Annotated in this window: 48 protein-coding genes and 1 riboswitch (2 of these 49 only partly in view); of the genes, 13 read left to right on the plus strand and 35 right to left on the minus strand. The window is 72.9% G+C overall.

The genetic code is table 11. The features are described 5' to 3' along the window. Both dut and BM237_RS20790 read right to left on the minus strand, forming a co-directional pair. A protein-coding gene (gene dut, locus BM237_RS20785) for a dUTP diphosphatase (RefSeq protein WP_237883939.1) crosses the window boundary here: on the minus strand, positions 1-290 show its 5' portion. The gene continues 271 nt to the left of window position 1, outside the view; the window shows 290 of its 561 coding nt (coding positions 1-290); its start codon is at positions 288-290; its stop codon lies off the left edge, out of view. After that, a complete protein-coding gene (locus BM237_RS20790) occupies positions 287-850 on the minus strand; it encodes a PaaI family thioesterase (protein WP_425443726.1) in 564 nt (187 codons plus the stop codon). The genes dut and BM237_RS20790 overlap by 4 nt, the downstream gene beginning before the upstream one ends. Positions 851-929: 79 nt before the next feature. On the opposite strand from BM237_RS20790, the gene BM237_RS20795 reads away from it, so the two are divergent. Continuing rightward, the gene (locus BM237_RS20795) at positions 930-1,385 is read left to right on the plus strand and encodes a DUF3093 domain-containing protein (protein ID WP_093851234.1); all 456 of its coding nucleotides are present in this window, start codon (positions 930-932) and stop codon (positions 1,383-1,385) included. Between the two features lie 57 nt (positions 1,386-1,442). Here BM237_RS20795 and BM237_RS20800 read toward each other — a convergent pair whose 3' ends face one another. The 4 genes from BM237_RS20800 to BM237_RS20815 form a co-directional block, all read right to left on the minus strand. Beyond that, positions 1,443-2,333, minus strand: a complete 891-nt coding sequence (locus BM237_RS20800) for an EcsC family protein (RefSeq protein WP_245793866.1) — start codon at positions 2,331-2,333, stop codon at positions 1,443-1,445. A 13-nt stretch (positions 2,334-2,346) separates the two neighbouring features. After that, positions 2,347-2,646 carry a DUF4193 domain-containing protein gene (locus tag BM237_RS20805; protein WP_093662716.1) on the minus strand — a complete coding sequence of 100 codons (300 nt, stop codon included), beginning with the start codon at positions 2,644-2,646 and terminating at the stop codon, positions 2,347-2,349. A gap of 444 nt (positions 2,647-3,090) precedes the next feature. Further along, on the minus strand, positions 3,091-4,368 hold the full coding sequence (locus BM237_RS20810; RefSeq protein ID WP_093851235.1) for a sensor histidine kinase: 1,278 nt from the start codon (positions 4,366-4,368) through the stop codon (positions 3,091-3,093). A 7-nt stretch (positions 4,369-4,375) separates the two neighbouring features. Beyond that, positions 4,376-5,029, minus strand: a complete 654-nt coding sequence (locus tag BM237_RS20815) for a response regulator transcription factor (RefSeq protein ID WP_093851236.1) — start codon at positions 5,027-5,029, stop codon at positions 4,376-4,378. A 435-nt stretch (positions 5,030-5,464) separates the two neighbouring features. On the opposite strand from BM237_RS20815, the gene BM237_RS29370 reads away from it, so the two are divergent. Continuing rightward, on the plus strand, positions 5,465-5,638 hold the full coding sequence (locus BM237_RS29370; RefSeq protein ID WP_165869606.1) for a hypothetical protein: 174 nt from the start codon (positions 5,465-5,467) through the stop codon (positions 5,636-5,638). Positions 5,639-5,739: 101 nt separating this feature from the next. Here the strand turns inward: BM237_RS29370 and BM237_RS20820 are convergent, their stop codons facing one another. Together BM237_RS20820 and BM237_RS20825 are read right to left on the minus strand one after the other, a co-directional pair. Further along, entirely contained in the window at positions 5,740-6,501 is a 762-nt protein-coding gene (locus BM237_RS20820; protein WP_245793878.1) for an inositol monophosphatase family protein, read from the minus strand. Between the two features lie 184 nt (positions 6,502-6,685). Then, positions 6,686-7,798 carry a ferrochelatase gene (locus tag BM237_RS20825; protein WP_093851237.1) on the minus strand — a complete coding sequence of 371 codons (1,113 nt, stop codon included), beginning with the start codon at positions 7,796-7,798 and terminating at the stop codon, positions 6,686-6,688. Between the two features lie 143 nt (positions 7,799-7,941). Between BM237_RS20825 and BM237_RS20830 the strand changes: the two genes are divergently transcribed. Together BM237_RS20830 and sepH are read left to right on the plus strand one after the other, a co-directional pair. Further along, entirely contained in the window at positions 7,942-9,285 is a 1,344-nt protein-coding gene (locus BM237_RS20830; protein WP_093851238.1) for a D-arabinono-1,4-lactone oxidase, read from the plus strand. A gap of 444 nt (positions 9,286-9,729) precedes the next feature. Then, positions 9,730-10,791 carry a septation protein SepH gene (gene sepH, locus BM237_RS20835; protein ID WP_093851239.1) on the plus strand — a complete coding sequence of 354 codons (1,062 nt, stop codon included), beginning with the start codon at positions 9,730-9,732 and terminating at the stop codon, positions 10,789-10,791. Positions 10,792-10,849: 58 nt separating this feature from the next. Here the strand turns inward: sepH and BM237_RS20840 are convergent, their stop codons facing one another. After that, a complete protein-coding gene (locus BM237_RS20840) occupies positions 10,850-11,725 on the minus strand; it encodes a sulfurtransferase (RefSeq protein WP_093851240.1) in 876 nt (291 codons plus the stop codon). Between the two features lie 251 nt (positions 11,726-11,976). Here BM237_RS20840 and BM237_RS20845 point away from each other — a divergent pair, with 251 nt between their 5' ends. After that, positions 11,977-12,798, plus strand: coding sequence for a VOC family protein (locus BM237_RS20845; RefSeq protein ID WP_093851241.1), 822 nt, complete (start codon positions 11,977-11,979; stop codon positions 12,796-12,798). Positions 12,799-12,831: 33 nt separating this feature from the next. Here BM237_RS20845 and BM237_RS20850 read toward each other — a convergent pair whose 3' ends face one another. From BM237_RS20850 to BM237_RS20865, 4 genes are all read right to left on the minus strand, one after another. Next, a complete protein-coding gene (locus BM237_RS20850; RefSeq protein WP_093851242.1) occupies positions 12,832-13,518 on the minus strand; it encodes a thymidine kinase in 687 nt (228 codons plus the stop codon). A gap of 120 nt (positions 13,519-13,638) precedes the next feature. Then, a complete protein-coding gene (locus BM237_RS20855; protein WP_093851243.1) occupies positions 13,639-14,838 on the minus strand; it encodes an alkaline phosphatase family protein in 1,200 nt (399 codons plus the stop codon). After that, complete coding sequence (locus tag BM237_RS20860) at positions 14,838-15,431, minus strand: DUF5998 family protein (RefSeq protein ID WP_093851244.1); 594 nt, start codon at positions 15,429-15,431, stop codon at positions 14,838-14,840. The genes BM237_RS20855 and BM237_RS20860 overlap by 1 nt, the downstream gene beginning before the upstream one ends. A 28-nt stretch (positions 15,432-15,459) precedes the next feature. Continuing rightward, a complete protein-coding gene (locus BM237_RS20865) occupies positions 15,460-18,276 on the minus strand; it encodes a bifunctional acetate--CoA ligase family protein/GNAT family N-acetyltransferase (RefSeq protein WP_093851245.1) in 2,817 nt (938 codons plus the stop codon). A gap of 339 nt (positions 18,277-18,615) precedes the next feature. On the opposite strand from BM237_RS20865, the gene BM237_RS20870 reads away from it, so the two are divergent. Further along, positions 18,616-18,897, plus strand: coding sequence for an HPr family phosphocarrier protein (locus BM237_RS20870; RefSeq protein ID WP_093851246.1), 282 nt, complete (start codon positions 18,616-18,618; stop codon positions 18,895-18,897). A 212-nt stretch (positions 18,898-19,109) separates the two neighbouring features. Here BM237_RS20870 and BM237_RS20875 read toward each other — a convergent pair whose 3' ends face one another. From BM237_RS20875 to BM237_RS20890, 4 genes are all read right to left on the minus strand, one after another. Continuing rightward, entirely contained in the window at positions 19,110-19,802 is a 693-nt protein-coding gene (locus BM237_RS20875) for a GntR family transcriptional regulator (RefSeq protein WP_093851247.1), read from the minus strand. Positions 19,803-19,994: 192 nt separating this feature from the next. Continuing rightward, positions 19,995-20,882, minus strand: a complete 888-nt coding sequence (locus BM237_RS20880; protein ID WP_093851248.1) for a M23 family metallopeptidase — start codon at positions 20,880-20,882, stop codon at positions 19,995-19,997. Positions 20,883-20,895: 13 nt separating this feature from the next. Continuing rightward, positions 20,896-21,069: riboswitch (cyclic di-AMP (ydaO/yuaA leader) on the minus strand. A 207-nt stretch (positions 21,070-21,276) separates the two neighbouring features. Further along, positions 21,277-22,647 (minus strand): M16 family metallopeptidase, encoded by a 1,371-nt coding sequence (locus BM237_RS20885; RefSeq protein ID WP_093851303.1) that lies wholly within the window; start codon positions 22,645-22,647, stop codon positions 21,277-21,279. 29 nt (positions 22,648-22,676) lie between these two features. Then, on the minus strand, positions 22,677-24,071 hold the full coding sequence (locus BM237_RS20890) for a M16 family metallopeptidase (protein ID WP_093851249.1): 1,395 nt from the start codon (positions 24,069-24,071) through the stop codon (positions 22,677-22,679). 215 nt (positions 24,072-24,286) lie between these two features. Between BM237_RS20890 and BM237_RS20895 the strand changes: the two genes are divergently transcribed. After that, a complete protein-coding gene (locus BM237_RS20895) occupies positions 24,287-26,734 on the plus strand; it encodes a DNA gyrase/topoisomerase IV subunit A (RefSeq protein ID WP_093851250.1) in 2,448 nt (815 codons plus the stop codon). A gap of 89 nt (positions 26,735-26,823) precedes the next feature. Here the strand turns inward: BM237_RS20895 and BM237_RS20900 are convergent, their stop codons facing one another. Beyond that, positions 26,824-27,888 (minus strand): CobW family GTP-binding protein, encoded by a 1,065-nt coding sequence (locus BM237_RS20900; protein ID WP_093851251.1) that lies wholly within the window; start codon positions 27,886-27,888, stop codon positions 26,824-26,826. Between the two features lie 184 nt (positions 27,889-28,072). On the opposite strand from BM237_RS20900, the gene BM237_RS20905 reads away from it, so the two are divergent. Further along, positions 28,073-29,005, plus strand: a complete 933-nt coding sequence (locus tag BM237_RS20905) for a ferredoxin family protein (RefSeq protein WP_093851252.1) — start codon at positions 28,073-28,075, stop codon at positions 29,003-29,005. 32 nt (positions 29,006-29,037) lie between these two features. On the opposite strand, the gene BM237_RS20910 is transcribed toward BM237_RS20905, so the two are convergent. Both BM237_RS20910 and BM237_RS20915 read right to left on the minus strand, forming a co-directional pair. Beyond that, on the minus strand, positions 29,038-29,502 hold the full coding sequence (locus BM237_RS20910; RefSeq protein ID WP_093851253.1) for a DUF485 domain-containing protein: 465 nt from the start codon (positions 29,500-29,502) through the stop codon (positions 29,038-29,040). Between the two features lie 230 nt (positions 29,503-29,732). After that, positions 29,733-31,835 carry a DNA gyrase/topoisomerase IV subunit B gene (locus BM237_RS20915; protein ID WP_093851304.1) on the minus strand — a complete coding sequence of 701 codons (2,103 nt, stop codon included), beginning with the start codon at positions 31,833-31,835 and terminating at the stop codon, positions 29,733-29,735. A gap of 471 nt (positions 31,836-32,306) precedes the next feature. Here BM237_RS20915 and BM237_RS20920 point away from each other — a divergent pair, with 471 nt between their 5' ends. Next, complete coding sequence (locus BM237_RS20920; RefSeq protein ID WP_093851254.1) at positions 32,307-32,537, plus strand: DUF7455 domain-containing protein; 231 nt, start codon at positions 32,307-32,309, stop codon at positions 32,535-32,537. A 359-nt stretch (positions 32,538-32,896) separates the two neighbouring features. On the opposite strand, the gene BM237_RS20925 is transcribed toward BM237_RS20920, so the two are convergent. The 4 genes from BM237_RS20925 to BM237_RS20940 all read right to left on the minus strand — a co-directional run bounded on the left by BM237_RS20925 (position 32,897) and on the right by BM237_RS20940 (position 38,120). Beyond that, positions 32,897-34,474 (minus strand): RNA polymerase sigma factor, encoded by a 1,578-nt coding sequence (locus BM237_RS20925; RefSeq protein ID WP_281253947.1) that lies wholly within the window; start codon positions 34,472-34,474, stop codon positions 32,897-32,899. Positions 34,475-34,849: 375 nt separating this feature from the next. After that, positions 34,850-35,911, minus strand: a complete 1,062-nt coding sequence (locus tag BM237_RS20930) for a FadR/GntR family transcriptional regulator (protein ID WP_093851256.1) — start codon at positions 35,909-35,911, stop codon at positions 34,850-34,852. 216 nt (positions 35,912-36,127) lie between these two features. Continuing rightward, entirely contained in the window at positions 36,128-36,895 is a 768-nt protein-coding gene (locus tag BM237_RS20935) for an NUDIX hydrolase (protein WP_093851257.1), read from the minus strand. Positions 36,896-36,950: 55 nt separating this feature from the next. Next, the gene (locus tag BM237_RS20940) at positions 36,951-38,120 is read right to left on the minus strand and encodes a DUF4192 domain-containing protein (protein ID WP_093851258.1); all 1,170 of its coding nucleotides are present in this window, start codon (positions 38,118-38,120) and stop codon (positions 36,951-36,953) included. A gap of 163 nt (positions 38,121-38,283) precedes the next feature. Here BM237_RS20940 and BM237_RS20945 point away from each other — a divergent pair, with 163 nt between their 5' ends. Then, positions 38,284-40,449: a RecQ family ATP-dependent DNA helicase gene (locus tag BM237_RS20945; RefSeq protein WP_093851259.1), complete on the plus strand. Its 2,166-nt coding sequence runs from the start codon at positions 38,284-38,286 to the stop codon at positions 40,447-40,449. A gap of 119 nt (positions 40,450-40,568) precedes the next feature. Then, positions 40,569-41,216, plus strand: coding sequence for a hypothetical protein (locus BM237_RS20950; protein WP_093851260.1), 648 nt, complete (start codon positions 40,569-40,571; stop codon positions 41,214-41,216). A 36-nt stretch (positions 41,217-41,252) separates the two neighbouring features. Here the strand turns inward: BM237_RS20950 and BM237_RS20955 are convergent, their stop codons facing one another. The 6 genes from BM237_RS20955 to BM237_RS20980 all read right to left on the minus strand — a co-directional run bounded on the left by BM237_RS20955 (position 41,253) and on the right by BM237_RS20980 (position 47,007). After that, a complete protein-coding gene (locus BM237_RS20955; protein WP_093851261.1) occupies positions 41,253-41,873 on the minus strand; it encodes a hypothetical protein in 621 nt (206 codons plus the stop codon). A gap of 67 nt (positions 41,874-41,940) precedes the next feature. Continuing rightward, on the minus strand, positions 41,941-42,618 hold the full coding sequence (locus BM237_RS20960; protein WP_093851262.1) for a ribonuclease HII: 678 nt from the start codon (positions 42,616-42,618) through the stop codon (positions 41,941-41,943). Between the two features lie 129 nt (positions 42,619-42,747). Then, positions 42,748-44,511: a DUF4153 domain-containing protein gene (locus tag BM237_RS20965; RefSeq protein WP_093851263.1), complete on the minus strand. Its 1,764-nt coding sequence runs from the start codon at positions 44,509-44,511 to the stop codon at positions 42,748-42,750. A gap of 215 nt (positions 44,512-44,726) precedes the next feature. Then, positions 44,727-45,449 carry a histidine phosphatase family protein gene (locus BM237_RS20970; RefSeq protein WP_093851264.1) on the minus strand — a complete coding sequence of 241 codons (723 nt, stop codon included), beginning with the start codon at positions 45,447-45,449 and terminating at the stop codon, positions 44,727-44,729. A gap of 100 nt (positions 45,450-45,549) precedes the next feature. Beyond that, a complete protein-coding gene (locus BM237_RS20975; RefSeq protein ID WP_093851265.1) occupies positions 45,550-46,158 on the minus strand; it encodes a YdbC family protein in 609 nt (202 codons plus the stop codon). A 72-nt stretch (positions 46,159-46,230) separates the two neighbouring features. Continuing rightward, positions 46,231-47,007: an SDR family oxidoreductase gene (locus tag BM237_RS20980; RefSeq protein ID WP_217655898.1), complete on the minus strand. Its 777-nt coding sequence runs from the start codon at positions 47,005-47,007 to the stop codon at positions 46,231-46,233. A 289-nt stretch (positions 47,008-47,296) separates the two neighbouring features. Between BM237_RS20980 and BM237_RS20985 the strand changes: the two genes are divergently transcribed. Next, entirely contained in the window at positions 47,297-47,827 is a 531-nt protein-coding gene (locus tag BM237_RS20985; protein ID WP_093851266.1) for a TerD family protein, read from the plus strand. 135 nt (positions 47,828-47,962) lie between these two features. Here the strand turns inward: BM237_RS20985 and BM237_RS20990 are convergent, their stop codons facing one another. After that, positions 47,963-50,830 (minus strand): vitamin B12-dependent ribonucleotide reductase, encoded by a 2,868-nt coding sequence (locus tag BM237_RS20990; protein WP_093851267.1) that lies wholly within the window; start codon positions 50,828-50,830, stop codon positions 47,963-47,965. Positions 50,831-50,948: 118 nt separating this feature from the next. Next, complete coding sequence (gene nrdR / locus BM237_RS20995) at positions 50,949-51,572, minus strand: transcriptional regulator NrdR (RefSeq protein ID WP_245793880.1); 624 nt, start codon at positions 51,570-51,572, stop codon at positions 50,949-50,951. A gap of 407 nt (positions 51,573-51,979) precedes the next feature. Between nrdR and lexA the strand changes: the two genes are divergently transcribed. Next, complete coding sequence (gene lexA / locus BM237_RS21000) at positions 51,980-52,786, plus strand: transcriptional repressor LexA (protein ID WP_093851268.1); 807 nt, start codon at positions 51,980-51,982, stop codon at positions 52,784-52,786. A gap of 219 nt (positions 52,787-53,005) precedes the next feature. Here lexA and BM237_RS21005 read toward each other — a convergent pair whose 3' ends face one another. The 3 genes from BM237_RS21005 to BM237_RS21015 all read right to left on the minus strand — a co-directional run. Then, positions 53,006-55,069: an ATP-dependent DNA helicase gene (locus BM237_RS21005; RefSeq protein ID WP_093851269.1), complete on the minus strand. Its 2,064-nt coding sequence runs from the start codon at positions 55,067-55,069 to the stop codon at positions 53,006-53,008. 67 nt (positions 55,070-55,136) lie between these two features. Continuing rightward, a complete protein-coding gene (locus tag BM237_RS21010) occupies positions 55,137-55,898 on the minus strand; it encodes a GNAT family N-acetyltransferase (RefSeq protein WP_093851270.1) in 762 nt (253 codons plus the stop codon). A 38-nt stretch (positions 55,899-55,936) separates the two neighbouring features. Then, positions 55,937-56,800, minus strand: the final stretch of a protein-coding gene (locus BM237_RS21015; RefSeq protein WP_425443724.1) for an IucA/IucC family protein. The gene runs 1,155 nt beyond the window's last position; 864 of the gene's 2,019 nt are visible here — the last part of the coding sequence; the start codon falls outside the window, past its right edge; the stop codon is at positions 55,937-55,939.

Genomic DNA, 56,800 nt, shown 5'->3' on the forward strand with positions numbered 1-56,800 from the left:
CCACGGTACCCGGCATCCACGGTTCCGGGGGCATTCACGAGGCAGACCCCGCAGCGGGCCGCCAGACCGGAGCGCGGATGCACGAAGGCGGCGTACCCGTCGGGCAGTGCGATGGAAACCCCCGTGGGCAGAACGGCCCTCTCGCCGGGGGCCAGTTCGGCCGCCTCGGTGGTGACCAGATCGCAGCCGGCGTCGCCGGGGTGGGCGTAGGCGGGCAGCGGCACCTCGGGGTCGAGGCGGCGGATCAGCACCTCGACGGGCTCGCGTCCGGGCAGACCGGCGCCGCTCACGGGTTCACCTCGAAGGCGCGGGCCCGGCGGACGGTGTCGGGATCGGCCATCGCGGCCTCGATCTCGTCCTTGCGGCCGTGGTCGACGAAGTGCTCGACCTTGACCTCGATGAAGAGGGCGTCGGCGCGCACGGCGAGGGGGCCGTCGGGGCCGCCGACGCGTCCGGTGGCGGTGCAGTAGATCTTGCGCCCGTGACGGGCGGTCACCCGCGCCGTCAGGTGCAGCACGGAGTCCACGGGGACGGGCTGGAGGAAGTCGGTCTCCAGGCGCCCGGTGACCGAGATGGTGTGCATCAGCCAGTTCAGGGAGCCCAGGATCTCGTCCATGGCGGTGGCCAGCAGTCCGCCGTGGGCGAGGCCGGGGGCGCCCTGGTGCTCGGGGCGGACGGTGAACTCGGCGGTGACGCTGACACCCTCGCCCGCCCGGGCGTCGATGTGCAGCCCGTGGGGCTGCTCGGTGCCGCAGCCGAAACACTGCGCGTAGTGGGCTCCCAGCGGCTCTCCGGGGGCGGGGGCGTCGGGGTGGCGCACCGGGGGAACGGCGTCGTCCGGCGGGGTCAGGGATGTCTTGGTGGCACTCACGGATGCTGACCTTACCGCCGGGTCAGTGAACCGGTCGCGGGCGTGCCAAGCTGGGGACATGCTTCCTCCCGGCGTGCTGTACGACGAGCGGCTGACCGCACCCCGCGTCTGGTGGCTGATCGCCGCCCTGTCCGGGGTCGCCCTGGGCCTGATCCTGTTCCCCCTGGGCCTGATGCCCCTGCTGGGCGGTCTGGTGGTGGGCACGGCGCTGGGCGCGGTGGCGGTGAGCGCCTACGGATCGGCCCGTATCCGCGTGGTCGCGGACTCGCTGGTCGCGGGGGACGCCCGGGTGCCGGTCTCCGCGCTGGGCGGGGCACACGTCCTGGACGAGGAGGAGGCCCGCGCCTGGCGCACCCACCGCGCCGATCCGCGCGCCTACATGCTGCTGCGCGGCTATGTGCCCACGGCACTGCGCGTGGAGGTCACCGACCCCGCGGATCCCACGCCGTACCTGTATCTGTCCACCCGGCGCCCGCGGGCGCTGGCCGACGCGCTGGAGGCCGCGCGCCGGTAGCGCGGCCGGACCGGGCGTACCGGGCCGGCGAAGAGCCCGGTGAGGGGGACGACGGGGTCAGCCGTCCTCTTCCTGGGTGCTCCGGGGCTGCGAGGGGATGATCTTCCCCGGACGGTCCTCCAGGGGGATCGCGTCCCAGGGGATCCGCCGCTTCCTCAGGTCGCCGCGGATCTTCTCCGCCAGCTTCCTGGTGTCGCGCCGGTTCATCAGGGCGCCCACCGCCGCACCGATCATGAACGGCGTGAGGTTGGGGAGGTTGCGCATGGTGCGTTTGAGGAGGGTCTGGCGCAGCTGGCGTCTCATGTGGCTGCCGAACGCCGCGCCGAACGTGGCGGGCGCGGTCAGCTCTATCCCGCGCTCCTGGGTCCACTCGGTGAGGTACGCGGCGGCCCGCTCCCGGGTGTTGCCCGGCGGGCGCAGCCCGTAGACCTCGTGGAGCTCGGCGATGAGCTTGAGCTCCACCGCGGCCACTCCGACGACCTCGGCGGCCAGTTCGGCGGGCATCGCCGGCGGTACGGGCAGCATCGCCGAGGCGCCCACTCCGGCGCCGACGGTCGCGCTGCCCTTCACGGCGCCCGATATCAGCCGGTCGGCCATCTCCTCGGGCTCCAGGCCCGGGAACTGCCGGCGGAGCGTGGCCAGGTCCCTCACCGGGATCCTGGGGGCGAGGTCGACGATGCGGTCGGCCACCACGCCCAGGAACGCCCGGACCGTGCCACGCTCGCGCGACTCCCGTGCGCTTCGGCCGTCGGATCCGTCGGGTCCGTCGGGTCCGTCGGGTCTGTCGGGTCCGTCCACTCCGTCCGCGCCCACCGGGCGGCGCGGACGGAGCCGCCGCAGCCCGCGGCCGAGGGCGGCTGCGGGCGCGGACCTGGGTGCGGGTACGGGCGCGAGCGAGGCCTCCCCGTCCTGGCCCCGCTCGGCGTCACGTGCTTCCTCGGCCGTCATCAGCCGGCCCGGCTCAGGCCGCGCAGTCGCGGCAGATGGGGTGGCCGTTCTTCTCCGCCGCCAGCTGCGAGCGGTGGTGGACCAGGAAGCAGCTCATGCAGGTGAACTCGTCGGCCTGCCGGGGCAGCACCCGCACGGACAGCTCCTCGTTGGAGAGATCCGCTCCGGGCAGTTCCAGGCCCTCGGCCTGCTCGAACTCGTCGACGTCGACGGTCGAGGCGGACTTGTCGTTCCGCCGGGCCTTCAGTTCCTCGATGCTGTCCTCGTTGACGTCGTCATCGGTCTTGCGTGGAGTGTCGTAATCGGTCGCCATGTCGCTCTCCCCCTCTGGGTGTCTGTGGTGTCTCCAGCGCACGTAACGCGCGAGAGGCCGGACTTGTGCCCGACCTGAGGCGGAGATTTTGCCTCACATCAAGCCCTGTTACTCAATCGACACCCAACCGCGCCCCTGATGGGGTGACCGAGTCGGCCGTCGACCGAGGGCCCGGGACGGCCCTCGTGTCCACTTTGCGCGTACCGCCTCCCCTCTTTTCCACGATCACGACCTGCGAAAACATGGATTTTCCGGCATTTTTCGACAGGCCCTGAGGGGCTGTGCGCACGTGATTGAAAAATCGCGTGTGTGATCGATCACAACCGGGTCGAACCGTGAAGGAATTCCCGGATTTCGCCCCATAACGCCGGGCGCGGCGAGGGTATTCCATGATCGTCTCTCCGTCCCGTCCGGCCCGTCTCCCCCTCCCGTCCGGCGGGGGCGTCAGATGGGGAGCGTGACCCGCACCACCAGCCCGCCCTCCTCGCGCGGCCGGGCCGTGACCGCCCCGCCGTGGGCGCGCACCACCGACCGCACGATCGACAGGCCCAGGCCGACCCCCTTGTCGCTGCCGGTGCGCTCGGTGCGCAGCCTGCGGAAGGGCTCGAAGAGGTTGTCCACCTCGTACGCCGGGACCACCGGGCCGGTGTTCTCCACCACCAGCACCGCCTGCCCCGGCTGGGCCCGGGTGTCCACCGAGACCCAGCCGTCGCCGGGCACGTTGTAGCGCACGGCGTTCTGCACCAGATTGAGCGCGACCCGCTCCAGCAGCACCCCGCTGCCCTGCACGTACGCGGGCTGGCGCACGCCCCGCAGTTCCACGCCCCCCTCCTGGGCCTCTCCGCGCGCCTGCTCCACGGCCTGGGAGGCGACCTCGGCCAGGTCCACGGGCTTGCGGTCCACGATCTCGTTCTCGCTGCGGGCGAGCAGCAGCAGGCCCTCCACCAACTGCTCGCTGCGCTCGTTCGTGGCGAGCAGCGTCTTGCCTAGCTGGACCAGCTCCGGGGAGGCGCCGGGATCGGAGAGCTGGACCTCCAGCAGGGTGCGGTTGATCGCCAGCGGGGTGCGCAACTCGTGCGAGGCGTTGGCGACGAACCTCTGCTGGGCGGTGAAGGCCCGGTCCAGCCGGTCCAGCATCTGGTCGAAGGTGTCGGCCAGCTCCTTGAGCTCGTCGTCCGGTCCGTCCAGCTCGATGCGGCGGTGCAGGTCGGAACCGGCGACCCGCTGGGCGGTGCGTGTGATGCGCTCCAGTGGCGAGAGCACCCGGCCGGCCATGACGTAGCCGAAGGCGAAGGCGGCCACGGCCAGGCCCAGCAGGGCCATCAGGGAGCGGTTGAGCAGGGCCTCCAGGGCCACCTGCCGCTGGTTCTCCATGCACTGCTGGACGGCTGCGGTCAGCTCCTGGGGGGTCAGTTCCCCGCCGTCCGCCCGGCTGGGCAGGCTGCAGACGGCGTCGGTGGTCTGGTCCCGTACGCCGATGATCTGGAAGGGCAGATGGCTGCCGTCCTTCAGCGCCTGGGCCGCCAGCAGGTAGATGATCGCCAGCAGCACCATCCCGGCGATCAGGAACATCCCGCCGTACAGCAGGGTCAGGCGTATGCGGATGGTGGGCCGCAGCCAGGGGTGGGAGCGGCCCGGCTGGAAGGGGTCCCAGGTGGGCTTGGGCGGGGCCGCCGGGGGCTGGGGCGGAGGGCCGGGGGTACCGGGCGTGCTGGGTGTCATGAGGGGCTCAGATGCGGTATCCGGAGCCGGGCACGGTGACGATCACCGGCGGCTCGCCTAGCTTGCGGCGCAGGGTCATCACAGTGACCCGTACGACGTTGGTGAACGGATCGGTGTTCTCGTCCCATGCCTTCTCCAGGAGCTGCTCGGCGGAGACCACCGAGCCCTCGCCCCGCATGAGCACTTCCAGCACCGCGAACTCCTTGGGGGCCAGCTGCACCTGCCGGCCGTCGCGGAAGACCTCGCGGCGGTTGGGGTCCAGCCGGATGCCGGCGCGCTCCAGCACCGGTGGCAGGGGCGCGGTGCTGCGGCGGCCGAGCGCCCGCACCCGGGCGGTCAGCTCGCTGAAGGCGAAGGGTTTGGGCAGGTAGTCGTCCGCGCCCAGCTCCAGGCCCTCCACCCGGTCGCTGACGTCGCCGGAGGCGGTGAGCATCAGCACCCGGGTCGGCAGGCCCAGCCGGATGATCTCGCGGCACACGTCGTCGCCGTGGACCAGCGGCAGGTCGCGGTCGAGCACCACCACGTCGTAGTCGTTGACCCCGACGCGCTCGAGGGCCGAGGCGCCGTCGTAGACCACGTCGACGGCCATGGCCTCCCGGCGCAGTCCGGTGGCCACGGCATCGGCGAGCAGCTGCTCGTCCTCGACGACGAGTACGCGCACGGGCGGTGTCCTTCCTTCGGTTCGCGGGACTTCACGGGGCTTCACGGGGCTTCAGGGGGCAAGGAGCCGTCCGGGCCGTCCGGACCGTTCGGGAACGGCGCGGGAGCGGCACGGGGCCGGGCAGGGGTGCGGCCCGGCGCACCGGACCGCACCCGTCCTGCTCCACCATGTCCATCGTGCCCGCGACCTCAGTAAACGGGCCGTAAGGGACTTCCGTCGCAGTCGTTCACCGAATTTTCGTCCTTCTTGAGGTTTCTCTGAGGTTTGAGATGGGGAGGACGGCAGTACACCCGCGATCACGCCCTGTAGACGGCATGCCACGACCCCTCTTCCCAGCCCCGGAAGAGCCGTCGGCCGACCGCTCGGGGAACACACCGTGATCGCCCCACCCCCGGCACACCCCCGTGCCGACGACCCACGACGAGGGGGCGCACCATGGACGCGTTCACCGCAGGCATTCTGCAGCGCATACGGACCACGGAGTCCGACCTGATCCGCGCTCGTGAGTCGGGCGACGACTTCCTGGTGGACGTCGAGCAGGCCGAGCTCGAGGATCTGCGCCGTCTGGCCGCCGAGTACGGAGTGGAGGTCGGCGTCACCAGCGCCTGACCCGCATCACACACCGGCGCCCCGGGAGGAAGAACCTCCCGGGGCGCCGCCGTGCGGAGTGCACGGAGGGCCGGTGCCCCTACTGCCCGGACCGGAACCGTTCAATCGTGCCAGGCGCCCAGTTCCTCCAGCAGCGGCTGGAGCGCGCCGAAGACCCCGGGCGAGGCGGCCACCGTCAGCTCGCCCGTCGGCGGGGAGCCGGGCCGTCCGCCGGTGAGGGCGCCCGCCTCGCGGGCGACCAGATCGCCCGCGGCGAAGTCCCAGGGGTGCAGCCCGCGCTCGTAGAAGCCGTCCAGCCGCCCGCCGCCCACGTCGCACAGGTCGATGGCGGCCGAGCCGGAGCGGCGGATGTCGCGGACCTCCGGCAGCAGCCGGCGGGCCACCTCGGCCTGGGCCCCGCGGCGCTCGGCGACGTAGTTGAAGCCGGTGCCGATCAGCGCCTGCCCCAGCGGCGGCGAGGGGCGGCAGCGCACGCGCTTCCCGTTCAGCCAGGCGCCCCCGCCCAGCACCGCGTGGTACGTCTCCCCGCGCGGCGGGACGTGGACCACGCCGACGACCGTCTCGCCCCGGTGCTCGGCGGCGATCGAGACGGCCCAGGCGGGCTGCCCGTAGAGGTAGTTCACGGTGCCGTCGATCGGGTCGATCACCCAGCGCACCCCGCTGTCTCCCTCTGCGGAGGCCCCCTCCTCCCCCAGGAAACCGTCCTCGGGGCGGTGGTCGGCCAGAAAGCCGGTGATCAGCTTCTCGGAGGCCAGGTCCATCTCGGTGACGACGTCGACGGGGCTGCTCTTGGTCGCGGCCACCCCCAGGTCGGCGGGGCGTCCCTCGCTCAGCAGCGCGCCCGCCCGGCGGGCGGCCTCCATCGCGAGGCCCAGAAGCTCCCTGTTGAGCGGATCCGCCACGGCGGCGGTCGCGCGGTCGGTCTCCGCTCCGGTCCCGGCGGGACTGCCGGCGGGGTTGCCGGCGGGGCTTGCGGCGTCGGTCACGGTTCTCCTCGGCGGTGTCGTGCGGACGTCGGTCGGGCACCGGGCGGGCGCCGGTACGGCGTCAGGCGTACGGGCTGTCGGCACCCGCGGCGGCGGGCTTCGGCGTACGGGCCGGGCAGCAGCCCACCGGGCACACGTCGTGGCTGGGGCCCAGCGCGCCCAGCGCGCAGCGCTCGGGGTGCTCGCCGCGCTCGGCGGCGGCGCGCTCGGCCACCAGGTCGCGCACGGCCGCGGCGAAGCGCGGGTCGGCGCCGACGGTGGCCGACCGCACCGCCGGCAGGCCCAGCTCCCCGGCCTTGGCCATCGCCTCGGTGTCGAGGTCGTACAAGACCTCCATGTGGTCCGAGACGAACCCGATGGGGACCATCACCGCGGCCGGCGCGCCCTGCCCGTGCAGCGCCTCCAGGTGGTCGCAGACGTCCGGCTCCAGCCAGGGGATGTGGGGGGCGCCGCTGCGGGACTGGTAGACCAGTTCCCAGGGCCTGTCCACCCCGGTCTCCTCGCGCACCGCGGCGGCGATCACCCGCGCCACGTCCAGGTGCTGGGTGACGTACGCGCCGCCGTCGGGCCCGGAGGTCTCGGACTGGGAGAGGGGGATGGAGTGGGTGGTGAAGACCAGATGCGCCCCCGCGCGGACCTCCCCGGGCAGTTCGGCGAGGGCGGCCAGCACCCCGTCGGTCATGGGGCGGACGAAGCCGGGGTGGTTGAAGTAGTGCCGCAGCTTGTCCACCCGCGGCACCCTCAGACCCTCGGCCTCGAGGGCGGCCAGGGCCTCCGCGAGGTTCTCCCGGTACTGGCGGCAGCCGGAGTAGGAGGCGTACGCGCTGGTGGCCAGCACCAGGATCCGGCGGCGGCCGTCGGACACCATCTCGCGCAGGGTGTCGGTCAGGTACGGCGCCCAGTTCCGGTTGCCCCAGTAGACGGGCAGGTCCAGTCTGTTCGCGGCGAAGTCCTCGCGCAGGGCGGCGAGCAGCTCGCGGTTCTGGGCGTTGATCGGGCTGACGCCGCCGAACAGGTAGTAGTGCTGCCCGACCTCCTCCAGCCGCTCCTTCGGAATGCCTCTCCCGCGGGTGACGTTCTCCAGGAACGGCACCACGTCGTCGGGCCCCTCCGGTCCTCCGAAGGACAGCAGCAGCAGGGCGTCGTAGGGGCGGGCGTCAGTTGCGTCGGACATGTCTCGATCCTGCCATCCGGCCGCGGGGGCCACCGCCCGGACCCGCGGTGGGTCCAAAACGGCCTCGCGTGAGTATGATCCCCCTCCGACCGGTGGGGTCCACCGCCCGCGCGGTACGCCAGCCATGGGGAGGGCCGTCAGCGATGACCACGCACACAGCACGGCGTACGGGGCGGCCCGCGCCGCCGACATGGCGCAACTGGGCGGGCAACGCGACCGCCCGTCCGCTGCGGACTTCGGCGCCCTCCACCACCGATGCGCTCGCCGAGGTGGTGCGCCGCGCCGCCGAGGACGGGCTGACGGTCAAGGCCGCCGGCACCGGGCACTCGTTCACGCCCGTGGCCGCCACCGAGGGGGTGCTGATACGCCCCGACCGCCTCACCGGCATCCGCCGGATCGACCGCGGGGCCGGGACGGTGACGGTGGCCGCCGGGACGCCGCTGAAGCGGCTCAACGAGGCGCTGGCGGCCGAGGGGCTGTCCCTGACCAACATGGGCGACATCATGGAGCAGACCGTCTCCGGCGCGGTCGGCACCGGCACCCACGGCACCGGCCGCGACTCCGGCTCGCTCGCCGCCCAGATCCGCGCCCTGGAGATGGTCCTGGCCGACGGATCGGTCCTGCGGTGCTCGGCGGGCGAGGCGGGCGAGAACCCGGACGTCTTCGCGGCGGCCCGCATCGGCCTGGGGGCGCTGGGGGTGATCACCGAGATCACCTTCGCCGTGGAGCCGCTGTTCCTGCTGACCGCGCGCGAGGAACCCATGCGCCTGGAGGCGGTGCTGGAGGACTTCGACCATCTGGCGCGCGGAAACGAGCACTTCGAGTTCTACTGGTTCCCGCACACCGACCGCTGCGTCACCAAGCGCAACAACCGCAGCGGCGGCCCGGCCGAGCCGCTGCCGCGCCTGAGCGGCTGGCTGGAGGACGAACTCCTGTCCAACGGCGTCTTCCAGGCCGCCTGTTCGGTGGGCCGGGCCTTCCCCGCCGCCGTCCCCGGCATCGCGCGGATCGCCGGCCGGGCCCTGTCGGCCCGCACCTACACCGACATCCCCTACAAGGTGTTCACCTCACCGCGCCGGGTGCGCTTCGTGGAGATGGAGTACGCCCTGCCGCGGGAGGCCGCGGTGGAGGCGCTGCGCGAACTGCGCGCGGTGGTCGACCGTTCGGGGCTGCGGGTGAACTTCCCCGTCGAGGTGCGCGTCGCGCCCGCCGACGACATCACGCTGTCCACGGCCTCGGGCCGCGACACCGCCTACATCGCGGTGCACGTGTACCGGGGCACCCCGCACGAGCGGTACTTCACCGCCGCCGAGCAGATCATGGTGGCGCACGGCGGGCGCCCCCACTGGGGGAAGCTGCACAGCCGCGACGCCGGGTACCTGGCCGAGGTCTACCCGCGCTTCGCGGAGTTCACCGCGCTGCGCGACCGCCTCGACCCGGACCGGGTGTTCGGCAACGACCATCTGCGACGGGTGCTGGGCGACTGATCCGGGCGCCGGCCCGCCCCCGTCAGCCCGCCGCCCCGGCCGTCCCCCTACCGGGCCGGGTCGCACGTATCTTCCCCTCCGCCCCCGCGAGGCGGTTTCCGGCCAAGGTGGTGGTTCCGTTTCGGCGGATTCCGTGAAGATCCACACCTTCGATGCCGTCTTTTTACGGCCGGCGCGGTGTTCAACTCCCCGGCGCTGTGAGAACTTGGGCGGCGTGCCGATCCAACGGCGTGGCCCCAATGGAGTAGTGTGGCGAGCCCTGACCCCGGCCCCGGTCAGCCGGTACCACGGACAGTCACCACTTCGGTCACTTTCCGTGTTCAACAGGCAACCGTGCCACAGTGGCGGATCAGGGCGCGGGCCCGACACGCCGGGCAGGTCGGCAAGGTTGTGGCAGGCTGCGCCCGGGCACGTCACACTCGTCCAGCGGGAGCAGCGACGCACGTGACGTCGGCAGGCACCACCCGGGAGGTTCCCATGCCCGAACTGCGTGTCGTGGCCGTCAGCAACGACGGCACACGACTGGTGCTCAAGGCTGCCGACAACACGGAGTACACACTTCCGATCGACGAGCGGCTGCGCGCCGCCGTCCGCAACGACCGCGCCAGGCTCGGCCAGATCGAGATCGAGGTCGAGAGCCATCTGCGCCCCCGCGACATCCAGGCCCGCATACGGGCCGGAGCCACCGCCGAGGAGGTCGCCCAGCTCGCCGGCATCCCCGTGGACCGGGTACGGCGGTTCGAGGGGCCGGTGCTCGCCGAACGCGCGTTCATGGCCGAGCGTGCCCGTAAGACACCGGTGCGCCGCCCCGGCGAGAGCACCGGCCCGCAGCTCGGCGAGGCCGTGGCCGAGCGGCTGATGCTGCGCGGCGCCGACAAGGACACGGTGCAGTGGGACTCCTGGCGCCGGGACGACGGCACCTGGGAGGTACTGCTCGTCTACCGGGTGGCCGGCGAGCCGCACTCGGCGAGCTGGACGTACGATCCGCCGCGGCGGCTGGTGCAGGCCGTGGACGACGAGGCGCGGGCGCTGATCGGTGAGAGCGACGACACCCCCGAGCCGAGCTTCCCGTTCGTGCCGCGCATCGCGCGGCTGCCGCGCGACCGCTTCGACCGCACGGAGCGTTCCGACGCCTCCGAGTCCGACCCGCCGGAGGCAGTGGACCAGGACGGGGGTGTCGAGCGGGACTCGCTGACCAGCCTGCTGGAGGCGGTGCCCAGCTTCCGGGGCGATCTGGTGGTGCCGGAGCAGTCCCCCTCGCCCGACGGCGCGCCGGAGGACGAGGCCGAGGAGCCGGAAGCGGTGGAGCCGCCCGCTCCCGCGGCGAGCGCGGGGGCGGCCTACGCCGATGTGCTCATGCCGCGCTCGGTGGCGGGCCACCGCGACCGGCTCACGGGCAGCACCGACCGCCAGGCCGAGGCGGACGGCGTCCGCCCGGGCCGCCGTGCGGCGGTCCCCAGCTGGGACGAGATCGTCTTCGGCACGCGCCGCAAGAAACAGGAGTAGGCCGAAGGGCGGCGGGGCCCGGCCCCGCCGCCCTTCGGCGTGTGCGCCGGCCCGCCCCTCAGCCCGGTTCGGGGCCCGTGGCCACCGGCCGGGAGGGGTCGGCGGACCACTGCGACCAGGAACCCGGATACAGCACGGCGTCGATGCCGGCGACCGCCAGCGCCAGGATCTCGTGGGCCGCGGACACCCCCGAACCGCAGTAGACGCCGACCTCGGTGTCCGCGTCGATACCCAGTGCGGCGAAACGGGCGGCCAGTGCGGCGGCGGGACGGAAGGCGCCGGGGGCGCTTTCGGTGGTGTTCTCGGTGGTGGGTGCCGACACCGCGCCCGGGATGTGCCCGGCGACGCGGTCGATCGGCTCGACCTCGCCGCGGTAGCGCTCGCCCGAGCGGGCGTCGAGCAGCACCCCGGTGCGGGCCAGGGCCGCCGCGCCGTCGGCGTCGAGCACCGGAAGCGAGCCCGGCCGGGGTGTGAAGTCGCCCTCGGGCGGCCGCGGCACCTCCCCCGTCAGCGGGCCCTCCCAGGCCGCGAGACCTCCGTCCAGCACCCGTACGTCCTCGTGGCCGGCCCAGCGCAGCAGCCACCAGGCGCGGGCGGCCGCCCATCCCAGGCCGCCGTCGTAGACCACCACCGGGTGCCCCTGACGGACCCCGGCCCGGCGCATGGCCGCCCCGAACACCTTTGGGTCCGGGAGCGGGTGACGCCCCGTCCCCTCCCCCACCGGGCCGGCCAGTTCGGTGTCCAGGTCGACGTAAACGGCTCCGGGCAGGTGCGCCGCGTCATAACCGGGGTGCCGGGGAGAACCGTGGCCCTGGGGCCGGAGCGAGCCGGTCGGCTCCCAGCGGACATCGAGCAGCGTGGGCGGGGTATGCGGTGAGGAAGGCGAACCGGTGAGTTCGCGCGCGAGTTGAGTAGGGGAGACGATGACTGCCATGGCCGTATCTTCGCGCGGCCGTTCCCATATGTCCTCGCCTCCGCCCGGCGCGGCCCGCCCGTGTCGGCGTGCGGAGCGGGGACCCGGGCCGAGATGTCCGCTGTTCTCCCCGGAGGGCCGCCTCGCCCCCCTCGCGGGCCGGACGGCCCCGTGCGCGGTACGGGCGCCGGATGAGACCATGGCCACCGACAGTGCACGGAAGATCACCGGACGACCGCATCGACGACGGTCCCGAGGAGAGAAGTGAACAGATGACCGAGGCAGTGGCACGACACGCTCCGGGCACGCCCTCCTGGCTGAGTCTGCTGGCCCACGACCCGGCGGCGAGCCAGGAGTTCTACCACGAGTTGTTCGGCTGGGACTACCGGCAGGGTCCGGGGCCGGGCTCGGCCGGCCCGCACTTCCGCGCGCTGCTCGACGGGAGCGAGGTCGCGTGCATCGGCCAGATGCCGCGGGGGCGGCAGTGCCTGCCCGCCTGGCTGCCGTATCTGTCCGCCGACGACGCCGACAAGGCCGCGGAGCTGGTCCGGCTGTGCGGCGGCACGGTCGGGGTGGGACCGCTGGACATGGAGGGGACGATGCGCGTGGCGATCGCGGCGGACCCGACCGGGGCCTCCTTCGGGATACGGCAGACGGACACGCGGCCCGGGGTCCGTATGGGCGGCGGCCCGGGTACGGTGGTGTGGAACGAGCTGATCACCCACCGGGCGTCGGCGGTCGAGAAGTTCTACCAGACGGTGTTCGGCCTGGAGGCCGAGCCCGCCGGGGAGCACCCGGGTGCGGGCGGTTCCGGCGGCGCGGACGCGGAGCCGGACCGTCTCACCCTGACGGCGCACGGCCGGATCGTCGGCGGCATCCACGGCATCGGTGACGGGCTGCCGCACGACCGCGGCTCGCACTGGCTGATGTACGTCGAGGTGGCCGACACCGACGCGGCGGCGCGCCGGGTGACCGAGCTGGGCGGGCGCGTCCTGCTGTCGCCGCACGACACGCCGTCCGGGCGGACGGCGCGGGTCGCCGACCGCGAGGGCGCGCCCTTCGCGGTGATCCACACGGGTCGCCGGGGCGCGTGAAGGCCCTTGCGGGAAGTGCCCCGTGAGGGGTGCTCAGCCGCGGTGCAGGGCGGGGGCGTCCGCACCGTCCACGGGCAGCACGTCCGGGGACAGCGCCCCCGCCCGGGCCGTGGCGGCGGTGAGCCGGCGCCGGTGGTGGCGCCGGCACAGCACCTCGTAGCCGACGTCCTCCCCCGCGGCGCTCCGCCCGCCGGCGACGTCCCCGACGACGACCTGGGCGCCCTCGACGACCATCCGGCCGCCGACCGTGCGGGCGTTGTGGGTGGCGCGCGCGCCGCACCAGCACAGTGCCTCGACCTGGAGGGACTCGATCCGGTCGGCCAGCTCGATCAGCCGCTGCGAGCCCGGGAAGAGCCTGGTGCGGAAGTCGGTGGTGATGCCGAAGGCGAAGACGTCGATGCCCAGGTCGTCGACGACACAGGCGAGTTGGTCGACCTGCCCGGGGTCGAGGAACTGCGCCTCGTCCGCGATCACGTAGTCCGTGCGCCCGCCGGAGGTCAGGTGCCGCACCAGATGGGCGTGGAAGTCGAAGCCCTCGCCCGCCTCCACGGCCTCGGTGACCAGACCGAGCCTTGAGGAGAGCCGCCCCTCCCCCGCCCGGTCGTTGCGGGTGAAGATCATCCCCGACAGTCCCCGCGCCGAGCGGTTGTGCTGGATCTGGAGTGCGAGGGTGCTCTTCCCGCAGTCCATCGTTCCGGCGAAGAAGACCAGTTCGGGCATGGGGAGGCGGAACCTTTCGGCGGTCGGCGGTCGACGGTCGGCGTTGGGGGGCGGGTGGTGCGAGCGACGGGCCGGTGCACGCGGCCGCGGACGGATCCGGCGGGATACCGCGGCGCCGGGCTATGTGCGGACTTCCAGCAGGGGGACCAGTTGCTCGGCGGGTGTCATCGAGCCGTGCATGCCGATCAGTTCGGACTCGTTGGGCTCGGCCTCGGTGGCGACGACGGCGGCCGTGTCACTCATCGCGGCCACCACGTCGCCGATCCGGCCGCGCACCCGGTCGTCGACTTCCGGCCCGAACCAGCCCAGTTCGATCGCCTCGTCCCGGGTGGCCACCCACGCCCGGTCCGCCAGGACCTCGCGCCAGACGGCGTGGACGTCCCCGGCCGCGCCGGGCACGGCGTACAGGTGGCGGGCCCGTCCCTCGCCTCCCAGCCGTGCGACGCCCGCGCGCAGTTCCCAGTCGTGGTCGAAGTCGTAGCGGGCGTCCGGGTCCCGCGGGACGTCCACCATGCCGTGGTCGGCGGTGACGTAGAGCACGGAGCGCGGCGGAAGCTGCTCGGCCAGGCGCTGGGCGAGGCGGTCGACGTACATCAGCTGGCCGCGCCAGGCGTCGGAGTCCACGCCGTGGCGGTGGCCGCTGCCGTCGAGCTCGGCGTAGTACGTGTAGACCAGCGTGCGGCCGGCCGAGCCCAGCCGCTCGGCGGCGAGGTCCATGCGGTCCTCGGCCGACAGCCGGCCGAGGAAGGAGCCTCCCGACAGGGCGATCCTCGTGAGCGGGGTGTGCTCGAAGTGCGGGGCGGTGACCTGGCAGGTGGCGACGCCGGCGGCGTCGGCGAGCCGGAAGACGGTGGGGTACGGCTGCCACTGGTACGGGTCGGTCCACGGCTGCCAGCGCAGCTGGTTCATCAGCTCGCCGGTGGCCGGGTCGAGCACGGTGTAGCCGGGCAGTCCGTGGGCGCCGGGCACCTGGCCGGTCCCCACGGAGGCGAGCGAGGTGGCGGTGGTGGAGGGGAAGCCCGCGGTGAGGGGCCGCCCGGTGCCGCCGCGGGAGCCGGCCAGCAGGGAGGCCAGGAAGGGGGCCTCTCCGGGATGGGCGGCCAGCAGCTCCCAGCCCATGCCGTCCACCAGGAAGACGCACACCCGGTCGGCGGGCTCCAGCTCCAGGCCCGAGGACAGCCCGGGTACCCCCTGTCCGGCGGCGACGGCGGGCAGCAGATCGGCCAGCGAGGCGTCGCCGTAGCGCGGCACGGGGGCGGTACGCGGATCCAGCGGGGCCGGGTCGTGGGCGGCCGGGCCGTACGGGAGGGACTGGACCATCAGCGGGCGCCGGCGGTCGCCGCGGTGGCCTCGGACAGCGCCTGCGCGAAGGTGAGCGCCTGGCGGACGGTGTCCGGTCCGTCGCCCGCCTCGCTGACGCGCAGCGAGAGGTCGTCGGCGGTCAGGGAGCCGGTGTAGCCGTGGTCGGCCTCGCAGTTGGGGTCGCCGCAGTTGGCGGGCTCCATGTCGAGGCGGGAGACGGCGCCCCAGCCGATGGTGAGGACGACCTCGCGCGGCAGGGTGCCGGGGGTGTACGACTCGGGGTTGGCGACGACGCGGCTGAGGACGACCGAGGAGATCCGCTCCAGCTTCACCGACTCGGTGGAGGTGGTGGCGTACGGCGAGGGGGACGTGCCGTCGGCGGGCTGCTCGTCGGTGTGGCTGACGATGAACCGGGTGTCGGTGAGCACCAGCACCGTGACGTGGCGGCGGACCTCGTTGGAGTCGAAGGTCGTCTCCTGGTGGACCACGTACGAGGAGACGGGCTCGCCGCCCACGGCGGACTCGACCGCCTCGGCCACGAGAGCCGGGTAGTAGCCGCTGCGCTCGATGGCCGCGCGCAGCCCCTGGGTCGTCGTACCGGTCTTCGCCATGCGGCCCATCCTACGGGGACCGGGCGGGTCAGTACGCGGGCAGGCGGCGGGGGCCGAGGTCGGCCCAGGCCGGATGGGCCGTGCCGAAGGGCGCGGGCGGCTCGGCGACACGGACGGCCGCGTCCAGGACGGTCAGCCCGCGGGCGGCGACGACCACCGGTTCCAGGTCGACGGAGACGACCTCGGGATGATCCTCGACCAGCCGGGAGACGCGCAGCAGCAGCTCCTCCAGGGCGCCGGTGTCCACCGGCTGGGCGCCGCGCCAGCCGAACAGCACGGGCGCGGAGCGGATGGAGCGGACCAGTCCGGCCGCGTCCCGGTCGGTGACGGGAACGAGCCGGTGGGCGACGTCGCCCAGCAGTTCCGAGGGCGGGCCGGCCAGTCCGAAGGAGAGCACCGCGCCGATGGCGGGGTCGACGGTGGCCTTCACCGCGGTGTCCACGCCGCGGGGCGCCATGGCCTGGATGACGGGCCGCAACTCGGCCGGCTCGCCCAGCTGTTCGGTCATCCTGGCGTAGGCGCGCCGCAGTCCGGCCTCGCTGCCGATGTCCAGCCGTACGCCTCCCAGATCGGAGCGGTGGCGCAGATGGGGGGCGGTGGTCTTCAGGGCCACGGGATAGCCCAGCCTCTTCGCGGCGGCGCGGGCCGCGCGGGCGTCGGGCGCGGGCAGGACGGGCTGCACCGACACGCCGTAGTGGCCCAGCAGTTCGGCCGTCTCCTCACCGCTCAGGGGGGTACTGCGGAGCGTGCCGCGGTCCGGTTCGCGCACCCTGGTCAGCAGGGCGGCGGCGGACGCCTCGTCGATGTCGTCGTACTCGGGCACCCGGCCGGGTTCGGCCGCCTCCCGTCGCCACTGCGCGTAGCGGACCGCCTCCGACAGGGCGTCCACGGCGCGCTCGGGGGCGGGGTAGGCGGGCAGGCGGTGTTCGGCGAGGGCGGCGTCCAGGCCCTCGATGGCCAGATGGACCACGACCACCGGTTTGGCCGGGGCGCTCGCGGCTTCCGTGCCGCCGCGGCCGCCGTCCTGGTCACCGCCCGCTTCGCCGCCCTCACCACCGCCCGCGCCGCCGGCCGACTCGCGCAGCGCCCGGGCCAGCGCCTCGGCCAGCAGGGGCGCGTCCCCCGCGCCGTGGCTGCCGTCCACCCAGGGGATGGCGGTGACCACGACGGCGTCGGTGGCCGGGTCGGCGAGGGTGGCGGCCAGGGCCCGCCGGAAGTCCTCGGGGCCGGCCTCGGTGGTCAGGTCGGTGACGGGCTGCGGCCGCAGGCCCCGGGCCAGGCAGGCGTCGTAGGTGAGCAGGCACAGCGACTCGGCGTTGCCCAGGATGCCCACCCGCGGGCCGGCGGGCAGCGGCTGGGTGGCCAGCAGCACACCGGCGTCGACGAGTTCGGTGACGGTGTCGACGCGGATGACCCCGGCCTGCCGCAGCAGCGAGGAGACCGTGGCGTCGGGTGTGCGGCCGGCCGGGACGGCGTGGCCGGGCGGCGGGGCGCTGGCGTTGTGGCGGGCTCCCTTGACCACGACGATCGGCTTGCGGGCGGCGGTGCGCCGGGCCAGGCGGTTGAACTTCCTGGGGTTGCCGAAGGACTCCAGGTACATCAGGACGACATCGGTGTCGGGGTCGTCGTCCCAGTACTGGAGCACGTCGTTGCCCGAGACGTCGGCGCGGTTGCCGGCCGAGACGAAGGTGGAGACACCGCCGGCCCCCCGGCCGCGGCGGTGCAGTCCGGCGAGCACGGCGATGCCGATGGCCCCGGACTGGGTGAACAGCCCGATGCGGCCGCGCTCGGGTGTCTCGGGCGACAGGGTGGCGTTGAGCCGGACGTCCGGAGCGGTGTTGATCAGTCCGAAGGCGTTGGGCCCGATGATGCGCATCCCGTACGAGCGGGCCCGCCGCACCAGTTCGCGCTGCGCGTCGCGGCCGAAGTCGGCGGAGAGGACCACCAGCCCCTGCACGCCCCGCCCGCCACACTCGTCGACCACCCCGGGCACCTCCCCGGCGGGGACGGCGACGACGGCGAGGTCGACGGGCTCGGGGACGTCGCGCACCGAGCGGTGGGCGGGCACCGAGTCGATCTCGGCGCGTCCCTCCTCCAGCGCGCGGTTGACGGCGTGGACACGGCCGGTGAAACCGGCCGTGCGCAGGCTCTCCAGGACGGTGCGCCCGGCCCCGCCCGGGTTGCGGCTGGCGCCGATGACGGCGACCACGCCGGGGGACAGCAGCCGCTGCACGGACCGGGCCTCGGCGCGCTGCTCGCGGGCCCGCATGACCGCCAGGGACTGCTCGGTCGGTTCGATGCCGAAGGTGAGGTGGACCGTGCCGTCCTCGAAGCTGCGCTTCTGGGAGTAGCCGGCGTCCGTGAAGACCTTGACCATCCTGGTGTTGGCGGGCAGGACCTCGGCGACGAAGCGGCGCACCCCGCGCTCGCGGGCGCAGGCGGCGATGTGCTCCAGCAGGGCGGAGCCGACCCCGCGGCCCTGGTGGTCGTCGCGGACGAGGAAGGCGACCTCGGCCTCGTCGGCGGGCAGGGAGGCGGGGCGGCCGGTGGCGTCTATGCGGTCGTAGCGGACGGTGGCGATGAACTCGTCGCCGACGATGGCGGCCAGGCCGACCCGGTCGACGTAGTCGTGGTGGGTGAAGCGGCGTACGTCGCGGTCGGAGAGCCGGGGGTAGGGGGCGAAGAAGCGGTAGTACTTCGACTGGTCGGAGACCTGCTCGTAGAAGCTGACCAGGCGCTCGGCGTCGTCGGGCGTGATGGGGCGGACCCGGGCCGTACCGCCGTCGCGCAGTACCACGTCGGCTTCCCAGTGGGCGGGGTAGACAGGCTCGCTCGGCGTCCGCATGGGGGTCAGCCTAGGCCCTGTCTGACAAATAGCGCTGTCCGCCCGAAGGGCGGGCTCCGCGGCGTCCGGTGCGTGCGATCGCAAGGCGGAGGAGGAGAGCGCAGCGTGCTGCGCCGACGATCGACAACGCAGCGAGCGGGCGTGCCGGACGCCGCGGAGCAGGCGGGATTTGTCAGACAGGGCCTAGTCACCGGGCCCTGGATCGCGGAGGTGTCGGCTCCCCTTCCCGGGGACCCGCCTGTGCGAAGCTGGGCTGGACCGCGGACACGCGGCCCGGTCCCGGCCGGACCCGAACCGGTCGGCACCGCTCCGACCCGACCCGACCCGAAGGGCAACATCATGGCAGAGCGCCGTGTCACCGTCGGCTGGCCCGAGGGCCTTCACGCCCGCCCCGCCGCGGTCTTCGTCCGCGCCGCGACCGCCTCGGGCGTCCCCGTCACCGTGGCCAGGCCGGGCGGCGAACCGGTCAACGCCGCATCGATGCTCTCGGTGCTGGGGCTGGGGGTGGAGGGCGGCCAGGAGATCGTGCTGGCCTCCGCGGCCGAGGACGCCGACGCCGCCCTGGACCGGCTGGCGAAGCTGGTCTCCGAGGGGCTGGACGAACTGCCCGGAGCCGTCTGAGCCGCACGGCCCGGCGAGCCGGCCGCCGTCCGGGCCCGCATGCGGCGCTGGATACGGGCCCGGCGCGGAAACGCGACGGAAATCACCGGCGGACAACCACCGGCAAAGGCTGCGGGGCGAACGACTCCGCACCCTTCTCCGCACCCAGTGCATTCCAGGTGCACATTCCCCGTGTATTCCCCTCCTGTGTACACAATTCCTGTTACGAATTGTCACACGGCATGTTTACGATGTGTTTCGTTCTTCTCACCGGGCCTTTCCGGCGGCCGCCGCGCGGCCACCGGCCGCTGCTCGCGGCGCACCGCGACGGAGCGTTCCACCTGCTCGCTCGCCAGGGCACGGGCCCGTTCCGCGTCGCCGCGCGCGACGGCGTCCACGATGGCGCCGTGCTCACGCCACACGGCGACCGCGCGCAGCGGCGGTTCCGCGGCGTACACCCAGGTGATCTTGCGGCGCAGCTGTGTGAGCAGCGAGGCCAGGCTGGGGCTGCCCGACGCCCGGGCCAGCGTCTCGTGGTACCAGTCCTCCAGGGCTCTCAGATCGGACAGCCTGCCGCTCTCCGCCCGCTGCAGCCCCAGGCGGACCAGTCCGCGCAGAACCCTCAGCTGCGCCTCGGTGCGGCGCCGGGCGGCCCGCGCGGTACCCAGCGGCTCCAGCAGGGCGCGGATGTCGAGCAGGTCGGCGGCCTCCTGCTCGGTGGGCCGGGCGACGCAGGCGCCCGCGTGGCGGCGGGAGACGACGAAGCCCTCCGACTCCAGGGTCCGCAGAGCCTCGCGCACCGGGACGCGCGAGACGCCGTAGCGTCTGGCGAGGAGTTCCTCGGTGAGCCGGGCCCCGGGCGGGAAAACACCGAGGACGATGTCGTCACGGACCGCGCTGCACACCATGTGCGCGGAAATGCGCATGGGCCGACCTCCGTCGCCGTCTCCATGTTTCCCGAAGTGCCGCAGGTTCGAACTGTATTCCACCGGCACGCGTTTTCCGATGCCCGCCGGAAAACAGACGTGAAAACATCCGCCGCACGATCCTCACGGGTCGCGCGGCGGATGCCGGTGTATGACGGGCACAGCGGCCCGGTGCCCTGCGGGCGGGGTCCGTCAGACGTCGACGCCCTTGCCGGCCAGGTAGGTGATCGGGTTGAAGTCCGAGCCGTAGTAGGCGCCGTTACGGGCCTCGAAGTGCAGGTGCGGGCCGGTGCTGTTGCCGGTGGAGCCGACCGCGCCGATCCGCTGACCGCCGTCGACCTTCTGGCCTGCCGATACCTTCGTGGCGGACAGGTGGGCGTACTGGGTGTACTTGCCGTCGTCATGGCGGATGACGATCTGGTTGCCGTACGCGCCGCCCCAGCCGACCGTCACCACGGTGCCCGGGCCGACGGACCGCACCGGGGTGCCGGTGTTGGCGGGGAAGTCGATGCCGCTGTGCTTGCCGGAGGACCAGGAGGCACCGGCCTGCTTGTAGGTGGTGGTGGTGTCCACGCCCGCGACCGGGTCGACGTAGCCGGTGGCCGAACGGCGCTCGGCGGAACGGTCGGCACGCTCGTTCGCCCGCTTCTCCTGGGCGGCCTCGCGCTCCTCGGCGGCCCTGCGCTTCTGGGCGGCCTCGCGCTTCTGGGCGGCCCTGCGCTCCTCGGCGGCCTTCTCGGCCTCGCGTTCCTCGGCGGCCTTCTCCTCGGCGGCGTCGGCGACGCGCTGCTGGGCCTGCGCCTGGGCCCTGACGTCGTCGGCGATCGTGTCGCCGACGGCCATGGCCTGGACGAAGCCCAGGGCGTAGGTCCCCGACCCCTGGTCCGGAGCGGCGATCGCGGGAGTGGCGGCGGCGCCGACCACGCCGGTGACGGTCAGGGCGGCGGCTCCGGCCAGGCCGACGCGGGTGCGCACGGAGCGGCTGGAGAGGTGGTGCTTCTCGGTGAGGCTCTCGGTGAGCCCGGTGAGCTTTCCGGTCAGCTTCTCGGCGAGCTGCGCGGTGGCACGGGTGAACGCCATGGGTGGCGTACTCCTTTCCTTCCTTCTCGCCTACCGGGTTAGCTGTCGGGTTCGGAGCAGGAAGGTCTCCTACGGGCGCACGGCCCGATTCACCCCAGGTGCCTCGGAAGAGGACCGCTCCCGCGTGTGATGGGCGGGAGGTTGGGTCCCCGGCTCCCCCGCTCGGGGGACTCGGCGATCACTGCCGTCGGCCGCGGTCGCGGTCACTTCTGACGGCCGGCGAGATCGACGCTAAACGGACAAATTTGAGCGAGCAAGCAAATAGCGCCTTTTGTAGGCCATGCCACACGGGCCGCCCACCGGAACAGCCCAAAACCGGACATACGGAAGGCCCTTGGTGTGGCAACCCCACCAAGGGCCTTCCGCTGTACGGCCGCCGCGAGGCGGCCGGGGATCACTGGTCCGTGACGACCGTCACCTCTCCGATGCCCAGGTCCCGCACCGTGTCGGCGATCTGTGAGGCGTCTCCCACCAGCACCGTCACCAGACGGTCCACTGGGAAGGCGGCCACGGCCGCCGCCGTCGCCTCCACCGTGCCGGTCTCGGCGAGGCGGGCGTACAGCTTCGCCTGGTAGTCGTCGGGAAGGTGCTGTTCCACCTGGTCGGCGAGGGTGCCGGCGACGGCCGCCGCCGTCTCGTAACGCAGCGGGGCCACCCCCACCAGGTTCTGCACGGCCGTGTCGCGCTCGGCGTCGGTGAGGCCCTCCTCCGCCAGGGTGCGCAGCACGCGCCACAGGTCCTCCAGTGCGGGACCCGTCACATCGGTGGCCACCGAGCCGTTGATCGCCAGCATCGAGGCGCCGGCCCCCTCGGGGGAGGAACGCATCACCTGGGCGAAGGCCCGTACGCCGTAGGTGTAGCCCTTCTCCTCGCGCAGCACCCGGTCCAGGCGGGATGTGAGCGTGCCGCCCAGGCAGTACGTGCCCAGCACCTGGGCGGGCCAGACCCGGTCGTGCCGGTCGGGACCGATCCGGCCGATGAGCATCTGGGTCTGCACCGATCCGGGCCGGTCCACGACGATCACCCGGCCGGTGTCGTCCGCGGTGATCGGCGGGACCGGGCGGGGCCCGGCGGCCGCGCCCTTCCAGTCGCCCAGGGTCTCGGCCAGCGCCTTGTCCAGGTCCACCCCGGTGAGGTCGCCGACCACCACGGCCGTGGCCGTCGAGGGCCGCACATGCTCCGCGTAGAAGGCGCGCACCGCCTCGGCGTCGATGTTCCTGATGGTCTCCTCGGCCCCCTGGCGGGGACGCGAGAGCCGGGAGTCGGCCGGGAACAGCTCCTTCGACAGCGCGATGGCCGCCCGGCGGGCGGGATTGGCCAGCTCGTGCGGGATCTCGTCCAGGCGGTTGCGCACCAGCCGCTCGACCTCGCCCTCGGGGAAGGCGGGGGCGCGCAGCGCGTCGGCGAGCAGGCCCAGCGCCCTGGTAAGCCGGGAGGCCGGGACCTCCAGGGAGACCCGTACACCGGGGTGGTCGGCGTGCGCGTCCAGGGTGGCGCCGCACCGCTCCAGCTCGGCGGCGAACTCCTCGGCGCTGTGCCGGTCGGTGCCCTCGCTCAGCGCCCGGGCCATGATCCCGGCCACGCCCTCCCGGTCACGGGGCTCGGCCTCCAGCGGCGCGACGAGGTTGACCTCGACGGCCACGACCTTCTGGCCGGGGCGGTGGCAGCGCAGCACGGTCAGCCCGTTGGGCAGCTCACCGCGCTCGGGGGCGGGGAACGCCCACGGCCTGGGCTCGCCGCCGCGGGGCTGGGGGTGGAACTCCATCGACATTCCGTTCTGGGCCGTGGCGTCGCTCACTGAGCGGCCTCCTGGTCGTGGTTGTCGGCGGCGGTGCCGGTCTCGGAAACGGTGGCGCCCTCGGAGACGTCGGCCGCGGTGTCGGGGGCGGTCGCCTGGGTGGGCTCGTAGATCAGCACCGCCCGGTTGTCGGGGCGCAGCCGGGCCGCGGCCACCTCGCGCACCTCGTCGGCGGTGATCTGGAGCACGCGTTCCACCGCGGTCAGGGCGAGCTGGGGGTCGCCGAACAGCACCGCGTAGCGGCACAGCTCGTCGGCGCGGCCGCCGACCGTGGCCAGCCGGTCCAGCCACTCGCGCTCCAGCAGCGCCTGGGCGCGCTCCATCTCCGCCGGGGTCGGTCCCTCCTGCGCGAAGCGGGCCAGCTCCTCGTCGACCGCCCGCTCGATGTCGGCGACCTCGGCGTCGCCGGAGGCCTTCACGTCCAGCCACCCCATCGAGGGCGCCCCCGCCAGCCGCAGCATGCCGAAACCGGCGGTGACGGCGGTGCGGTCGCGGCGGACCAGGCGGGTGTTCAGACGGGAGGACTCACCGCCGCCGAGCACCGTCAGCGCCAGGTCGGCGGCGTCCGCCTCACGGGTGCCGTCGTGCGGCAGCCGGTAGGCGGCCATCATCGCCCGGGAGGGCACCTCCTCGTGGAGGACCTGCTTGACCTCCTCGCCGATGACCTCCGGCAGGGAGCCGTCACGCGGCGGCCGCTTGCCCTCGTGGGAGGGGATGGAGCCGAAGTACTTCTCGGCCCAGGCGAGCGTGCGCTCCGGGTCGATGTCGCCGACGACCGCCAGCACGGCGTTGTTCGGCGCGTAGTAGGTGCGGAAGAAGTCCCGCGCGTCCTCCAGGGAGGCGGCGTCCAGGTCGGCCATGGAGCCGATCGGCGTGTGGTGGTACGGGTGGCCCTCGGGGTAGACCATCGCCGTCAGCTTCTCGAACGCCGTGCCGTAGGGCACGTTGTCGTACCGCTGGCGGCGCTCGTTCTTCACCACGTCGCGCTGGTTCTCCATGGACTCCTCGTCCAGGGCGGCCAGCAGCGACCCCATGCGGTCGGCCTCCAGCCACAGCGCCAGCTCCAGCTGGTGGGCGGGCATCGTCTCGAAGTAGTTGGTGCGCTCGAAGCTGGTGGTGCCGTTGAGCGAGCCGCCCGCCCCCTGCACCAGCTCGAAGTGACCGTTCCCCTTCACCTGTGCCGATCCCTGGAACATCAGGTGCTCGAAGAGGTGTGCCAGACCCGTGCGCCCGGCGACCTCGTGGCGCGATCCGACGTCGTACCAGAGGCAGACCGCGGCGACCGGCGTCTGATGGTCCTCGGAGAGCACCACTCGCAGGCCGTTGGCCAGCCGGTGCTCGGTCGCCGTCAGACCGCCGGCGGTGGGCGGGGGAGAGGCCGTGTGAGCCATGGGCAGGGAGTCCCTTCGATCGCGATCGCGGACCGCGTTCTCACAACGCGTGTGTGGTCACTGTATGCAAGCGGCCGGACAAAGCGCGAAGTTCCCGTACGGTTCGGGGCGGGGACCGGACTGTCGGTGCCGAGGTCCACAATGGTGCCCGTCCGCCCCCTGCCCCCGCACGGGGACACACAATCCGCAGTACGCAAGAAGGAGTCGCAGCCGCGATGGCCCGCCGCAGCACGAAGACCCCGCCGCCCGGGGGAGAGTTCGAGGAGCGCGTCCTCGACATCGACGTCGTCGACGAGATGCAGGGCTCCTTCCTGGAGTACGCCTACTCGGTCATCTACTCGCGCGCCCTGCCCGACGCACGCGACGGACTCAAGCCGGTCCACCGGCGGATCCTCTACCAGATGCACGAAATGGGGCTGCGGCCGGAGCGCGGATACGTCAAGTGCGCACGCGTCGTCGGCGAGGTGATGGGCAAACTCCACCCGCACGGCGACAGCGCCATCTACGACGCGCTGGTGCGCCTGGCCCAGCCCTTCTCCATGCGGCTGCCGCTGGTGGACGGGCACGGCAACTTCGGCTCGCTGGGCAACGACGACCCGCCCGCCGCCATGCGGTACACCGAGTGCCGCTCCGCCCCGGCGGCCGGGCTGATGGTCGAGTCGATCGACGAGGACACCGTCGACTTCGCGCCCAACTACGACGGCAGCGAGTCCGAGCCGTCCGTGCTGCCCTCGGCCTACCCGAACCTGCTGGTCAACGGCGCCTCCGGCATCGCGGTCGGCATGGCCACCAACATGCCCCCACACAACCTGGGCGAGGTGATCGCCGCCGCCCGGCACCTGATCAAGCACCCCGGCGCGGACCTGGAGACGCTGATGCGTTTCGTGCCGGGCCCGGACCTGCCCACCGGCGGCCGGATCGTCGGGCTGCAGGGCATCAAGGACGCCTACGCCAAGGGGCGCGGCACTTTCAAGATCCGCGCCACGGTCTCGGTGGAGAACGTGACCGCGCGGCGCAAGGGCCTGGTCGTCACCGAACTGCCCTTCAACGTCGGCCCCGAGAAGGTCATCTCCAAGATCAAGGACCTGGTCAACGGCAAGAAGATCCAGGGCATCGCCGACGTCAAGGACCTCACCGACCGCGAGCACGGGCTGCGGCTGGTCATCGAGATCAAGAACGGCTTCAACCCCGAGGCCGTGCTGGAGCAGCTCTACAAGCTGACGCCGATGGAGGAGTCCTTCGGCATCAACAACGTGGCCCTGGTCGACGGCCAGCCGCTGACACTGGGCTTGAGGGAGCTGCTGGAGGTCTACGTCGACCACCGCTTCACCGTGGTGCGGCGGCGCAGCGAGTTCCGGCGCGGCAGGCGACGCGACCGGCTGCACCTGGTCGAGGGCCTGCTGGTGGCGCTGGTCGACATCGACGAGGTCATCCGGATCATCCGCTCCAGCGAGAACGCCGCGCAGGCCAAGGAGTCGCTGATCGGCCGGTTCGGCCTGTCCGAGGTGCAGACGCAGTACATCCTCGACACCCCGCTGCGCAGGCTGACGAAGTTCGACCGCATCGAGCTGGAGTCCGAGCGCGACCGGCTGAACACCGAGATCGAGGAGCTGACCCGCATCCTGGAGTCCGACGCGGAGCTGCGCAAGCTGGTCTCCTCGGAGCTCTCCGCGGTCGCCAGGAAGTACGGCACCCCGCGCCGCACCGAGCTGCTGTCCTCGGCGGACGTTCCCGCGGCGGCCGTCCCGCTCCAGGTGGCGGACGACCCGTGCCGGGTCCTGCTGTCCTCCACCGGGCTGCTGGCCCGCACCGCGGGCGGCGAGCCGGCCTTCGACTCCTCCGCCAAGCGCCGCAGGCACGACGTGGTCGTCTCGGCCGTCCCCGCGACGGCCCGGGGCGAGGTGGGGGCGGTGACCTCGGCCGGGCGCCTGCTGCGGATCTCGGTCATCGACCTGCCGCAGCTTCCGGAGAACTCCGCACCGAACCTGGCGGGCGGCGCCCGGTTCACGGAGTTCCTCTCCCTGGAGGACGGTGAGGAGCTGGTGTGCCTGACCACCCTGGACGAGTCCTCGCCGGGGCTGGCGCTGGGCACCGAGCAGGGCGTGGTCAAACGGGTGGTGCCCGACTATCCCTCCAACAAGGGCGAGTTGGAGGTCATCTCCCTCAAGGAGGGCGACCGGATCGTCGGCGCGGTGGAGCTGCGCACCGGCGAGGAGGACCTGGTCTTCGTCACCGACGAGGCGCAGCTGCTGCGCTTCCCCGCCGGGCAGGTCAGGCCGCAGGGGCGCCCGGCCGGCGGCGTGGCGGGCGTCAAGCTGGGCCAGGGCGCGAAGGTGATCTCCTTCACCGCGGTCGACCCGGCCGCCGACGCGGTGGTCTTCACGGTCGCGGGATCGAGCGGCACGCCGGCCGACGAGGTGAGCACGGCCAAGCTGACGCCGTTCGACCAGTACCCCCGCAAGGGCCGGGCCACGGGCGGGGTGCGCTGCCAGCGCTTCCTCAAGGGCGAGGACCGTCTGACCTTCGCCTGGGCCGGCGCCACTCCCGCCCGTGCGGCGGATGCCAAGGGCTCGCCGGTGGACCTGCCGGAGCCGGACCCGCGCCGCGACGGCTCGGGCACTCCGCTGGCCAAGCCGGTCTCGGTGGTCGCCGGGCCCGTGTGACGTCCCGGTGCGGCGGCCCGGTGCGGCGCTCCGGCCCGGTGGTACGGGCCGGGCCGCCGCACCGCCGGGCGTCCTGTGAGGTGGCGCGCTCAGGGCCGTACGTAGCGCAGGACGCCCCACATGCTGTCGGGGCTCGTCTCCTCCGGCGAGCCGGTGGCCGTGCAGGAGGCCAGCTCCTCGCGCACCGCGCCGGCGTCGATACCGGAGCCGATCAGCACGAGCTGTGTCAGGCGCGGCTCCCCGCTCCCCCAGGGCCCGGGGTTGAAGCGCAGAAAGCGGCCGACCGCGTGCAGCCCGTACTTCTCCCGGTGACCGGGCACACCGAAGTTGACGAAGCCCTTGATCCGGTACAGGCCGTCGGGTCTGCCGTCCAGGAACTCCATCAGCCGGCGCGGGTCCACCGGCTCGCCGGTGGTGAACTCCACACTCTGGTAAGCGGCGTGGAGGTGCGCGTCATGCCCGTCGTGCCCGTCGCCGCATCCGTGCCCGCCCTCGCGGATCTCGGCCCACACGTCCTCGAAGGAGAGCTGCCGCATGCCCTGGGCGCCGTCGTCGCGGGGGCGCGGGTCGAAGAGCAGCTCCGGATCGACGCGCCCGTGGGAGACGGGGACGACGGGCACGCCCCGGCCGATCCCGCGCAGCCGGCCGGCCAGGGCGGACAGTTCCTCCTCCCCGGCCCGGTCCGCCTTGTTGAGCACCACCAGATCGGCCATCGCCACATGCCGTCCGAGCTCCGGGTGCCTGGCCCGGGTGCCCTCGAACTCCGCGGCGTCGACGACCTCCACCAGGCCGCCGTAGACGATGTTCTCCTCGTCGCTGGAGAGGATCATGCGGATCAGGGTCTCCGGCTCCGCCAGGCCGCTGGCCTCCACCACGATGACGTCGATACGGGCCGAGGGGCGTGCCAGGCGCTCCAGCATGGTGTCCAGGTCGCTGGTGTCGACGGCGCAGCAAAGGCAGCCGTTGCCCAGGGAGATCATCGAGTCGACCTGCCCGGCCACCGACATGGCGTCGATCTCGATGCTGCCGAAGTCGTTGACGACCACGCCGATGCGGGTACCGCCGCTGTGGGCGAGGAGGTGGTTGAGGACGGTGGTCTTCCCCGACCCGAGGAAACCGGCGAGCACGATGACCGGGATCCGCTTCCTGACCAAGATCGCGCCTCCATCGTGCGGGTGGCAGCCGTACCGGAACGGCTGCCGATGGTAACCGACGGCTTCTCCCCTCCCGCTCCCGCCCGCGCGCCCGAGGACCTGCCCGGAACCTGCGGGGGCCTGCCCGGTTCCGCCGGTTCCGCCGACGGGAATCCCCCGGGCGGAAGCGGTTAGGCTCCCCTGTGTGAGTACCTGTTCGACCGCCTCCCGGGCGCTGGCCGAACCGCCGGCCGCCACCGCCGCGACCGCCCGGACATGGCTGCTGGTCGAGCAGCCCGGTCCGTGGGGGGCCAAGGCCCTCACCGACAGCCGTCTCGACCCGGTGCTCGGCCGTGCGCTGGAGCGTGCCGCCGCCGGCACCGGTGTACGGGTCGCGCTGATCCGCCGCCCCGGCCGCCACCCGGACCGCCACGGGCCGGCCCTCCGCCGTGTCTACCTCGCCCACACCCTCCCCGGCCGGTCCTGGGTGCGTACCGCCCTGCTCACCGGCACGGACCAGCTGTACGGCCTCGACGCGGCCGTCATGGCCTCGCTCGGCGCGGGCGACCACGGCGGGCTGTGGGAGCCGTACGGCGGCGATCCCCTGGCTCTGGTGTGCACCAACGGCAGGCGCGACCGCTGCTGCGCCGTCCTGGGCCGCCCGCTGGCCGCCGAGCTGGCGGCCTCCGACGCCTGCGAGGTGTGGGAGACCACCCACATCGGCGGCCACCGTTTCGCCCCCACCCTGCTGGTCCTGCCGTACGGCTACGCGTACGGCAGGCTGGGGGGCCACGCCGTCAAGGGCGTGCTGGACGAGCTGCGGCGCGGCCGGATCGCCACCGACGGGTGCCGGGGCCGGTCCGCCTGGGACCGGCCGGGCCAGGCCGCCGACCTGGCGGTGCGCGAGTTGACGGGCGAGGCGGGCGCCGACGCCCTGACGGTCGTCGGGACCGCCGGCGCCGCCCCTCGGTGGAACGTCACGGTGGCCCACGCCGACGGCCGCTCCTGGCGCGTCACGGTCACCGAGGACACCGACGTCCCGCCCGTGACCGCGAGCTGCGGCGCCGCTCCCGCCGTACAGCCCCGTGTGACCGCCGTGGACGTGACCCCGCTCCGACCGCTCCCTCCAAAGGCCTGAGCGGGCCGGGGCGCGGCCCTGTGGTGGGCCGGTCAGCGGGCCCGGCCGCTCCTTCCCGGGGCCGCCGGGGCCGCCGCGCAGGCCGGTCCACAGGCGTACCGGCACGGCCCGTGGACCTCCCCGCGCCCGCCCCGGTGCGGCCGCGTGTGCCGGGCGTACGCCCAAGCCAGCAGGCAGACGGCGGCGAACTGCGCGAATCCGGCGGCCGTGCCCGCCGTAACGGGTCCGCCGCCCAGTGTCCGGCCCGCCACGGCGGGCGCGGCGGTGACGGCGATCAGATACGCCAGGTGGCAGGCGAGGAGGACGGCGCCGGCGGACAGGACGAGGCGGCGGTGGCGCGTTCCGCGGAAGGCCGCTGCGCGGGGGCGGGCGAGGCGGGCGGCGGGGGCGGGCGCCCCGCCGGGAGCGGGCCACCGGGGGAAGGGCGCCGCGGCGGCGCCGCGCTCCTCGCCCCAGCCGGAGGCGAGGGTGTCGTGCCAGGGGTCGTCGATCCGCATGTCCCAGGATGGGCAGGGCTCCGGGCCCGGCGGAGGGTCAATCCGGACTCTTCACCCCTTCAGGGGGTGATTCACCGAGCCGGTCCCCGGCGGGACGGGCCACCGGGAACCGGACCCGGCCCCGGAAGAACCCCGCCCCTGCCCCCGGACGGGCCGGGGGCAGGGGCGGGGTTCTTCCGGGGCCGGGGCGAAGGCACGGCGGAGGCGGCCAAGGGCCCAAGGCGCTCGGGTCAGACGTCGATCCGGGAGCGGTCCAGCGTGGCCGCGGAGGTGGTGATGAACTCCTTGCGCGGCGCGACCTCGTTGCCCATCAGCAGGTCGAAGGTCTTCTCGGCGGCCTCCAGGTCGCTGATGTTGATGCGTCGCAGGGTGCGGTGGCGCGGATCCATCGTCGTCTCCGCGAGCTGGTCGGCGTCCATCTCCCCCAGGCCCTTGTACCGCTGGATGGAGTCCTTGAAGCGGATCCCCTTGCTCTGCAGCTCCAGCAGGGTCTGGCGCAGCTCGTTGTCGGAGTAGGTGTAGATGTACTTCGCCCGGCCCCGACGGGGATTGATCAGCTCGATCCGGTGCAGCGGCGGCACCGCCGAGAAGACCCGGCCCTGCTCGACCATCGGCCTCATGTAGCGCTGGAAGAGCGTGAGCAGCAGACAGCGGATGTGCGCGCCGTCGACATCGGCGTCGGCCAGGAAGATGACCTTGCCGTAGCGGGCCTGGTCGATGTCGAACGTCCGGCCGGAGCCCGCCCCTATGACCTGGATGATCGCGCCGCACTCGGCGTTCTTCAGCATGTCGGAGACGGACGACTTCTGGACGTTGAGGATCTTGCCGCGGATCGGCAGCAGCGCCTGGAACTCGGAGTTCCGGGCGAGCTTGGCGGTGCCGAGCGCCGAGTCGCCCTCGACGATGAACAGCTCACTGCGCTCGACGTCGTCGCTGCGGCAGTCGGCGAGCTTGGCCGGCAGGGCGGAGGACTCCAGCGCGGTCTTGCGGCGCTGGGCCTCCTTGTGCTGGCGGGCGGCGATGCGGGTGCGGGCCGCGGCCACGGCCTTCTCCAGCACCGAGCGGGCCTGCTGCCTGGCGTCGCGCTTGGTGGAGGTCAAGAACGCCTTGAGCTCCCTGGAGACCACCTGGGCGACGATCCGGGAGGCGGCCGAGGTGCCCAGCACCTCCTTGGTCTGCCCCTCGAACTGCGGCTCGGCCAGCCGCACGGTGACGACCGCCGTCATGCCCTCCAGTGCATCGTCCTTGACGATGTCGTCCTCGGCGACGCGCAGCAGCTTGGCGGAGCGCAGCACCTCGTTCACCGTGCGGGTGACGGCGCGCTCGAAGCCGGCGACGTGGGTGCCGCCCTTGGGGGTGGCGATGATGTTGACGAACGACCTGACCGTGGTGTCGTACCCCGTCCCCCAGCGCAGCGCGACGTCCACGCCCAGCTCGCGGGTGACCTCGGTGGGGATCATGTGGCCGCGCTCGTCCAGGACGGGGACGGTCTCCTTGAAGGTGCCCTGGCCCGTCAGCCGCAGCACGTCGCACAGCGGCCGGTCCGGGGCGAGGTACTCGCAGAACTCGCTGATGCCGCCGTCGTAGCGGAAGACCTCCTTCACGGGCGGTGCGCCGTCGATCCCGCGCTCGTCGCGGACGACGATCGTCAGACCGGGCACCAGGAAGGCGGTCTGGCGGGCGCGTGCGTGCAGGTTCTCCAGGGAGAGCCGGGCGTCCTTGAGGAAGATCTGGCGGTCGGCCCAGTACCGCACCCGGGTGCCGGTGCGGGCCTTGGGGATCTTCCTGCTCTTGCGCAGGCCGCTCGTCGGGTCGAAGGGGGCGTCCGGACCGGACTCGGTGAAGATGCCCGGAACACCGCGCCGGAAGCTGACGGAGTGCGTGCGGCCGTCACGGTCGACCTCGACGTCGAGGCGGGCGGACAGGGCGTTGACGACGGACGCGCCGACACCGTGCAGACCGCCGGAGGCCGCGTACGATCCGCCGCCGAACTTTCCGCCGGCGTGCAGCTTGGTCATCACGACCTCGACACCCGACAGTCCCGTCTTGGGCTCGACGTCGACGGGGATGCCGCGGCCGTTGTCCTGCACCTCGACGGAGCCGTCCTCCCGGAGGATCACCTCGATGTGGTCGCAGTGCCCTCCGAGGGCCTCGTCGACCGAGTTGTCGATGATCTCCCAGAGGCAGTGCATCAGACCGCGGCTGTCGGTGGAGCCGATGTACATACCGGGCCGTTTGCGCACCGCCTCCAGCCCCTCGAGGACGAGCAGGTGCCGCGCGGTGTAGTTGGAACCGTCACGGTCCGCGCCCGTGAGCAGGGCGGTGGACGGCATGGGGTTTCCCCTGCCGGAGGCCAGGGGAGTCTCGGCGGTCACGCGGTTCGCTCCTCGCTGAATTTCGCTGGGGATGGCTGTCTTGCGGGTCAGAGGGTACCGAGGCCATGAAGAGCCAAGGTGAAGCCACCCAGGAGAAGGCCCATGCTAAACCAGCGTCGACCAAGCGTTCGATAACTCGCCCGGGTGACGTGTACATCACGTTCCCTTCCGGGCATGAACCATCTAGGCTCCGGGCACGTCCTCTGGAACGACACCGGCGAGACCGGCGCCGGAGGAGACAACCGAACACACAACACGAAGACGGCAAAGATCAACACATCTCTGTAATCGGCTCATTCGCCGCCAACCGGCAACATGTCAGCCACCTCACACAGAGATTTTCGAGGAAAAGCCACGAGCGGGAACGTTTTCGGCCTGGTTGGATGTTGACCCTGGTACGACAGCTCGTCGAGCTAGAGAAGAGGCGACGTGACTACTGTTCTGACCCCCGCGAGCCCGCTGACGGCCGCTGACCGCTGCGACCGCTGCGGCGCCCAGGCATACCTGCGTGTTGTGCTCGTCAGCGGTGGAGAGCTGCTGTTCTGCGCCCACCACGGCCGCAAGTTCGAGCCGGAACTCAAGAAGATCGCTGCGGAGATACAGGACGAGACCGAACGGCTCAACGCCACCCCCGCGACGGCGGGTGACAGCGAGCACTGATCTGCCGACCGGCGGCAAACGCGTCCCCATCCGACGAGCTCGGACCGGCCCAGGGCCGGACGCCACGGGCGGTCGCCCCCTCGCGGGGTGACCGCCCGTCTGCCGTACCCGGGCACGGGCGGGCACGGCAGACGGTGACGGACCCCGGAGGCCGCACAGGCTCCCGCATGCCGGGAAACAGGCGCACGGAGCCTCCCTGAACGCACGATCGCCCCCCGCCTCACCCCAGGGTGAGCCATGCGGGCGGCTTCCGCATCCGGAGAGCCGCACACACCCGCGCGCCGCGCGGGCCGGAGGGCCGGAACCCCACCTGTGGGGTTCCGGCCCTCCGGCCCGCGCGGACGAACCTGGTGAACGGGTCAGTCGAGGTAATCCCGCAGGACCTGCGAACGGGAGGGGTGGCGCAGCTTCGACATCGTCTTGGACTCGATCTGGCGGATCCGCTCGCGGGTCACGCCGTAGACCTTGCCGATCTCGTCCAGTGTCTTGGGCTGGCCGTCGGTGAGACCGAAACGCATCGAGACCACGCCGGCCTCACGCTCGCTGAGCGTGTCGAGCACGGAGTGGAGCTGTTCCTGCAGGAGGGTGAAGCTGACCGCGTCGGCCGGGACGACCGCCTCGGAGTCCTCGATGAGGTCACCGAACTCGCTGTCGCCGTCCTCGCCCAGCGGGGTGTGCAGGGAGATCGGCTCGCGACCGTACTTCTGGACCTCGACGACCTTCTCCGGGGTCATGTCGAGCTCCTTGGCCAGCTCCTCCGGGGTGGGCTCGCGGCCCAGGTCCTGGAGCATCTGGCGCTGGACGCGCGCGAGCTTGTTGATCACCTCGACCATGTGCACCGGAATGCGGATGGTGCGCGCCTGGTCGGCCATGGCCCGGGTGATGGCCTGGCGGATCCACCAGGTCGCGTAGGTCGAGAACTTGTAACCCTTGGTGTAGTCGAACTTCTCGACCGCGCGGATCAGGCCCAGGTTGCCCTCCTGGATCAGGTCCAGGAAGAGCATGCCCCGGCCGGTGTAACGCTTGGCCAGTGAGACCACCAGGCGGAGGTTGGCCTCCAGGAGGTGGTTCTTGGCCCGGCGGCCGTCCTCGGCGATGATCTCCAGCTCGCGCTTGAGCTTGGGGGCGATCTTGTCGCTGTTGGCGAGTTTGTCCTCGGCGAAGAGACCGGCCTCGATGCGCTTGGCCAGCTCGACCTCCTGCTCGGCGTTGAGCAGGGGGACCTTGCCGATCTGCTTGAGGTAGTCCTTGACCGGGTCGGCGGTGGCACCCGCGGCGGCGACCTGCTGGGCGGGGGCGTCGTCCTCGTCCTCGTCGGACAGGACGAAACCCTCGTTCTCGTTCTTGGGCTCCGCCGCGGAGTCCTCGGCGGCCTTGCCGCCCTTGGCCGGAGGCTCGTCGATGACCTCCTCGTCACCTTCGAGCAGCTCGTCGACGTCCGACTTCTTCGCCGCGGTCTTCTTCGCCGCGGTCTTCTTGGCGGGCGCCTTCCTGGCCGCGGTCTTCTTCGCCGCGGTCTTCTTCGCCGGCGCCTTCCTGGCCGGCTTCGCCTCGGCCTCCTCGGCGGCCCCCTCCACGTCCTCGGCGGGGTCCTCGGGGGCGGCGGCCGGAGCGGCCTTCCTGGCGGCGGTCTTCTTGGCGGCGACCGTCTTGGTCGCGGTGCGCTTGGCCGGGGCCTTCGCTGCGACGCTCTTCCGGGTGCGCTTGGGGGCCTCCGCGGCACTCACCATCAGCGTCACACCCTCCTCGTCGAGGATCTGGTTGAGACTGCGCAGGACGTTCTTCCACTGGGTCGGCGGAATCTGGTCGGCCTCGAAGGCCCGACGCACATCGTCGCCGGCGATCTGCCCCTCGGCCTTTCCCCGCTCAATGAGCGCCATCACAGACGCGGACTCGGCGATCTCCGCAGGGAGCGTACGGGATGTGCTGGCCGACACGAACAACCTCTCGGAACGATGGAAACGGCTTCGGCCCCGCCCACGGAGGGATCCGGGACCTGCAAGCCCCGGCGGGGATGACCGGCGGCTCGGGTGGAGCGACGGAGGAACTACAGCGCCGGATGCGGCGTCCGTATTCCCCCGGTAGCTGCCACCTCTTGAGTCATCGCGCTGCCACGCGAAGCGTTACGCCCAGCCGGAGTGTCCCGGGTCACACGACATAGGAGAACAGAAATACCCATACGGCGACTTATGGCCGGACCGTGCCCCGGGGCGGCAGACGCCGCGGGTGCGGGCGGACCCGCCGGAAGGACGTCGCCGGATCCCGCCGGGCGGGATCCGGCGACACCGCGCGGGTGCGGCCGGTACCGGACGTCAGTGTTCGCGGGGTGCCGGCACCACGTGGTCGGCGGCCCCACCCGCCGCCGGAGCCGCCGGAGAGGCCTGGGCCTCGGACTGCGGGGCGGAAGCGCCCCCGGTGGAAGCGGCCGGAGCGGGAGCGCCGGGCGTCGCGGGGACGGCCGCCGCCTCGGAGGAGACCGTGAGCAACTGGCGCACCGCGTTCTCCGCGGCGGCCGCCTCCCCGGAGGCGACTGCTTCGGCGATCCTGCGGTGGTACGCCAGCGACGCCTCGGTGGGACGCTCGCATCCGGCGGCGGGGGCCCCGGAGACCTGGAGGGCCGCGCCGACGATGCCGGAGAGGTGCTCCAGCATCCGGTTGCCCGCGCCATGCAGGAGCAGGGCGTGGAACTCGGCATCGGCCCGGGAGAAGGTCAGGCTGTCGCCCTGGGCGAGCGTGTGGCCCATGATCTCGACCATGTCCGCAAGGCGCTGCTGCACCTCGTCGCGGCTGTGGTCCGCGGCGAGGCGGGCGGCCAGCGGCTCGATGGCCCAGCGCAGCTCGCACAGCTCGCGGCGCTGGTCGTCGCGCTGCGGGCCGAAGGCGCGCCACTCGATGATGTCGGGGTCGAGAAGGTTCCAGTCGCTGACCGGACGGACCCGTGTTCCGACGTTGGGACGGGCGCTGACCAGGCCCTTGGCCTCGAGGACCCGGAGTGACTCGCGGACGACGGTACGCGACACCTCGAATCGCTGGCCGATCTCCTCCGGTACGAGGGGGCGGTCGGCCCCGAGGTCTCCGGAGACGATCATCTGCCCCAGTTGTTGTACGAGTTGGCCGTGCAGTCCACGCCCCCGGTTTCCGGCGGCACGTCGTCCGGCCCGGGCCATGTCCGCTTCGCCACCGTCCCACGCGGGGACGGTGGTGGCACGGGTCGCGCCGGTCGACTCGGCGTAGGCGTAACGGTCCGGCTCGCCCGAAGCCGTGAGGCCGGAGTCGGCGGAGCGAGCCGAGGTCATCATGGTGTGCGCAAGGGTAGTCACGCATCCTTTGTCGGCGGTGCTCCGGACGGCCTTGAGGGCTTTGGTGAAAAGCACACGAAAGGGTGATCAGTGGTCTCCTCGCGATTGACGCCTTATCGGAAAGAAACGGTCTTCCGACCGGGAATACGCGGCAGCCGGCACCAGCCTGCGGCGGAGCGGTACCGCCGAAGGCCCAGGATCCGCTGGTGAGAGGCGTGCCGGCTCCCCGGCGGGCCGACCGACGGCCCGAACGCCGGCCGGAGGGAGGCGGGGGTTCGGCCTCTCTCCCCCTCAGACTTCCGGGCGCAGCATCGGTGGATTCAGCACCGTGGCGCCACCGGCCCGGAACAACTGTGCGGGCCGACCACCCTGACGAGTCGTCGTACCGCCGGTGGGCACCAGGAAGCCCGGGGTGCCGGTGACCTTGCGGTGGAAGTTCCTCGGGTCGAGCGCGACGCCCCACACCGCTTCGTAGACCCGCCGCAGTTCTCCCACGGTGAACTCCGGCGGGCAGAAGGCGGTGGCGAGCGAGGAGTACTCGATCTTCGATCGGGCCCGCTCCACTCCGTCCGCGAGGATCCTGGAGTGGTCGAAGGCCAGCGGAGCGGACTGCCCGCCGCTTCGGTCCGGGCCGTCCCCGGAAGGCGGCCCGGGAGGCAGCAGGGTGTCCACCGGCGCCCAGCGGACGCTGTCGGCGTCGCCACCGGCCGTGGGGGCGGGCAGGTCGGGGGCCAGCACCAGATGGGCGACGCTGACCACTCGCATCCGCGGGTCCCGCCCCGGATCGCCGTAGGTGGCGAGCTGTTCGAGATGGGCACCGGTGTGCCGGTCGTCCGGCCCCTGGACGTGCAGCCCGGTCTCCTCGGTGAGTTCGCGGGCGGCCGCGGCCCCGAGATCCTCGTCGATGCGCACGAAGCCCCCGGGCAGCGCCCACCGCCCCTGGTACGGAGGTTCGCCCCGGCGTACGACCAGCGCGCACAGGGCGTGCCTTCGCACGGTGAGCACGACCAGATCGACGGTGACGGCGAAGGGAGGGAAAGCCGACGGGTCGTAGGGCATGACGTGATCATAGTCGTCTGCCTGACGATAAACAGAGGCTTGCGCCGCTCCGCCCTCAGCCCTGGACCACCGCGGCACCGAGACCGCGCGCGGCCCGCTGCCTCCGCAGGCACTGCCTCAGTGGTTCGGGGTCGAGCCCGCTGTTGCACGCGCCGTGGAGCAGCCGCGCGAAGACGTACTCCGGATCCAGCTCCAGTGCCCGGCCCAGCGCCACGCGCGCGCCCGGCTCGTCCCCGCCGGACCAGGCGACCCATCCGGCCAGAGTGAGCGGGGCCGCGGCGTGCTCGGCGTAGGCCCCGACGCACCGCCTGGCCAGCGCCCTCCACAGCCGCAGCGCGGGGGCGGCATCCTCGCCCTCCATCCATTCCGCGGCCCAGTCCCGGGTGACCCGGTCCTGAAGACCGAGAATCACGGTGGCGGCCTCCTCATGAGTCAGGAGGCGGTCGTCCCGGGCGTCGGCCCCGGCCGCCGACGCGTTCCGGCCCGCCGCCGGCGCGTTCCGGTAGCGGTCGAGCAGCCGCCCGGTGAGCGCCAGGGTCTCGGCACGCACCGTCTCGCGGTCGGCCTCGCCCAGCATCCGGGGCACCAGGGCCGCGCCCGCGATGTCGAGGGCCCGCTCCTGCGGCCCGGCGGCCGGTGGGCCCAGTGGCGCGAGCCTGGCCGTCATCTCCTTCAAGGTGCCTTCCACCCGCAGTCCGGCGTACGCGGCCGCGGCCGCGATGGCAGAGGTGCCGGGGACGCCCAGCGGTGTGCCCTCCGCGGGGCAGCACCGGGTGTCGGGACAGCAGTACGACCAGTAGCGGCCACCGGAGACGCACAGCGCCTCGTACACCGGCATGTCCAGCGCCCCGCAGGCGGTCCGCAGCCGCTGGGCGAGGGGCCTGAGCCGTTCCATGACGGCCCGGCCGCTCTCGCCGTCGGCCGGATCCCGGCACAGGAAGACGAGCGCCGCGTCAGGGCGGTCGCCTCGCGGGACGCCGCTGCCGCGCAGACAGTCGGCGAGCTGTTCGGCCAGCTCGGGCCATTCCCCTTCCGCGGCGGGAATGCCCACGCGGAGCCGGCCGCCGAAGCGGCCGCTCGGGCCGTGGAGACCGACCAGGACGACGGAGTCGTCGGGGTGGTAGCCGAGCAGGTAGGGGAGGGAGTCGACCAGCTCGGCCGGGCCGCGCAGGGTGACCTGGGCGGTGGTGGACGGCTGCCGGGGGGATTCGCTGTGCTGTGTCATGCCCTGACAGTGACGCGGACGGACGGGATGGCGTGCGGCTCCGTCCACAGGCGGCCTCAATAGGGATATTTGCCGATATTCTGGTGATCACATCAGCTGTATGATCCCCTGGTTGTCCACAGGCGGTTCGCACGGTGTCGGTGTCATCGGGTTGCATGGACACATGAGCGAGGAGAATCTGCGCGCCGCGGCCGACGCCGTACTGGCCCGCCTCACCGGCGACACCACCGGTACGGCGAGGCTGCGCACCGACCAGTGGCGGGCCGTCGAGGCTCTGGTGGTGGAGCGCCGGCGGACCTTGGTGGTGCAGCGCACGGGCTGGGGCAAGTCGGCGGTGTACTTCGTGGCGACCGCGCTGCTGCGCGAGCGCGGCGAGGGACCGACGGTGATCGTCTCACCGCTTCTGGCACTGATGCGCAACCAGGTCGAGGCCGCGGAGCGCGCGGGTGTCCGCGCCCGGACGATCAACTCGGCGAACACCGAGGAGTGGGAGACCGTCCACGCCGAGGTGGCCGCGGGAGAGGTCGATGTGCTGCTCGTCAGCCCGGAGCGCCTGAACAACCCCGACTTCCGCGATCAGGTCCTGCCGAAGCTGGCCGCCACGACCGGACTGCTGGTGGTCGACGAGGCGCACTGCATCTCCGACTGGGGGCACGACTTCCGGCCCGACTACCGGCGGCTGCGGACGATGCTCGCCGAGCTCCCCCCGGGTGTCCCGGTACTGGCCACCACCGCGACGGCCAACGCCCGGGTGACGGCCGACGTGGCGGAGCAGCTGGGCACCGGCGGGACGGGGACGGACGCGCTGGTGCTGCGCGGCCCGCTGGACCGGGAGAGCCTCAGCCTGGGAGTGCTGCACCTGCCGGACGCGGCACGCCGGCTGGCCTGGCTCGACGGCCACCTCCACGAGCTGCCGGGCTCCGGCATCGTCTACACGCTGACGGTCTCGGCCGCCGAGGAGGTGGCGGCGTTCCTGCGGCAGCGGGGGCACACCGTCGCCTCCTACACCGGGCGGACGGAGAACGCCGACCGGGAGGCGGCCGAGGCGGATCTGCTGGGCAACAGGGTCAAGGCACTGGTGGCCACCTCCGCGCTGGGCATGGGCTTCGACAAGCCGGATCTGGGCTTCGTCGTCCACCTCGGTTCCCCCTCCTCCCCCATCGCCTACTACCAGCAGGTGGGCCGGGCCGGGCGCGGGGTGGAGCATGCCGAGGTGCTGCTGCTGCCCGGTCCGGAGGACGAGGCGATCTGGCGGTACTTCGCGTCCCTGGCCTTTCCTCCCGAGGAACAGGTGCGCCGCACCCTGGACGTGCTGGCATCGGCCGACCGGCCGCTGTCTCTGCCCGCCCTGGAACCGCTGGTGGAACTGCGCCGTTCGCGGCTGGAGATGATGCTCAAGGTGCTCGACGTGGACGGGGCGGTACGGCGGGTGCGCGGTGGCTGGGTCTCCACGGGAGAGCCCTGGTCCTACGACACCGAGCGGTATGCCTGGGTGGCGCGGCAGCGGGAGGCCGAGCAGCGCGCGATGAAGGAGTACGCCGCCACCTCCGGATGCCGGATGGAGTTCCTGCGGCGGCAGTTGGACGACACGCAGGCGGCACCCTGCGGACGGTGCGACAACTGCGCGGGCCCGCGGTTCGGCACCGATGTCGATCCGGCGGCGCTGGAGGCCGCCCGGGGAGAACTGGGACGCCCCGGTGTGGAGGTGGAGCCCCGCAGGATGTGGCCGACGGGACTCCCCGCGATCGGTCTGGACCTCAAGGGGCGCGTGCCTTTGGGTGAACAGGCCGCTCCCGGCAGGGCGCTGGGCCGACTGTCCGACATCGGATGGGGCAACCGCCTGCGTCCGCTGCTGGAGCCGCCCTCGCAGGACGGGCCGGTGCCCGACGACGTGGCCGGCGCCGTGGTCTCCGTACTCGCCGACTGGGCGCGGGGGCCGGGTGGCTGGGCCTCAGGGGCGGAAGACTCGCCGGCCCGCCCGGTGGGGGTGGTGACGGTCGACTCGCGGACCCGGCCACAGCTGATCAGGTCTCTCGGGGAGCGGATCGCGGCGGTCGGCCGGATACCGCTGCTGGGCACCGTGGAGTACATCGACAGGGCGTCGGACACCCGTATCCCGCGCAGCAACAGCGCGCAGCGGCTGCGGGCCCTGCACGGTGCGCTGACGGTCCCCGCGCCGCTGGCGGAGGCGCTCACGGCGGCCGGCGGGCCGGTACTGCTGGTGGACGACGTCACGGAGACCGGATGGACCCTGGCCGTGGCCGCGCGGCTGCTGCGCCGGGCCGGTGCCCAGGAGGTGATGCCGCTGGTGCTGGCCGTGCGGGGATGAACCGCGGCCCGCCCGCCGGTCCGCGGCAAAAGGTCCGGCGTGACCAGGTCGACTCGGTGTTCCATTGCCGCGACCGTGTTCACCCGTGAGAATTGGTGCGGTGCCACGGAGGGAGGACCATGACCGTCGGCTTCGTCTCACCGCCGCCCGCCGAGACCCCGTCCCACGCCGGACGCCTTCTCGAACCCGCCCAGTGGGCCGCCGCCGGAATCCCTCTGCTGCGCAGCCCGCGCGAACTGGTCGCCGGGCTGCACACCCGCCACCGGCCCGGGCCCGCCACCTCCGTCGTCGCGGTACTCGGCCCGGACGAACGGATCATCGCCAGCGCGTCGTTCTCGCGGACCAACTCCACTCCGGACGGCTGGGAGTGCCGCAACGTCCTGCTGTCCCAGCTGCGCAGGATCGTCCCTCACGACCTGCGCCGCCGCAGGCCCTCGCGGACCGCCGTCCTGCTGTGCTGCCGCGAGGACGGCTCGGGTTGGAGGGACGAGGACGGCGCGTGGATGTGGGGGCTGCGCGACGCCTGCATACTGCACGGCCTGCGGTGCGGGGCGTACATCACACTGACCCGTACCGGCTGGCAGGTGCTCGGCGAGGACCGCGGCGGACGACGGCCGTACGTCGGCGGCCCCGCCGCCTGGGGCACACGGCCGGAAAGCGGTGGCCCGGGAGACGAGGCCGCGGAGGAGGGCGGCCCGGGGAGGAACAGCCCCGGGAAGAAGGACCCGGGGCACCCCGGGGCGCGGCGGAGTACGACGGCCCGCTGACCCGCCGGGCGGCGGGCCGCGGGCCGGAGCGCCGATTCAGAGCAGGGTGCGCAGCCGGCCCGGATCGCCGCAGACGATCAGCCGCGACCCTGTCCTGGCAAGGGCGGCGGGCAGTGCCCGGGCAGCCTGCTCGTCCGTCCCGCCGTTGACAGCGAGCACGACGACCGGACGGCCGGTGGTGCGCTCCGCGGCCGACGCGTGGGCGTAGAAGACGTCATCGCCCTCGGCCTGTTGGCGCCAGTAGGCGTCCTCGCCGAAGGTGAGCTCGTGCTGCGCCCAGGGGTGCTGCTCACCGGTGGTGAACACCAGGACGTCGGCGGGCGAGCGGCCCTCGTCGAGCAGCCTGTCGACGGCCTCGTCCGCGACCTCGACCGCGGTGGCGTCGGCGGCCTCGACGAGCTGGATCTGCGGTGCGGCCTTCCCCGGATCCGCCTTCGCGTCCGCCGCCTCCTGCGCGGGGCGCGAGGGCCCGGCGCTACGGGCCGGGGCCGGCCTGCCGGGAACGGGACGGCTGCGGTCGGCCCGCTGCGGCGTCGGCCGGGGACCGGGAACGGGTGCGGAGGGGCGGGGAACCTGTGGGGCCCGGGCGGTGCCCGTCATGTTGCGGGGGCCGGGGACATTCGGGTGGATCTTGGGCTCCTCGGAGCTGTGCGGCATGGGGTGTTGTCTATCAAACGCCGGTGCGGGACGCGTCAGCGGGTTCGGAAAAAGATTCGGTTTCGAGTCAGAAGAGGCCGATCTGCTCGGTCCGCTCGGCACGCGCCCGTTTCAGGTGCCGCCAGCGCGGCAGCGCGTCCAGATACGACCACGACAGCCGGTGGTGGGGCGTGGGCCCCAGCTCCTCGAGGGCGGCACGGTGGACGGGCGAGGGATAACCGGCGTTGCGGTCGAAGCAGAACTCGGCGTACTCAAAGCCCAGTTCGGCCATACGGGCGTCCCGGTGCACCTTGGCGATCACGGATGCCGCGGCGACCGGGACACACGATTGGTCGCCCTTGACCACCGTACGGACCCGCCAGGGCGCTCCCAGGTAGTCGTGCCTGCCGTCGAGGATCACCGCGTCGGGACGGACCGGCAGCGCCTCCAGCGCACGCACGGCGGCGAGCCGGAGGGCGGCCGTCATGCCCAGTTCGTCGATCTCCTCCGGGGAGGAGTGCCCGAGCGCGTGGGCGGTCACCCAGTCGGTGAGCCGTCCGGCGAGTTCGGTGCGGCGGGCGGGCCCGATGAGTTTGGAGTCCGTCAGCCCGTCGGGCGGCCTGCGCAGCCCGGTGACCGCCGCGCAGACGGTGACGGGCCCCGCCCAGGCGCCCCGGCCGACCTCGTCGATCCCGGCGACGACCTTCGCTCCCGTGGTGGCCCGCAGGGAACGTTCGACGCGGTGGGTGGGAGGCTCGTACGGCATGGCGTCAGCCAGGGTACGCCCCGCCGCCCGGGGGATGTCCCCCGGGGCCGGAGGATCTCCCGCCGCCCGCCGGTACGGTCCGGCACGCCCCGACACGCCCCAGTACGCCCCGGCACGCCTCGGCGCGGTTCAGCGGGACTCGAGGCTCCGCCCCTCCCGGTCCAGCCGCCCGCAGGGGGAAGTGGTCCGGTCGGCGGGACGTTCGGTGAGCACGGCGCGGGCCCGCGCCTCGCCGTAACTGGTCGCGTACCAGGGCTTGTCCCCGCCGAGCACCTCGTCGGCGATGTCCCGCAGTGCGCAGGAGCGCTGGGGCTCGGGCAGGGCGTCGAGGGCCGGTACGGCGTCCGCGGAGAGCCCTTTCAGATACGCCAGATCGATCTGCCCGGTACGTTCGAAGCGCCGCACGTTCTGCTCGGCCACCAGTGCGTCCGGCGATACCAGTCCGAAGCACAGCACGGCGCCCGCCGCACTCGCCACCACCGCGCGCGGCAGCCAGCGCGCGCCGAACACCCCGGCCGCCATGATCAAGGCGATGACGACACCGAGCCACAGCTCGGCCCCGGCCACGGACACCCTGAGTCTGGTCAGGCCGTACGCGTCGACGTACAGCTCCATCCGGCGCAGGGCCGAGAGCACCACGACGAGGGTCAGCGCGCACAGGACGCCCAGGACGGCGCGGACCAGCGTACGGTCGCGGGCCGCGCCGCGCGGCGCCCAGCGCAGGGCCAGCGCGATCACGGCGAGGGTCAGGAGGGTGACGGTCAGCAGCTGCCAGAAGCCCTGACGGGCGTACTCCGAGTAGGTCAGCCCGGTCTCTTCGAGCACCTTGTCGTAACCGCCGAAGAGGACGGCGAGCTGGATGGCGATGAACACGGCGAACAGGGCGTTCAGCACGATCAGGGGAAGCGCCCACTCCATGCGCCCCCGGGGACGCCCCCGGCCGCCCTCGACGCGGTCCCAGCGCCAGGGGGCCGCGGCGGTGCGGGCCGCTCCCAGCGCGGCCGCCAGCCCCAGGACGAACAGGAGGGTGTGCGCCGGTCCGTCCGACACCGACACCTCGGGCACCAGCCCGGCCAGCAGGTCCGCGAAGGCCGCGTCCGCCCCCGCGAACAGCGCACCGAAGACGGCCAGCAGCACGGCCGCGACGCCGGCCGTCCGGACGGCGGGCCACCAACGGTCGCGTGAACCGTCCGCCCGCTCGCGCAGCCCCCGCCAGACCCAGAGGGCGCCCGGCAGGACCTCGCCGACCGCCCCGACACATCCGATCAGCGTTCCGCGCCAGGTGCGCGTGCCGTGCAGTGCCAGTGACCCCGACGCGAGGGCCGCCGCCAGCGCCAGGAAGGTCGGCCACCCCGCGTCCCGCAGCGCGGGCACCAGCAGCAGTGCCGCTCCGCCGGCGGCCCACACCAGCGACCACGGGCGCACACCGCGCCCCGCGGCCCGCCCGGCGAAGTACGCGGCGAGGGCGGCCGGCGCAGCGGCCAGCAGCACGTTGAGGCCCAGTCCGTCACCGAGCAGCAGCCCGGCGAACACCCCGGTGGCCAGCACCGCCCAGAGCGCGGCTGTGCCGATCGGCCCGGGTTCCTCCGGCCTCGCGGCCGTCACCCAGGCGGGCGGGGGCGGTGGCTCGTACGCGGCCCAGGAGGATGCCCCGTGGGTCGCGCCGTGGGTCGCGCCGGGCCGCCGTCCGTCCGGGGCGGCGGGCTTTCCCGTCGTCCGGACGGACTTCTCCGGCGACTCGGCGCCACCGGGGGCGGCGGCCTCCCCCCGCCGGGCCTCCTCGTACCTGTCCTCCTCGCGCCTGTCCTCCCCTCGGACAGCACCCTTCGGCGGAGTGTCGTCCACCTCGTTCGCCCCGTTCGCCGCGGGCACGCCGGACGGCTGATCGGACATGGGCTTCCCTCCCCCTCACCACGTCTTCCCCCCACCGCCGTGCGGTGATCAACGCGACGGCTCGGGCGCCACCGTAGTGCGCCCCCAGCGCGCACCCGCATCCCGAGCGTCGCTCTGTGACAGAGCGGTGACAAGGGGGAGGACGGGGGGAGGACAAGGAATCCACCCGGCGCGCGTCCGGCGGTCCGGCGCACACCCGCCGCGGCGTCAGCGCCTCACCGGAACCTTCCGGGACGCCCGCGCACCCCGGACATCCCGTACGTCTCCCCGGACTCCCCCTCGTAGGGCCCGGCGTACGACTCGGGGGTGCACCAGCGCTCGAACGGCCGGTCCAGGTGGTAGCGCCCGTCCGTTCCCAGTTCCAGGGCCCGCATCTCCCCGTTGCCCGGGTTGGACAGCGACTCGAACTCCGCGACCGTCCAGTGCAGCCACCTCATGCAGAACAGCCGCATGGTCAGCCCATGCGTCACCAGCAGCACGTTCGGCGGATGGTCGGGGGACTCGAAGCTGCGCCACAGGCTCTCCAGGAAGGCCCCGACCCGGTCGTAGACGTCCGCGCCCGACTCCCCCTGCGCGAAGCGGTAGAAGAAGTGCCCGTACGCGTCGCGCGCCGCCTTCTGCCGCCGTACGTCCTCGCGGTCCTGCCAGTTGCCCCAGTCCTGCTCGCGCAGCCGGGGCTCCTCGCGCATCCGCACCCGCGTCGGGTCCAGACGCAGTGCGCGGAAGGTCTGGTGGGTGCGGCGGTAGGGCGAGACGTAGGCCGAGATCCGCTCGTCGCCGAAGACCGCCCGCAACCGCTCTCCCGTCGCCTCGGCCTGCCGGAATCCGCGTTCGGTGAGGCTCAGGGCGTGGTCGGGCACCCGCTCGTAGACCGCGTCGTCGAAGTTTCCCTCCGACTCGCCGTGCCGGACCAGGACGATGCGCCGGGGTCGTGCCATGCCCCCACCCTAGGCGCGCAAAGGCCTCACGGCCCAACCACGAGTCCGGCCACAGCCCTCACCCCCGGCACCGACACCGGCACCGGCACCGGCACCGGCGTCAGACCGTCCAGGACGGCTCGAGGTCGATCACGTCCCCGCCGACCGCCGCGACGTCCGCGCCCAGCTGGGCGCGGAGCGCCAGCCGCTCGATCCGCTCCGTGCGGTACTTGCCGTGCTCCGCCGCCGAGTCCCACATCGACAGCACCAGGAACTCGTCCTCGGCCTGAGCCTGCGCGAAGACCCCCCGCAGCATCCCGGGCGACCCGGCCATCGCCGGGTTCCACACCTTCTCCTGCATCAGGGTGTAGTGCTCGATGCGCTCACGGCGCACCCGGCAGTGGGCGACACGCAGCAGGTCCGCGTCCGTGAACTGCGGACGGAACCCCACCTTCACATCGAAGCGGTACTCGAAGAGCCGGACCTGGGCGTCCTTGTAGGTGCCGTTCTGCGACGCCGCCAGCCGGTCGTGGGAGCGGGCCATGAACGAGTCGTAGAAGGCCCGGCTCTCCCAGAAGCCGAAGAGGTGCGCCACACCGGGCCGGGAACGGCTCCAGCCGCCGCCCTGCGCGCGGAAGCCCGGCTCGCCGAGCAGGCCGGCCCACTTCCGCTGCCCCCGCTCGAAGCCTCGTCGGTCCACAACCGTGCAGCGCATCCACTTGACCAGCACCGCGCCATCGTACGGCCATCCCCGTGACCGATCGCATGGCTTCGCGCCCTCTCCGTCCCGGCGGGCCCCGCCTCACCGCACCGTGCCCGCCAGATACTCCTCGTACGTGATCCGGCCCACCGCTCGGTCCGGCGCCAGGTGGCCGCCCGCCCGGTAACCGCGGAAGACCGCCCCCGGCAGCCGCAGCGGCAGCACCGGGCGGTGGCGGCCGCGTGCCCCGAGCGTCGCCCGCGTCAGCTCGGCGTGGTCGCGTACCCGGGGGCCGCCCATGTCGGGTACCCGCCCGGCGGGTTCGCCGGTGGCCAGGGCCGCCAGCCGCTCGGCAACCTCCTGGGCGGCCACGGGCTGGAAGCACACCCCCGCCAGCGCCAGTGCCACCGGCGACAGGCGCTGCGCGTCGGTGATCCTGGCGATCAGGTCGTGGAACTGGGTGGCCCGCAGGATGCTCCAGGGAAGGCCCGATTCCACCACGACCCGCTCGGCCGCCAGTTTGGCCCGGTAGTAGGGCAGCGGCACCCGGTCCACCCCGACGATGGAGATGTACACCAGGTGCGGACGGCTCCCCCCGCGGTGCGCGGCCTCGGCCAGGTTCCGGGTCGCGGCCACGTCGCCGCGTCCGAGCGTGGTCGCGCAGTGCACGATCACACCGGCGCCCGTCACCGCCGCGTCGGCGCCCTCGCCCGTGGCCAGGTCGCCGGTAGCCCACTGGTACGGCTCACGGCCGCCCACCGGGCGCGGGCGGCGGCTGAGTACCCGCACCGCGCGCCCCCGCGCCAGCAGCCCGCGCACCACGGCGCGGCCGAGTGTGCCGGTGCCGCCGGTCACCAGTACGGGGGCCTCCACATCCATTCCGGGCTCCACGGGTTCCACCACTCGTCCGCCTCTCCCTGTCGTTCCCGCCGTCCGGCGCCGTCCGCGCCGTCCGCGTTTTCCCTTCCCCGACCGGGACGGACGGGCCCCCATGGACGCGGCATCCCGCCCGTACGCCCCACACACACCGGGCCGGGGCCGGGCGCCGTGGACAGACAGCCTGGTAGCAAGGAGAGTTGATGTGCTGTCATGGCGTTCGCACCGCGCCGGCCCCGGGTCGGGGGCGGCCGTGTCCCGCAGCAGCTCAGTTCCTAGGAAGGGGAGCCTGGTGAGCAGTCCCAACAAGGGGGTGGAGAAGGTCGAGGTGGCGGTCAGGTGGGACCCCAGCCCCTCCGAGTCCTCGCCCCACGACCTCGACATCATCGCCGCGACCTACACCGCGGACGCCCCGCACGGCGAGCCCGCGTACGTCGTGCACTTCGACAGCCGCTCGCCCGACGGCACCATCGGCCTCAGCAGGGACAGTCGGACCGGTCTGGGGCTCGGGTACGACGAGGTCATGACCCTGGAGCTCGGCCGGCTGGCCTCCTCCTACGCCCGGGTGGTCGTGGGCGTGGCTGTCCAGCAGCACAGCGGCCGCCGGACGTTCGGCGACATAGCGCGCACCGGTGTGCGGATCAGGGAGGGGTACGTCGAGCTGGCCGAGCACGACTTCTCCGGCGTGTCCGGGGCGACGGCCGCCACCGTCGCGGAGTTCACCCGCAACGGCACGGGCGCCTGGGAGTTCCGCGAGCATCTGCGCGGGTTCGACGCCGACCCGGAGTCCTTCACCCGCCTCATGGGCGGCGCTCCCGTCTGACGGCCCGGCCCGCTCGCGGTCCGGCGCCGGAGGGCGCGGACGGCGCGGACGGCGCGGAGGGTGCCGACCGCTCCGGTCGGCACCCTCCGGTCGTCCCCTCGGTGCGGCGGCGGGTGCCCGCCGCCGCACCGCAGGTCAGCTGCAGCCGCTGGTGGAGCCGCAGCCCTCGCACAGGTAGCAGCTTCCCGCGCGGCGCATCTTGGTGCCGCAGGAGAAGCACAGCGGCGCGTCGGCGTTGAGGCCGAGCTGCATCTCCACCAGCTCGGTGGAGCTGTGCGCCTCCTTCGGCGCCGGGGCCGGAGCCTGCGGCTCGGAGGTGCCGCTCACCACCTTGGGCGGCTCCACCCGGCGCGGGGCCGACTGGGCCAGGCTCTCGACGTCCAGCTCGTCGTCGGCGGGCTCGTAGGAACCGGTCTCCAGGTGGCGCTGGCGCTCCTCGGCGGAGTGGATGCCGAGTGCCGAGCGGGTCTCGAAGGGCAGGAAGTCCAGCGCCAGGCGGCGGAAGATGTAGTCGACGATCGACTGCGCCATCCGCACGTCCGGGTCGTCGGTCATACCGGCCGGCTCGAAGCGCATGTTGGTGAACTTCGAGACGTAGGTCTCCAGCGGCACGCCGTACTGCAGGCCCACCGAGACGGCGATCGAGAAGGCGTCCATCATGCCCGCGAGGGTCGAGCCCTGCTTGGACATCTTCAGGAAGACCTCGCCCAGGCCGTCGTCCGGGTAGGAGTTGGCGGTCATGTAGCCCTCGGCACCGCCGACGGTGAAGGAGGTGGTGATGCCGGGCCGGCCCTTGGGCAGGCGCTTGCGCACCGGGCGGTACTCGACGACCTTCTCGGCCTCGGGCTGCCCCTCGCCCTTGCCCTCCTTCTTCTTGGCGGAGAGCGGCTGGCCGACCTTGCAGTTGTCGCGGTAGATCGCCAGGGCCTTCAGGCCGAGCTTCCAGCCCTCGAAGTAGATCTCCTCGACCTCCTCGACGGTGGCCGACTCCGGCATGTTGACCGTCTTGGAGATCGCGCCGGACAGGAACGGCTGGGCGGCGGCCATCATCCGCACGTGTCCCATCGGGGAGATGGAGCGCTCGCCCATGGCGCAGTCGAAGACCTCGTAGTGCTCGTGGCGCAGCCCCGGGGCGTCGATGACGTTGCCGTGCTCGGCGATGTGCTCGACGATCGCCTCGACCTGCTCGGGCTGGTAGCCGAGCCGCTTGAGGGCCTTGGGCACGGTGTTGTTGACGATCTGCATCGAGCCGCCGCCGACCAGCTTCTTGAACTTGACCAGGGCCAGGTCGGGTTCGACGCCGGTGGTGTCGCAGTCCATCATCAGGCCGATGGTGCCGGTGGGGGCCAGCACGGACGCCTGGGCGTTGCGGAATCCGCTCTTCTTGCCCAGCCGGAGCACGTCCTGCCACGCCTCGGTGGCCGCGGCCCACACCGGGGTGTCCAGGTCGTCCATGCGCTTGGCGTCGGCGTTGGCGTCGGCGTGCTGCCTCATGACGCGCTGGTGGGCGTCGGCGTTGCGGGCGTAGCCCTCGTACGGGCCGACGATCGAGGCCAGCTCGGCGGAGCGGCGGTAGGAGGTGCCGGTCATCAGGGAGGTGATCGCACCGGCCAGCGCACGGCCGCCGTCGGAGTCGTAGGCGTGGCCGGTGGCCATCAGCAGGGCGCCGAGGTTGGCGTAGCCGATGCCCAGCTGGCGGAAGGCGCGGGTGGTCTCGCCGATCTTCTCGGTGGGGAAGTCGGCGAAGCAGATGGAGATGTCCATCGCGGTGATGACCAGCTCGACGATCTTCGCGAAGCGCTCGGCGTCGAAGGACTGGTTGCCGGCGTCGTCGTCGCGCAGGAACTTCATCAGGTTCAGCGAGGCCAGGTTGCACGAGGAGTTGTCCAGGTGCATGTACTCGCTGCACGGGTTGGAGGCGGTGATGCGGCCGCTCTCCGGCGAGGTGTGCCAGTGGTTGATGGTGTCGTCGTACTGGATGCCGGGGTCGGCGCAGGCCCAGGCGGCCTCGGCCATCTTGCGGAACAGCGCCTTGGCGTCGACCTCCTCGATGGCCTCGCCGGTCATCCGGGCGCGCAGGCCGAACTTCGACCCGCTCTCGACGGCCTTCATGAAGGCGTCGTTGACGCGGACGGAGTTGTTGGCGTTCTGGTACTGGACGGAGGTGATGTCGTCGCCGCCCAGGTCCATGTCGAAACCCGCGTCGCGCAGGGCGCGGACCTTCTCCTCCTCCTTGACCTTGGTCTCGATGAACGCCTCGACGTCGGGGTGGTCCACGTCCAGGACGACCATCTTGGCCGCGCGGCGGGTGGCGCCGCCGGACTTGATCGTCCCGGCGGAGGCGTCGGCGCCGCGCATGAAGGAGACCGGGCCCGAGGCGTTGCCGCCGGAGGAGAGCAGTTCCTTGGAGGAGCGGATGCGCGAGAGGTTCAGGCCCGCGCCGGAACCGCCCTTGAAGATCATCCCCTCTTCCTTGTACCACTCCAGGATCGACTCCATGGAGTCGTCGACGGAGAGGATGAAGCAGGCGGAGACCTGCTGGGGCTGGGTGGTGCCGACGTTGAACCACACCGGGGAGTTGAACGAGAACACCTGGTGGAGCACGGCATGGGCCAGTTCGTGCTCGAAGATCTCGGCGTCGGCCGGGGAGGCGAAGTAGCCGTGCTTCTCACCGGCGGCGCGGTAGGTCTTCACCACGCGGTCGATGAGCTGCTTCAGGCTGGTCTCGCGCTGGGGCGTGCCGACGGCACCGCGGAAGTACTTGCTGGTGACGATGTTGACCGCGTTCAACGACCAGAAGTCGGGGAACTCCACGCCGCGCTGCTCGAAGTTGACCGAGCCGTCGCGCCAGTTGGTCATGACGACGTCACGGCGCTCCCAGACCACCTCGTCGTACGGGTGCACCCCGGGGGTGGTGTGGATGCGCTCGATCCGCAGACCCTTGGCGGCCTTGGTCCCCTTGGACCGGGCCCCTCGTGCCGGGTCGCTCGTCGTCTCTGTCATTCCGCCTCCCTGTACAGGCATAACGCCCTGACACACCCCGCGCTTCCCGGGGTGTGGTGTTCGTTTCGATGGCCGGAGCGCGACGCGCTCCGGTCCGGTCCGGTCCGTGCGGGGCCGCTCAGTTCCCGGCGGCCAGTGGCGCGGGCGGGGCGGCGGGGCTTTCGCCGCCCCCGCCGTCACTTCCGTCCCCGGTCTCCCCGGCTCCACCGCGGCCTCCGCCTCCCGCGGCCGTGGTTCTGCCCGGGGCCGCGTCGCCTCCGCCGGCACGGTCGCCGGAGGCGACGCGGTCGGCGGAGGCCCGCTCCCCGCGCAGCTCGGCGATCGCGGCCTCGAAGTCCTCCAGCGAGTCGAACGCCTGGTAGACGGAGGCGAAGCGCAGATACGCCACGAGGTCCAGTTCCCGCAGCGGGCCGAGTATGGCCAGCCCGACATCGTGTGTGGACAGCTCGGCGCTCCCGGTGGCGCGTACCGCCTCCTCGACCCGCTGGCCCAGTTTGGCGAGCGCGTCCTCGGTGACCGGGCGTCCCTGGCATGCCTTGCGCACCCCGGCGATCACCTTGTCCCGGCTGAAGGGCTCGGTGACCCCGCTCCGCTTGATGACCATCAAGGACGCGTTCTCCACCGTCGTGAAGCGGCGGGAGCAGTGCGGACACTGACGGCGTCGGCGGATCGCGGTGCCGTCGTCGGTGGTGCGGCTGTCGACGACGCGGCTGTCGGGGTGCCGGCAGAAGGGGCAGTGCATCGCTTCCCACCCTCCTTCACCCTCGATGGCGCAGCATGAGCGGCGCAGCAGAACAGCATTGGACACGCGTTCGAGTACCCGGTGAACGGGCCTCGAAAGCGGCCACCAGCATAGGTGATACCCGCCGCCTCTCAGGACCGGGGGACCACAACTTCTGGGTAGCCGCCGAACATCTAACCACTACATCTGGTGGCTGCTTGACGAACACGCCATGCGTGTCGGAAACGCCGGACCGGCAAACGTACGAGAGGCTACCGTAGCGATCGGAGGCGCTCCGCAGCCCATACACCGCCCTCGTCGATCACGTCAGCCAATCTGCGAAATTTCACTCGAACGTGTGTTTGGCGCAACCTTTCGAAAGCACATACCGTTGTCCAACCAGGGAGAACCGCTTGAGAGGGGCCGACGTGACCACCACCGCAGAGAGCGCCACCATCGCCGCACGGGACCGTTCCCGGGGCCGCGCCGATCATGTGCAGGAAGCAAACACCGCCCCCGGCGCGTCCGACGGCGCGGTCGGCGGTGCGGAGGCTCTCAAGCCCACTCGCTCGCTGCCGGGCCGTCCACCGGGCATCCGCGCCGACAGCTCGGGGCTGACGGACCGGCAGCGCCGGGTGATCGAGGTGATCCGCGACTCGGTGCAGCGCCGCGGCTACCCGCCGTCGATGCGGGAGATCGGCCAGGCCGTCGGCCTGTCCTCCACCTCCTCCGTGGCCCACCAGCTGATGGCCCTGGAACGCAAGGGCTTCCTGCGGCGCGATCCGCACCGCCCCCGCGCCTATGAGGTGCGCGCCTCGGACGCGCCCACCAGCCAGACCACCGACACCACCGGCAAGCCCGCCGCCTCCTACGTCCCCCTGGTCGGCCGGATCGCCGCCGGCGGCCCGATCCTGGCCGAGGAGTCGGTGGAGGACGTCTTCCCGCTGCCCCGCCAGCTCGTCGGCGACGGGGAGCTGTTCGTGCTCAAGGTCGTCGGCGACTCCATGGTCGACGCGGCGATCTGCGACGGCGACTGGGTCACGGTGCGCCGCCAGCCGGTCGCCGAGAACGGCGACATCGTCGCCGCCATGCTGGACGGCGAGGCGACCGTCAAGCGCTTCAGGCGCGAGGACGGGCATGTGTGGCTGATCCCCCACAACGCCGCCTACCAGCCGATCCCCGGCGACGAGGCAACCATCCTCGGCAAGGTCGTGGCAGTGCTGCGGCGCGTCTGACGCGCCGGCCCCACGCCGACCTCACGAGACGGCCGCACGACGGCCGGAACGGACCGCCCCGGGACCACTGCGCCGGTCCCGGGGCCCAGCTTGTGCCCTGCGCTCCGGTCCGCTCCGGCAGGCCCGGGGCTCCGGACCTGTGCCGGGCCTGCGCCGGGCTTCCGCCGACCGGGGCCGGGGGCCGCCCGCCCTGCGCGGCCGCCCTGCCTCACCGGGGCTCTACACGCCCTCCTTGGCCGCGGTATCGATGGCCGCCAGCGAACGGCGCACCTGGTTGCGGTCGGTGGTGTACCAGAAGTCGGGCATCGAGGCCCGCAGAAAACTCCCGTAGCGAGCCCTGGCCAGCCGCGGGTCCAGCACCGCGACCACACCCCGGTCCCCCGTCGCCCGCACCAGGCGGCCCGCGCCCTGCGCCATCAGCAGCGCGGCGTGGGTGGCCGCCACGGCCATGAAGCCGTTGCCGCCCGCCTCCTCCACCGCCTTCTGCCGGGCACTCATCAGTGGATCGTCGGGGCGCGGGAACGGAACACGGTCCATCACCACCAGCTGGCAGTTCGGGCCCGGCACGTCCACGCCCTGCCACAGCGACAGCGTCCCGAACAGACAGGTCTCGGCGTCCGCCGCGAAGCGCCGGATCAGCTCGCCCAGGGTCTCCTCGCCCTGCAGCAGTACGGGGACATCCAGCCGCCCGCGCAGTTCCTCGGCCGCCGCCTGGGCGGCCCGCATCGAGGAGAACAGCCCGAGCGTGCGCCCCCCGGCCGCCTGGACCAGCTCGGTCAGCTCGTCCAGCATGTCGCCGCGACTGCCCTCCCGGCCGGGCGGTGACAGATGCTGGGCGACATAGAGGATGCCCTGCCTGCGGTAGTCGAAGGGTGAGCCGACGTCCAGCCCACGCCACCGCGGGACTCCGGTGTCCGTCTCCGCCTCGCCGTCCCCGTCGGCGCCGTCCCCGTCGGCGGCGCCCGCGCCCCCGGCTTCCCCGAGGTGTTCGGCCGCACCACCGGTCTCCGTGACCCGTCCCTCGGCACTCAGCCCCAGGGAGGCTCCCACCCCGTCGAAGTCCCCGCCGAGCTTGAGCGTGGCGGAGGCCAGGACCACCGACCGGTCCTCGAACAGCTTCTCCCGCAGCAGCCCGGAGACCGCCAGGGGGGCGACCCGCAGCGAGGCGCCGTAGCGGTCGTGGCGCTCGTACCAGACGACATCGTGCTCCGCCCCCTGCACAATGCGCTCGGCGACCACGTGGACGTTCTCCACCGAGGCCAGGGCCTGGCGGCGGACGGCGTCCTCGTCCTGGACGGACCGGTCGCGGGTGTTGCCCAGCGCGGTGATGACCGCGCGGGCCGCGTCGCGCAGCGCCGTCAGGGCGTACCCGAGATCCTCGGGGATCTCCTCCAGCCGGCCCGGCAGCGCCAGTTCCATCAGCCGCTCGAAGCCCTCCGCGGCCGTCTGCAGCCGGTCGGCCTCCTTCTCGTCGACCAGCTTGGCCGCACGGCGCACCGCCCGGTTGACCCCGCCCGGTGTCAGCTCGCCGGTGGCCACCCCGGTGACCCGGGAGACCAGTTCGTGTGCCTCGTCGACGATCAGGACCTCGTGGCCGGGGAGCACCGGCGCGCCCTCGATGGCGTCGATGGCCAGCAGCGCGTGGTTGGTGACGATCACCTCGGCGAGCTTGGCCCGCTCGCGCGCCGCCTCCGCGAAGCACTCCGCCCCGTAGGCGCAGCGGGTGGCGCCCAGGCACTCCCGCGAGGAGACCGACACCTGGGACCAGGCCCGGTCGGAGACGCCCGGGGTGAGATCGTCGCGGTCACCGGTCTCGCTCTCGTCCGCCCAGTCCCGCAGCCGCAGCAGGTCCTTGCCCAGCCGACTGGTGGGGGCCGCCGCCTCGAAGGGGTCGAACAGGCCGTCCTCGTCGTCCTGCGGCACCCCCTCGTGGAGGCGGTGCAGGCACAGGTAGTTGGAACGTCCCTTGAGCATGGCGTACTCGGGACGGCGGCGCAGCAGCGGATGGAGGGCCTCGATCGTACGCGGCAGGTCGCGTTCGACCAGCTGCCGCTGCAGGGCGAGCGTCGCGGTCGCGATGACCGTGCGCTCACCGTGTGCCAGGGCGGGCACCAGGTATCCCAGCGACTTGCCGGTCCCGGTGCCCGCCTGGACCAGCAGGTGGACGTTGCTGTCGATGGCCTCGGCCACGGCTTCGGCCATGGCGACCTGGCCGGGTCGCTCGGTGCCTCCGACGGCGGTGACCGCGGCGTGGAGGAGGTCGGTGAGGGCGGGCTTGGTCATAGGACCGCCACCTTACGCGGTGCCGCCGACAGCCGTGCCCGGTACGGCCCGCTGCCCACCCGGAGGGTCACGGGGCGTGGCGCAGTGCCCGGTCGCGGACCACCACGGCGGCCCGTTTGCCCGGGAGGTCGGTCTCGGCGGCCAGCCGGAAGCCCGCCCGCAGGAAGGCCGCGACGGACGGGACGTTGCGGATGTCGGGCTCGGCGATGACGCGGCCGCACATCGGCCGCCGGTCCAGGACGAGGTCCGAGACCGCCCGCAGCAGCACCGTGCCGACACCGCGGCCCCGGTCCGCCGCGCCGCCGATCAGCAGGTGCAGTCCGGTGTCGTGCGGGCGCACCGGGTGATACCGGGCGAGCGGGTCGAGATCGGCGCGGTAGACCTCCCAGTAGCTCATGGGGACACCGCGGAGCACCCCCAGGCACGGCACGCTGCGCCCGTCGCCGCGGATCTGGGCACGCAGGTGCGCGGCGGTGGCCCCGGCGGGGCCGGCCAGGTGCCAGAAGGCCGCCACCGCGGGGTCGTTCATCCAGGCGGTGATCAGCCGCAGATCGCGTTCGAGGCGGACGGGGACGAGCCGGAAGACCCCGGCGGCCGTGGTGACCGGTCCCCAGTCGGCGACGGCGTCCAGCGGATCCGGCCGCGACGCGGACTCCGGCGCGGTGCCGTACGGCGCGGCGGACGGGCCGATGGACGGGCCGACGGACGGGCCGACGGGCAGCCGCGGGCCGGGGGCGCCGCCGGTGGGCGGGAGCGTCACGCCCGCCGGGACGCGCGCGGCAGCGGGCACGGCGGGTGCGGGGCGGGCCGGTGGAACACCGGTGGTCATGGTGGTGCCTCCGTAAGTTGTCAGGCGGCCCGGACGGTTCAGGGCTTCACCAGGGGGTTGGTGACGGTGACGTAGACGGACTGGGTGTCCACCGGCCCGACCAGCTCGTCCAGTCCGTGCAGCCGGGTGAGGAGGTTGGCCTTGCACCGCAGGACTGGGGAGTCCAGCAGCAGGGCGGGCAGCGGCGACCCGCCGGCACCGCCGCCGGGGCGGTCGGCGCCGGCGAGGAAGCGGCGCAGCGCCGCGAGCAGCAGACCCTCGTCGGCAAGTCCCTGGGAACCGAACGCCCCGATCAGACCCAGCAGGTTGTTGACGCCCAGGTAGTAGGCGAAGCGCTCGTCGACGACCTCGTCGGCGACGAAGGTGTCGCTGTCGGCGCCGATGCCCGGCAGGCGCCGCCGGAGCGCCTCGCGATGGGACTCGCGGAAGTAGTAGCCCTGGTTGTCGCGGTAGCGGCCGCCCACCGGCCAGCCGTCGCCGTCGAGCAGGACCACGGTGTTCTGCTGATGCGCCTCCAGGGCGACGCCCGCCTCGGCGTCCAGCCACAGCACGGGGCGGACGACGGTGTGGAGGTAGCGCAGGAACCACTCGGCGGCGACGGTGGCCACCGGCCGTCCCGTACCGGCCGCGAGCCGGGTGACGGCATCGGCCAGCCGGGAGCGGAGCGCGCCGCGGGGATCGCCGGGCCAGGGCCGGGGGGAGGTCAGCCCGGCCAGGCACACGGCGTCGTCGCCGGGCCCGAAGGGGTTGTGGCGGATGACGGTGTCCAGTCCGGCCACCGGCTCCCCGTCGCCGTCGCCGTCGCCGCCGTCGACGGCGATCCAGGCGGGGTCGCGCACGATGTCGAAACCCGGGCGGCCGGGGAAGGCGGTCCGCCAGCGCGCGCCCAGGCCGGTGCGCAG

Source organism: Streptomyces mangrovi, from assembly GCF_900114215.1.
Lineage (GTDB): Bacteria > Actinomycetota > Actinomycetes > Streptomycetales > Streptomycetaceae > Streptomyces > Streptomyces barkulensis.

What these genes read in the sequence shown, in the direction of transcription:
- BM237_RS20795 (WP_093851234.1), top strand. Translation starts at nt 930, where the DNA reads ATGCTTCCTCCCGGCGTGCTGTACGACGAGCGGCTGACCGCACCCCGC.
- BM237_RS20800 (WP_245793866.1), bottom strand. Translation starts at nt 2,333, where the DNA reads ATGACGGCCGAGGAAGCACGTGACGCCGAGCGGGGCCAGGACGGGGAG.
- BM237_RS20805 (WP_093662716.1), bottom strand. Translation starts at nt 2,646, where the DNA reads ATGGCGACCGATTACGACACTCCACGCAAGACCGATGACGACGTCAAC.
- BM237_RS20810 (WP_093851235.1), bottom strand. Translation starts at nt 4,368, where the DNA reads ATGACACCCAGCACGCCCGGTACCCCCGGCCCTCCGCCCCAGCCCCCG.
- BM237_RS29370 (WP_165869606.1), top strand. Translation starts at nt 5,465, where the DNA reads ATGGACGCGTTCACCGCAGGCATTCTGCAGCGCATACGGACCACGGAG.
- BM237_RS20820 (WP_245793878.1), bottom strand. Translation starts at nt 6,501, where the DNA reads ATGGAGGCCGCCCGCCGGGCGGGCGCGCTGCTGAGCGAGGGACGCCCC.
- BM237_RS20825 (WP_093851237.1), bottom strand. Translation starts at nt 7,798, where the DNA reads ATGTCCGACGCAACTGACGCCCGCCCCTACGACGCCCTGCTGCTGCTG.
- BM237_RS20830 (WP_093851238.1), top strand. Translation starts at nt 7,942, where the DNA reads ATGACCACGCACACAGCACGGCGTACGGGGCGGCCCGCGCCGCCGACA.
- BM237_RS20840 (WP_093851240.1), bottom strand. Translation starts at nt 11,725, where the DNA reads ATGGCAGTCATCGTCTCCCCTACTCAACTCGCGCGCGAACTCACCGGT.
- BM237_RS20845 (WP_093851241.1), top strand. Translation starts at nt 11,977, where the DNA reads ATGACCGAGGCAGTGGCACGACACGCTCCGGGCACGCCCTCCTGGCTG.
- BM237_RS20850 (WP_093851242.1), bottom strand. Translation starts at nt 13,518, where the DNA reads ATGCCCGAACTGGTCTTCTTCGCCGGAACGATGGACTGCGGGAAGAGC.
- BM237_RS20855 (WP_093851243.1), bottom strand. Translation starts at nt 14,838, where the DNA reads ATGGTCCAGTCCCTCCCGTACGGCCCGGCCGCCCACGACCCGGCCCCG.
- BM237_RS20860 (WP_093851244.1), bottom strand. Translation starts at nt 15,431, where the DNA reads ATGGCGAAGACCGGTACGACGACCCAGGGGCTGCGCGCGGCCATCGAG.
- BM237_RS20865 (WP_093851245.1), bottom strand. Translation starts at nt 18,276, where the DNA reads ATGCGGACGCCGAGCGAGCCTGTCTACCCCGCCCACTGGGAAGCCGAC.
- BM237_RS20870 (WP_093851246.1), top strand. Translation starts at nt 18,616, where the DNA reads ATGGCAGAGCGCCGTGTCACCGTCGGCTGGCCCGAGGGCCTTCACGCC.
- BM237_RS20875 (WP_093851247.1), bottom strand. Translation starts at nt 19,802, where the DNA reads ATGCGCATTTCCGCGCACATGGTGTGCAGCGCGGTCCGTGACGACATC.
- BM237_RS20880 (WP_093851248.1), bottom strand. Translation starts at nt 20,882, where the DNA reads ATGGCGTTCACCCGTGCCACCGCGCAGCTCGCCGAGAAGCTGACCGGA.
- BM237_RS20885 (WP_093851303.1), bottom strand. Translation starts at nt 22,647, where the DNA reads ATGGAGTTCCACCCCCAGCCCCGCGGCGGCGAGCCCAGGCCGTGGGCG.
- BM237_RS20890 (WP_093851249.1), bottom strand. Translation starts at nt 24,071, where the DNA reads ATGGCTCACACGGCCTCTCCCCCGCCCACCGCCGGCGGTCTGACGGCG.
- BM237_RS20895 (WP_093851250.1), top strand. Translation starts at nt 24,287, where the DNA reads ATGGCCCGCCGCAGCACGAAGACCCCGCCGCCCGGGGGAGAGTTCGAG.
- BM237_RS20910 (WP_093851253.1), bottom strand. Translation starts at nt 29,502, where the DNA reads ATGCGGATCGACGACCCCTGGCACGACACCCTCGCCTCCGGCTGGGGC.
- BM237_RS20915 (WP_093851304.1), bottom strand. Translation starts at nt 31,835, where the DNA reads ATGCCGTCCACCGCCCTGCTCACGGGCGCGGACCGTGACGGTTCCAAC.
- BM237_RS20935 (WP_093851257.1), bottom strand. Translation starts at nt 36,895, where the DNA reads ATGCCCTACGACCCGTCGGCTTTCCCTCCCTTCGCCGTCACCGTCGAT.
- BM237_RS20940 (WP_093851258.1), bottom strand. Translation starts at nt 38,120, where the DNA reads ATGACACAGCACAGCGAATCCCCCCGGCAGCCGTCCACCACCGCCCAG.
- BM237_RS20945 (WP_093851259.1), top strand. Translation starts at nt 38,284, where the DNA reads ATGAGCGAGGAGAATCTGCGCGCCGCGGCCGACGCCGTACTGGCCCGC.
- BM237_RS20950 (WP_093851260.1), top strand. Translation starts at nt 40,569, where the DNA reads ATGACCGTCGGCTTCGTCTCACCGCCGCCCGCCGAGACCCCGTCCCAC.
- BM237_RS20955 (WP_093851261.1), bottom strand. Translation starts at nt 41,873, where the DNA reads ATGCCGCACAGCTCCGAGGAGCCCAAGATCCACCCGAATGTCCCCGGC.
- BM237_RS20960 (WP_093851262.1), bottom strand. Translation starts at nt 42,618, where the DNA reads ATGCCGTACGAGCCTCCCACCCACCGCGTCGAACGTTCCCTGCGGGCC.
- BM237_RS20965 (WP_093851263.1), bottom strand. Translation starts at nt 44,511, where the DNA reads ATGTCCGATCAGCCGTCCGGCGTGCCCGCGGCGAACGGGGCGAACGAG.
- BM237_RS20970 (WP_093851264.1), bottom strand. Translation starts at nt 45,449, where the DNA reads ATGGCACGACCCCGGCGCATCGTCCTGGTCCGGCACGGCGAGTCGGAG.
- BM237_RS20980 (WP_217655898.1), bottom strand. Translation starts at nt 47,007, where the DNA reads ATGGATGTGGAGGCCCCCGTACTGGTGACCGGCGGCACCGGCACACTC.
- BM237_RS20990 (WP_093851267.1), bottom strand. Translation starts at nt 50,830, where the DNA reads ATGACAGAGACGACGAGCGACCCGGCACGAGGGGCCCGGTCCAAGGGG.
- nrdR (WP_245793880.1), bottom strand. Translation starts at nt 51,572, where the DNA reads ATGCACTGCCCCTTCTGCCGGCACCCCGACAGCCGCGTCGTCGACAGC.
- BM237_RS21005 (WP_093851269.1), bottom strand. Translation starts at nt 55,069, where the DNA reads ATGACCAAGCCCGCCCTCACCGACCTCCTCCACGCCGCGGTCACCGCC.
- BM237_RS21010 (WP_093851270.1), bottom strand. Translation starts at nt 55,898, where the DNA reads ATGACCACCGGTGTTCCACCGGCCCGCCCCGCACCCGCCGTGCCCGCT.